The sequence below is a fragment of the Microbacterium sp. bgisy189 genome (assembly GCF_057707225.1).
The window spans coordinates 111,708-169,378 of sequence record NZ_JBYIPT010000003.1 but is presented as its reverse complement, the minus strand read 5'-3'; the positions used below and the strand labels follow the sequence as shown (position 1 = coordinate 169,378).

The following is a 57,671-nucleotide window of genomic DNA, read 5'->3' as shown; positions in this document are numbered from 1 at the left end:
GCGAGATCGAGGTGCAGCCCGTCGGCGCCGAGCTCGTTCGCGATGCCTGCGACCGCGGCATCCCATGTCTGCCCCGTCGCGTGCTCGATGAGCGCACCGATGCCCTCGAACGCGAGCGTCGAATACCTCGACGCGGTGCCGGCGGCGAAGTCGCGCCCGCGGGCGACCAGTTCCTGCGAGAGCGGCACGGTCGGGTCGAGGGGCGGTTCGCTGATGCCGCTCGTGTGGCTCGCGAGATGCCGCAGCCGCACGATGTCGTCGCGCCCTGCCCCGAAGCCCGGCACCGCGTCGGTCAACGGCGTCATCGGGGTGAGCAGGCCGCGCTCGATCGCGCGGGCGGCCGCGAGGCCGACGATCGGCTTCGTGATCGAGAACAGCGGGTACCGGTCGTCGGTGCGCGTCGGCCCGAACGCCTCGAGCAGCGCCGTACCCTCGCTCGTCGCGATGCCGAGCACCGCGTGCGGCAAGCGCCCATCATCGACACGGCGGCGGACCCAACTGACGGCAGCGTCGAAACTCATGCGCCCATCCTTGCGTGCGCTGCCGAGATTGCGCGAACTGAGCCCTTTTGGCGCATTTGGCGACAGTTCGCGCAATCTCGGCAGGCTCGGGTCAGGGCACGCGCAGGGTGCCGTTGCGACGGTGGGGGAGGGATGCCAGGGACTCGTCGCGCAGTGGCGCGGGGAGGAGGTGCGCGGGGGCGTCCTGGAAGGTCACGGGGCGCAGGAACCGGCGGATGGCGGAGGCGCCGACCGACGTGTGCAGCGACGTCGTCGCGGGCCAGGGGCCGCCGTGCTGCTGCGACCAGGTCACCGCGACGCCCGTCGGCCATCCGGCGAACAGCACACGGCCTGCACGCGCCTGCAGCAGTTCGAGCGTCTCGTCGACGGCGTCGCCCTCCTCGGCGTGCAGCGTCGCGGTGAGCGACCCAGGCACGGCAGCCAGTGCAGCGTGCAGGTCGGCGTCGGAGCCGTAGCGCACGAGCAGCGTCACCGGGCCGAACACCTCTTCCAGCAGCACCTCAGGACGGGCGGCAACAGCCTCGGCATCCGTCGTCAGCACGACCGGGCGCGCCCCGTCGTGGGTCTCAGCGCCGTGCGCCGCGACCTGCACCGACGGGTCGCCGAGCAGCGTCTCGATGCCGCCCGGGAACGCGTCGGTGATGCGGTCGGTCAACAGCGGACCGCCGGATGCCGCGGCCACTCGCGTCGCGACGGCATCCTCGAATCCGGCGCCGTCAGGCACGAACACGACACCCGGCTTCGTGCAGAACTGGCCCACGCCGAGGGTGAACGAGCCGACCAGCCCGTCGGCCAGCGCGTCGCCTCGCGCAACGACCGCCGCCGGGGTGATGACCACAGGGTTCACGCTGCCGAGCTCGCCGTAGAACGGGATCGGGTCGGGGCGGCCGCTCGCCAGGTCGAAGAGGGCACGGCCGCCCGAGAGCGACCCGGTGAAGCCCGCTGCCTGCACGACGGGATGCTGCACGAGCGCGTTGCCGGCCTCGCGGCCCTCGACGAGGGCGAGCGATCCGGCAGGCGCCCCAGCATCCGTCAACGCGGCGATCGCGACCTCGGCGGTGCGGCGCGAGAGCTCGGGGTGCCCCGAGTGCGCCTTGACGATCACGGGGTTGCCGGCCGCGAGAGCCGAGGCGGTGTCGCCGCCGCACACCGAGAACGCGAACGGAAAGTTGGATGCCGAGAACACCGCGACCGGGCCGACCCCCACGAGCAGGCGACGCAGCTCGGGGCGCGGCGGCGTGGCGGCCGGGTCGGCGTCATCGACGGTGAGTTCGAGGTACGAGCCCTCTTCGACGACGCTCGCGAACAGGCGCAGCTGCCCCGTCGTGCGGCCGACCTCCCCGGTGAGGCGCGTCGCGCCGAGGCGGGTCTCCCGGTCGGCGATCTCGACGAGTTCGCCGCGGTTCGCATCGAGCGCGTCGGCGATGGCCCGCAGCCACCCCGCACGGGTGGGTGCGTCGCTGGTGCGCCACACGTGCGCCGCGGCGGCGGCATCCGCCACGATGCGGTCGAGCTCAGCGGTCGTCGTGGTCATCTCGGGGTCCTTTCACCGACGCATGGTCGAGTTCGTGGCAGTTGATGTCGCCGCACGGTCCGGCACGCGACAACAAGTGCCACGAACCCGGGGCGGACGAGGGAAGGATGCGAGCATCACGCGAACCTCAGGCCGAGGCCAACGTGCGGGGTCTCGGTCAGGATGCCGTCGGCGATGCGCACCGGGCTCGTATCGCGCAGGGCGCCGAGCGCGCCGAATCCGGCGTCTTCGACGTCTTCGGCGAGCGGTTCGGCGACGTCGCCGGGCAGCACCATCGCGAGTTGCCCCGAGAGCTCGGGCAGCAGGTGCGGATGCAGGGCGGCGCCGTGGGCGACCGCGAGGTCGGCGATCTCGCGCAGCGGGCTGATGCCCCCGACGCGCACGATGTTCGGCTGCACGATCTGCGCCGCGCCCGCCCGCAAGAAGTCGCCGAAGCGGTGCACCGTGTGCACGTTCTCGCCGAGCGCGATCGGCACGCCCGACCCGCTCGCGAGGCGGCGGGCGAGTTCGGTGTGCCCGGCGAGGTCATCGGCGCGCAGCGGCTCTTCGATCCAAGCGAGATCGGATGCCGCGAGCGCCTCGATCGAGGCCGTCGCGCGGTCGAGGCTCCACCGCTGGTTCGCGTCGATCATGAGCGCGCGATCGGGGCCGAGCGTCGCGCGCACCGCCGCCATGCGGTCGACGTCTTCGGTGAGGTCGGGTTTGCCGACCTTGACCTTGACGGCGTCGAAGCCGGCATCCACCCACCGCTGCACCTGCGCGACGAGTTCGTCGATGGAGTAGTGCAGGTTGACGCCGCTGCCGTAGGCGCGCACCGACTCGCGGCGCCTGCCGAGCAGGTCGGAGACGGCCGCCCCGACGGCGCGCGCTTCGGCATCCCACAGGGCGAGGTCGAGCCCCGCGAGCGCGATCGTCGTCACGCCGCCGCCGCCCGCTTCGTGCAGGTGCGCCCACGCGGCCGGCCACAGTGCGGCGGGATCGGCTGCGCGTCCGACCGCGAACGCCGTGATGTCGTTCGCGAGCAGCGCGTGCACCGCCTCAAGCCCGATCTGCGGGGTCCACGAGAACCCCCAGCCCTCGGCTCCGTCGCTGCGCACGACGTGGGTCGCGACGACGCCGATGCTCGTGACGTCGGCCGCCCACGGCCGGGTCAACGGCACCCGCAGTGCGCGGGTGTCGAAGGCGGCGATCGTGGGGGTCGTCACAGCAGGGCGCGTCCAGCGTCGAGGATCGCGGCGAGCCGTTCGGTCTGCTCGGGCGTCGGGTCGACGAGCGGTGCGCGCACAGGGCCGACCGGCAGCCCGCCGAGACGGACGCCCGCCTTCACGAGCGAGACGCCGAAACCGGGGGTCTCGTCGCGCAGGGCCACGAGCGGCGTGTAGAACCGGTCGAGCAGCAGCATGCGGCGTACGTCGTCACCGTCGACGTACGCGCGGTAGAACGCGTTCGCGACCTCGGGCACCATCGCGAAGGCTGCCGACGAATACAGCGGGATGCCGATGCCGCGGTAGGCGCCCTGCGTGAGCTCGGCGGTGAGCAGTCCGTTGAAGAACGCGAAGTCGTCGCGGCCGGTCTCGGCGACGGCCCGCACGATCAGCTGTGCTGTGGCGAGGTCGCCGACACCGTCCTTGACGCCGACGACACGCGGGTTCTCGGCCAGGCGCCGCACCGTCGCGGGCGTGAACTGGGCCGTCGCGCGGTGGTAGACGACGACGGGCAGGTCGGATGCCGCGGCGATCTGCTCGACGTACGCCACCAGTCCGTCCTGCGTGCCGCCGACGAGGTACGGCGGCAGGACGAGGAGCGCGTCGGCCCCGGCATCCGCTGCCGCACGGGCGGCTTCGAGGGCGTGGCCGAGCGGGCCGCCGGTGCCGGCGACGACGGGCACGCGCCCGCCGACGGTCTCGACGGCGGCGCGCACGACGGTCGCGGCCTCGCTCGCCGACAGGGCGTGGAACTCGCCCGTGCCGCACGCGGGGAACACGCCGCCCGGATGGTGCGCGAGGGTGTCGCCGATGTGCGTGCGCAACAGGTCGACGTCGACCCGGCCCTGCGCATCGAAGGGGGTGACGGGGAAGAAGAGGATGCCGTCGAAGTTCATACCGGCGCGTCCGTTCTGTCGGGGGTGGTGGCTGCCGTCGTGGCAGGGTCGATGAGGCTGTCACGCCAGTGGTGCTGCGGCGCCCAGTCGATCATCCGCTTCGCCTTCGCGTTCGAGAACGCGGGCGCGGTGCCGACGAGATCGGCCGCGGCGGCCGCCGTGCCCGGGTGGAAGCGGGGCAGCAGGTCTGCGAGCGGTTCGCGGGCGAGCGCGTCGTCGGCGCCGACGAAGAACGTCTCGCCGTTGGGGATCTCGCCGAGCGCGGCGATGAGCCGGTCGACGAAGCGTGCGACATCGCGAGCGTCGACGTAGTTGAACAGTGCGGGCGCCGACAGCGACGGGTCGTCGAGCCGTTCGTGCACCGTGTGGCCCTGCTGGGTCGGAGCGCCCGCCCACTCCTCGGGGGCGATCACGTAGCAAGGGCGGAACGCCGCGAAGCGGGTGTCGTCGCCGTGCTGGCGGTGCAGCATCCCGATCGTCTGCTCGATGAGCAGTTTCGACAGCGCGTACGCGTTCCAGGGCAGGGCGGGGCTGTCTTCGTCGAGCGGCAGGCGCTCGGGGGTCCACCCGGTCGGGCAGCCGTAGCCGAGCACCGTGGGACTCGATGCGGCGACGATCTTCGGGATGCCGGCGGCGACCGCACCGCCGAGCACACCGACGGCGAGGTTCGCGTTGGTGCGCATGATGACCGGCTCGGGGGCGCTGAAGGGCACCGCGATCGCCGCGAGGTGCACGAGCGCGTCGGCGCGCGAGGCTTCGAGCGCCCGGCGTGCGGCGGTCGCGTCGGTGAGGTCGACGGCGACCTGCTCGATGCCGATCAGCTCGGCGGCATCCGAGACGGCACGGTCGATCGAGACGAGGTCATGGCCGGCCGCGGCGAGCCCCGCGACGAGGCTCCGCCCCAGGCGCCCGGCGCCACCGGTGACGACGATACGGCTCATGCTCGCTCCGCGGCGGGTTCGTTCGCGCCCAGCTGCTGCTCGTCGCCCGGTTCGGCGACACTTCGGCGCGAACGAACCGCGCCGGCGAGCAGACGGATGCCGAGGTCGTCGACGCGCACCGGCAGGCCGGTCTCGAGTGAGCGGTTGCCCGCGATGCCGACGGCGATCGACTGCACACCGTCCGACCAGTCGGCGGGGCGGGCGAGCGGGTCGTCGCCGGGGCCCACGAACACGTCCGACAGCAGCAGTGCGTCGCCGCCGCCGTGACCGCCCGCGAGGTTCTCGATCGGCACCTCGACCGCTTCTTCCCAGTGGCGCTGCACGATGAGCCGCTCGCCCTGGGGGCGCAGGGTGCCGGCAGCTGCGGCATCCGTTGCCGACGGGTCGAGCACAGGGTGCAGGCCTTCGTCGACGAGCACGGCGCCGCGTTCGATCACCTCGAGTTCGGCGCGGCCCTCGGTGCCGTTGACGGCGACGCGGTACCCCTCCCAGGGGGCGTGCGCGTTGAGCGAGTACGACAGCGTCGCGCCCGACGCGTAGTCGACGACGAGTGCGAGGTTGTCTTCGATCGTGATGCCGGGGCCGAACACGTCCTGGTCGCGCACATAGCCGTCGTGCGATTCGGCCGCGAGGTAGAGGGCTTCAAGTCGGGGGTCGTCGCGCAGGTCGAGCTCGAACGGATCGTGCGGCCCGTCGTGCGTGCCGCGCTCGGGGCGCTCGCCGAGGCCGCGGGCGGCGGCGTTCTCGGCGCCGTAGAACCGTAGGCCGCCCGAGGCGTAGACGCGCGTCGGGGTCGATCGCAGCCACCAGTTGACGAGGTCGAAGTGGTGGCTCGACTTGTGCACGAGCAGCCCACCCGAGTTCGCCTTCTCACGGTGCCACCGGCGAAAGTAGTCGGCGCCGTGCTTGGTGTCGAGCATCCACGAGAAGTCGATGCTCGTGACCCGGCCGATGCGGCCGTCCTGGATGATCTGCCGCAGCGCCGAGTTGCGGGGGGAGTAGCGGTAGTTGAACGTCAGCACGACCTTGCGGCCGGTGCGCTCGACGACATCCTCGATCGCGGCGGCGCTCGGCGCGTCGATCGTGAGCGGCTTTTCGACCACGACATCGACGCCGGCTTCGAGCGCGCGGACGATGAGCGGTGCGTGCTGGTCGTCGCGGGCGCAGATGACGACCCGGTCGATGTGCTCGGTGGCGATCATCGCCTCGAGGTCGTCGGGGTGCCAGACGCTGGGCGCTGCGACCCCGGCATCCGTCATGAGCTTCACCGTGCGGTCGGCGCGCACGGGGTTCGGCTCGCAGACCGCGACCAGGCTCGCCCGGTCGGCGTATGTGCCGACGATCGCGTCGACGTACATCTGGGATCGGTGGCCCGCGCCGATCAGTGCGTACCGGGTGGTGTTCATGCGTCCTCGCATCGTGGTTGATCCGTCGCAGCGTGTCACTCGGATCGGTAAACGCTTTCAGGAAACGTTTTCTCAGCGTAACATGCGGCGCGCGTCGCTGCACCTGCGGGTATGGATGTCGAACCTGCGCGTATGGATGTCGCACCTGCGGGCACCGGATTCGGAGAATGGCACCAGATTCGGATGCCAGGGCCAATCGCACCCGAATCTGCGACCAATCTCCGAATCTGCGACGTGCGCGGACCGCGACGACAGCGACCCCGGGCACTACCGGGGCGCGGGCCCCGTGCTGGCACGCACGACGATCTCGGGGGCGAGCTCGACGGCGGGTTCGGCGGTCTCGCCCGCGAGCAGCGCGTGCATCGCCTCCCACGCCTGCACGCCCAGCTCGACGGCGGGCACGGCCGCGGTCGTGAGTGTCGGCTTGGCGTGCCGCGCGAAGGGGATGTCGTCGAGACCCGTCACCGACAGTTCGGCCGGTACCGAGACGCCGCGGTCGGCGATCGCTGACAGCAGGCCGATCGCGACCAGGTCGTTGTAGGCCAGCACCGCAGTCGCACCCGATTCGAGGACGGTGGATGCCGCTTCGCCACCGGCATCCACATCGACGCCGCAGGGCACCACGTCGACGCGCAGCTCTGCGTCGTCGGCGAGCGCCTGCTCGATCGCGGCGAGCCGTGCGGCGTTCGACGAGCTGCCCGGCACGCCCGCGAGGTACGCGAGGTGCCGGTGGCCGAGCCCCCGGAGGTGCTCGATGAGCGCCGCGGTCGCGCCCCGGTAGTCGGCTGCGACGACCGGGACGCCGGTCTGCTGCTCGCGGTTGACGACCACGGTCGGCGAGACGGTGGGCAGGAGTGCAGCGAGGTCATCGCCCGGCATGCGCGGCGCGCACAGGATGACGCCGTCGGTGCGGCGGCGCGTCGTGTCGACGAGCAGGCGCTCCTCGTCGACCTGCTCGGCGGAGTCGGCGATGAGCACGTGATAGCCGTCGATGGCAGCGGCGCGGCTGATGCCGCGAAGGATCGCCTGGAACGTCGGGTTGCCGAGATCGGGCACGACGACCGCGACGGTGTGCGTGCGGCCGAGCACGAGACTGCGGGCGAGGGGGCTGGCCGTGTAACCGAGTTCGGCGGCGCTCGCGCGCACCCGATCGGCGAGGGCTGCGTCGACGGTCGGGTTGTCGTTCATGACGCGCGAGACGGTCGACAGCGACACCGAGGCGTGGCGCGCCACGTCGGTGATCGTCACCCGCGTCTTGCCCATGGCATCCCTTTCCGCCCCCTCATGGTAGATCGCCGCCCCGCCCGCCGCGGCTGTCGAGATTGCGCGAATTGCGCCGAAACGGCGGGAATCGCGACAGTTCGCGCAATCTCGGCGGCTCGGCGGCGATCAGGCGATGAGGCCCGACCCGCGGGCCGGGCGATCGCCGTCGCGGCGTTCGATCGCGCGCAGCGAGCGGGCCACGAACGCGGCGATGCGGCGCGCGCCGACGTCGCGGAAGTGGGTGTCGTCGACCAGGCCATCGGGCCACGCGGCGGTCTCGCCGGGCGCGTAGTGCGACATTAGGGATGCCGATCCCTCGTCGCCGAGGTCTTCGTACAGCCACGTCGTGAAGACGTTGAGATCGATCAGCGGCACGTCGAGTTCGTGTGCGAGGTCGCGGACGGCGTTCGGATAGTCACCGTGTGTCGGTGTGATGCGACCGCCCTTCATCCACCGTCGCTCGCACGACGTGCACAGCACGGCGACGGCGCCCCGGCCGTGCACCTCGTCGACGAACCGGTGGAGGTGCTCGGTGTAGCCGCCGCGCGAGGCGAGATCGGCGTGCTTCTGGTCGTTGTGGCCGAACTGGATGACGACGGTGTCGCCGGGCCCGACCTCGCCGATGAGCTGCTGCCAGGAGCCCGCGGCGACGAACGACGCGGTCGTCGCGCCGCCGAAGGCGAGGTTGCGGGTCGGCACGCCCGAGGCGGCTTCGAGGAAGTGCCCCCACCCCGACATCGGCTCTTCGCCCGGCTTCATCGGGGCGACGGTGGAGTCTCCGGCGAGGTGATAGGTCATAGCATGGAACCATGCCACAGAAAACGCTTACCGGGACGATCCGCGTCGTCGAGGGCCCCCGCCCCGCCCGGTCGGTGATCCGCCTGCTGCTGCGCCGTCCAGGCCGACTCACCGTCGCGATCCTCGCGTTCGCGATGAAGGAGATTCCGCTGTGGTTCCTGCCGGTCGTCACGGCCCAGATCATCGACATCGTCGCGACCGGCGGCGAGGTCTCGACGGTGCTCATCTGGTTCGCCGTCGCGGTCGTGCTGCTGCTGCAGAACTACCCGAACCACATCCTCTACACACGCAACTTCATGACGGTCGTGCGCGACACCGGCGCCGACCTGCGCAACGCCCTCGCCGCCCGCCTGCAGAGCCTCTCGATCGGCTACCACACGCGAGTGAGCTCGTCGATCGTGCAGACCAAGGTCGTGCGCGATGTCGAGAACATCGAGCTCATGCTGCAGCAGGTGACCCACCCCCTGCTGTCGTCGACGATGGTCCTCATCGGTGCGATCAGCATGACCGCCGTCATGGTGCCCGAGTTCCTGCCCGTCTACGCCCTCGCCGTGCCGATCGCGCTCGGCCTGCGCTGGGCGCTCAGCCGTCGGTCGCGGCAACGCAACGAGACGTTCCGCCGCGAGGTCGAAGGCTTCGCTGCGCGCGTCGGCGAGATGGCCTCGCTCATTCCCGTCACCCGGGCGCACGGCCTGGAGCAGACCGCCGTCTCGCGCGTCGCGACCGGCGCCGACGGCGTGCGCCGCGCCGGCCTCAGCCTCGACATGCTCAACGGGCACGTCGCCTCGATCTCGTGGGTCGCGATGCAGATCCTCGGCGTCGGCTGCCTCGTGCTCGCCGCGATCTTCTCGCTCACCGGCATCCTGCCGATCACTCCGGGTGAGGTCGTGCTGCTGTCGACGTACTTCGCGCTGTTGACGTCGGGCCTGACGGCGCTGCTCATGCTGATTCCGGTGGGCGCGCGCGGCCTCGAGTCGATGCGGTCGATCTCGGAGGTGCTGCAAGAGCCGGACCTCGAGCAGAACGAGGGCAAGCGCGAGACGGATGCCGTGGCCGGCACCCTCTCGCTCGAACACGTCTCGCACCGCTACGACGGCGCCGAGACCGATGCCGTCCGCGACATCTCACTCGAAATCGCGCCCGGCGAGACGGTCGCGTTCGTCGGCTCGTCGGGGTCGGGCAAGTCGACCCTGCTCAATCTCGTGCTCGGGTTCGTACGGCCCACCGACGGCCGCATCCTGCTCGATGACGTCGACATGCAGGCCCTCGACCTGCGCACCGTGCGACGGTTCGTGTCGGTCGTGCCGCAGGAGTCGGTGCTGTTCGAGGGCACCATCCGCGAGAACACGGCGTACGGCTTGGATGACGCGACCGACGCGCGCATCGAGCAGGCGCTGCGCGACGCGAATGCGTGGGAGTTCGTGCAGTCGCAGCCCGCCGGGTGGGACACCGTCGTCGGCGAGCGCGGCGCGAGGCTCTCGGGCGGGCAGCGGCAGCGGCTCGCGATCGCCCGCGCGCTCGTGCGCGACCCCCGCATCCTGCTCCTCGACGAAGCCACGAGCGCTCTCGACCCCGAGTCGGAGGAGCTCGTGAAGGATGCCCTCAACCGCCTCATGCAGGGCCGGACGACCCTGGTCGTCGCGCACCGGCTGTCGACCATCCGTCAGGCCGATCGCATCGTCGTGCTCGAGAAGGGTCGCATCGTCGAGATCGGCTCACACGCCGACCTGCTCGCCGCCGGCGGCCGCTACGCCGAGCTGCACCGCACGCAGGCCGGTGCTTGACCTCTCCTTGGGTGCACCCCCCAACTGCTCGCCTGTCACGATCCGGCGTCGAGCGGCCGAGATCGTGACAGGCGAGCAGTCTGCGTGCGCCGTGGACGCGTTGTGCGCACCCGCTCGGCTGTCACGATCACGGGGCGGGACAGCGAGATTGTGACCGGCGAGCGGTGGGCGGTGCGCAGGGGCGCGCGTGTGAACGCGGCGGCTCAGGCGGATGCGGGGCCGGTGGAACCGCGCCAGATGACGCGGTGCAGCGGGGCGTGAAGGAGCCAGACGCGGGATAGCGCTTTCCTGGGTGGGCGCGTAGGCTGGGTGAGACGTTCCATCTCGATGGGGAGAGACATGAGATTCGAAGACGACGGCCACGGCCGGCTGCACCTGCGCGACGGCGACCGTGTGCTCGCCGAGTACGTCTACGCGCCCACCGAGCCGCAGCTCGAATCACCCCGCCCCTACGCGCTGCTCCACACCCGCGGCGGCGCCGAGGTCACCGCCTACCGCCCCGACGACCACGTCTGGCACAAAGGCCTCTCGCTCGCACTGCCCGTCGTCGGCACCCACAACTTTTGGGGCGGGCCGACCTACGTGCACGGTGAGGGATACGTGCAGCAGCCCAACAACGGGGCACAGGTGCACCGCGGATTCGCGGCATCCGACACGCCGATCGGGGATGCCGCGGGCGGCATCGCACGCATCGACGAGGCCCTCGACTGGATCGCCGAAGACGGCGAGCTTGTACTCACCGAACACCGCACGCTGACCGCACGCGAGCTCGACGCCGACACGTGGGCGCTCACCTGGCGCAGCGCCCTGCGCAACGAGACCGACGCAGTGCTCGGCTTCGGCTCGCCCACCTCGAAGGGGCGCGAGAACGCCGGCTACGCGGGCATCTTCTGGCGCGGACCGGTCGCGTTCACCGGCGGCGAGATCCTCGCCGAAGGCGGCGTCGCAGGAGATGCGGCGCGCGGCGAGCCCGGCCCCTGGCTCGCATTCGTCGCCCCCGACCGGTCGGCCGGCGTGCTCGTGCTCGACGCCGGCACCGACCCCAGCCCCTGGTTCGCGCGCAGCGAGGAGTACGCCGGGCTGAACCCCGCACCGTTCTTCTACGACGAGACCCCGCTCGCCCCCGGCGCGACACTCGTGCTCGCGGCGGCGCTCATCGTCGGCACGGCAGAGGTCGCCGCCCTCGCTGCCAGCTCCGGCGCGAACCTGGTCGCAGAGCTCCGCGACCACCCCGAGACCCCCACCACCGAGGACCCCCGATGACCACCACCCTGCGCTGCGCGATCGTCGGAACCGGCGCCGTCGCACACTTCCACGCCCGCGCGGTCGAGGCCCACCCGCACGCCGAACTGGTCGCCGTCACCAACCAGACCCGCAGCAAGGCCGACGACTTCGCGGCGCAGTGGGGCGGCCCGGCCGTCTTCGACACGCTCGACGAACTGCTGGATGCCGAGCACCCCGACGTCGTGCTCATCTGCACCCCGCCCGGGGTTCACCGCGAGCAGACCCTCGCGAGCTTCGCGGCCGGCGCGCACGTCGTCGTCGAAAAGCCCCCGGCACCGTCGCTCGACGAACTCGACGACATGCGCGCCGCCGCCGCTGCCGCCGATCGCGAACTCGCGGTCGTGTTCCAGCAGCGCACCGGCACCGCGGCCGCGCACGCGAAGCAACTCCTGGCGTCGGGCGCGCTCGGGCACCCGCTCATCGCCGTGTGTCAGACACTCTGGTATCGCGACACCGACTACTTCGCGGTGCCGTGGCGCGGCAAGTGGGAGACCGAAGGGGGCGGTACGACGCTCGGCCACGGCATCCACCAGCTCGACCTGCTCGCGTTCCTGCTCGGCGACTGGACCAGCGTGCAGGGGCGCCTGTGGCGCCTGGACCGTGAGACGCAGACCGAAGACGCCTCGACCGCGACGGTGACGTTCGCGGGTGGTGTCGTCGCGCAGGTCGTGACCAGCGCGGTGTCGCCGCGGCAGACCAGCGCCATTCGCATCGACACCCAGAAGGCGACCATCACGGTCGAGCACCTGTACGGGCACGGCCACGAGAACTGGTCGATCACCCCGGCGCCGGGGTTCGAGGACGAGGCCGCCGCGTGGGCGCTGCCCGACGCCGAGGAGCGCAGCGACCACGCGCCGTTGCTGCGCGACGTGTTCGACGCCCTGCTGAGCGGCTCGCCGCTGCCGCCCACCGCCGACGCCCCCGCCCGCTCGTTCGAGATCGTCGCGGCGATCTACGCCTCGGCCGCAGCCGACGGCGCACTGATCACCCCGGCATCCCTCGCCGAGCACCCGACGCACCGCGCCGGCTTCGCGAGCCCCGTGGCCGACCTCCGCGACCGCGACTGACCCCGGCATCCCGTGCGTAACTCCTCAGTTTTGTCGCCCGAGGGCCCGTATCGGCCCGTTTCGGCGCCGTCGGCACCCGTTTTTCAGGAGTTGCGCACGGCACGCGGCACGGGCCGGGTTGCACCACTCCGTGTGCCGAACTCCTCACTTTCTGGCGCACGGGGCCGAATCGGGGCGGAATCAGGCCGACGGAGCACGAAACTCAGGAGTTGCGCACCGGCGGGCGGCGGAAGGCGTACGGCATGCTGACCGAGCTGTACCGCGACCCGGTCTACGACGGGGCGACCGACCCGCTCGTGGTGATCGCGCCCGACGGCTGGTGGATGTTCTACACCCAGCGTCGGGCGACGCACCCCGACCCCGGCCCCGGCGTCGCGTGGGTGCACGGCAGCCGCATCGGCGTCGCGCGCTCGGACGACGGCGTGGCGTGGTCGTACGAGGGCACGCTCGAACCGGATGCCGCGGGTCTGCGGCTCGAGCCGGGTCCACCGCCCGCAGCCACCGATCGCACGCATTGGGCGCCCGAGGTCATCCATGACGGGCACCGCTGGCGCATGTACCTGACCGAGATCGACGGCCTTCCCGACCGTTGGCCCGGCTTCGCGCGCACCATCGTGGAGTACCGCTCCGACGAGCTGCGCGCGTGGACCCGCCGCGGCACCCTGCCGCTCGCGGGCGACCGGGCGATCGACGCCGCCGTCGCCCGCACCCCCGATGGTGCGTGGCGCCTCTGGTACAAGGACGAGGCGGCGGGCAGTTCGACGGCGGTCGCCGTCTCCGACGACCTCGAGACGTGGCGGGCCGGCAGCACCGCGATCGGTGGCCGCGGACACGAGGGTCCCGACGTGTTCGAACTCGGTGGGCGCTGGTGGATGATCGTCGACGAGTGGCGGGGCATGGCCGTGCACACCAGCGACGACGCCGTCACGTGGCGTCGGCAGGGCGACGCGGATGCCGTGATCCTCGGCCCCGGCGATGTGCCCGGCCCGGGGTTCGGGCATCACGGTGCGTCTGTGCGCGAGGGCGACCGACTCTGGTACTACTTCTTCGGACACCCTGCGAAGGCCGCGGTTCCCGATCCCGACCATGAATCGATCGACGATCGGCGCTGCGCCGTCTACCGGGTCGAGCTCGTCGTCGAGGAGGGAATGCTGTGCACGCGCACCGAACCGTGACCCGCACCGCGCTCGAGGTCATGACGGCGATCGAGGTGTCGTCGCGCTCGGGTCGTCGTGAGGCGATCGTCTCGAACCCTGAGCGGCCGACGGCGGTGCCGTTGACGGCGCGCGCCGACTGGACCGGCTCGCGAGGGGAAGCGCCGTGAGCAAGCGCGTCGGCATCCGCGATGTTGCGGAGCGTGCGGGGGTGTCGATCAGCACCGTCTCGAACGCACTGAATCGGCCGCACCTCGTGAGCGTCGACCTGCTCGAGCGGGTGCGCGCGACCGCGGGCGAGCTCGGCTACGTGCCGTTGCAGGCCGCGCGTCAGCTGCGTGCCGGCCGCAGCGGGCTGCTCGGCATGACGGTGATCAACATCGCGAACCCGTTCTTCGGCGAGATGGTGGCCGGTGCCGAAGACGCCGCGTCGTCGTCGGGGCTGCGCGTGCTCGTGGGCAACAGCAGCGACTCGGTCGATCGCGAGCGTGAGCACCTCGAACTCTTCGAGCGGGTGCAGGTCGAGGGGGCGCTCGTGGCCCCGTTCGGCGACGAGACGCCGTGGCTCGATCGGCTGATCGCCCGCCGCATCCCGACCGTGCTGGTCGACCGCGTCGACGAGAGCGGGCGCGTGCCGTACGTCACGTTCGACGATGTCGCGGGCGGGCGGTTGGCGGCCGAGCATCTGCTGTCGACGGGCCGGCGCCGTCTGGCGTTCGTCGGCGCCCGCAACACGGTGCGTCAGGTGCGCGACCGACTGCGCGGTGCGCAGGCGGCGGCGACGGATGCCGGGGTCGGCGCGATCGAGCCCATCTGGACCGAGCGGACCACGTCAGAGGTGGGTGTCGCGCTCGGGCGGTCACTGGCGGCACGACCGCCTCATGAACGGCCCGACGGACTGGTCACCTCGAACGACCACCTCGCGATCGGGGTGCTGCACGGGCTGATCTCGGCGGGGGTGAGCGTACCGGCCGATGTCGCCATCGTCGGGTACGACGACATCGAGTTCGCCGCGATCGCGGCGGTGCCGTTGACCTCGATCCGTCAGCCGTCGCGACAGATGGGGCTGCACGCGGCGAACCTGCTGCTCGAGGCGATCCGCACCGGCGGGGCGGGGGAGCCGAGCGGTCACGTGTACGCACCGGAATTGGTCGTGCGGGGTTCGACGAGCGCAGCATCGGTCGTCGCCGCGGCGGCCCGCTGACGGGGCGGTCGACCGGCGATTCCCCGTCGTCACCAAATCGTTTCAAAAATCGCTTGCGAAACGTTTTAGATGCCGGTAGTTTTATCGGCAAGCGCTTTCCCTGCACAGCGCCGAACCCGCACCACCCGGACACGGACGTCACGAAGCACCAGAACGCCGACGTTCGACAGAGAGGACAAAGATGTTCAGCAAGAAGCGGACTTTCGCCGCAGTCGCACTCGCGACCGGCGCCGCGCTCGCCCTGGCCGGCTGCGCCGGTGACGGCGGCGAGGCAGACCCGACGTTCGACCCTGAAGAAGAGGTCACGCTCGACCTCGCCTTCTGGGGCAACGACGTGCGCGCCGAGCTCTACAACGAGGCGATCGCCGCCTTCAACGAGGAGTACCCCAACATCACGGTCAACGCGACCTTCCTGGGCTTCCCCGAGTTCTGGGAGAAGCGTCAGACCGAGGCCGCCGGCGGCAACCTGCCCGACGTCATGCAGTTCGACTACTCGTACCTGCGTCAGTACTCCGAGAACAACCTCCTGCTCGACCTCGACCCCTACCTGGGCGACATCATCGAGACCGACCCGCTGCCCGAGAACATCCTCAGCATCGGCGTCGTGAACGACACCACCTACGGCATCGCCACCTCCACCAACGCGTGGGGCCTGTTCACCAACACCAAGCTCCTCGCCGACAACGGCCTCGAGGCCTGGGAGGGCGGCTCGTACGAGGACTACACCGCGTGGATGGCCGAGGTCACCGAGGCCGGCGACGGCGAGTTCTGGGGCGGTGCCGACTACACCGGCCGCATCCAGCTGCTCGAGCTGCAGCTGCGCGCCGAGGGCGGCAACCTCTTCAACGAAGACGGCACCCCCGGCTTCGATGAGGCGCGCCTGACCGAGTTCTGGGAGTCGGGTCAGGAGATCCGCGACGGCATCGGCATTCCGCAGCAGACGGTCGAAGAGCTCGCGCCCCTCGGCGGCTTCGACTCGGCCAAGACCGCCAGCGAGATGACCTGGGACAACTTCGGTGCAGGCTATCTCGCCGGTCTCGGCGAGGAGTACACCGAGCTGGGCCTGCAGGCCCCGCCCGTGTTCGAGGAGGGTGCGCAGGACCTGTACCTGAAGCCCTCGATGCTGCACACGATCTCGGCCAACACCGACCACCCCGAGGCTGCCGCCACGCTGGTGAACTTCCTCGTCAACAGCGAGGCATCTGGTGAGATCTTCGGCACCAACCGTGGGCTCCCGGCATCCGAGACGGCTCTCGCGGCCGCCGAGCTCGACCCGCTGAGCCAGCAGGTCAAGGACTACGAGGCATCGATCGCCGACCGCCTCGGTGACGCCCCGCCCGTGCCGATCGTCGGCTATGGCACCCTCGAGGAGAAGTTCCGTGTGCTGGGCACCGAGCTGAACTTCGGCACCAAGACGGTCGACGAGGCCGTGGCCGAGTTCTTCTCCGAGATGGACGTCGTCCTCAACCAGTGACAGGGTCCGGGGTGCGGGTCAGTGATGACCCGTACCCCGGGATCTGCCCTCCGTTCCACCAGTCAGGAGTTCCCGTGAGCACAACCGCCACCCGGGTGATCGTCACCGGAGAGAAGAGCCGGCGACGCGGGCTGCTGCGCCGCCGCCGTCCCGAGCACCTGGATCGTCCGGGTCAGAAGGCGCGGCTGCGTCGTGAGACGCTCACCGGCTACGGGTTCTTGGTGCCGTGGCTGATCGGGTTCTTCGGCCTCACGATTGTGCCGATGGTGTACTCGCTGTACCTGTCGTTCACGTCCTACAACATCTTCAGCCCGCCGAAGTGGATCGGGCTCGACAACTACATCCGGTTGTTCACGAACGACCCGAACTTCATCCAGTCGGCGCAGATCACCCTCGTGTACGTGCTGGTCGGCACCCCGATCACGCTGCTGGCGGCCCTGCTGGTCGCGATGCTGCTGAACTACCGCGACAAGGGTGCCGGGTTCTTCCGCTCCGCGTTCTACGCTCCCTCGCTGATCGGCGGGTCGGTGTCGGTCGCGATCGTCTGGCGCGCCATGTTCTCCAATGACGGCCCCGTCGATTCTTCGCTGAGCTTCTTCGGCATCGACCTGGGCGGCTGGATCGGCAACCCGGCGCTCGTGCTGCCCGCGATGGTCGTCCTCGCGATCTGGCAGTTCGGCGCCACGATGGTCATCTTCCTCGCCGGCCTGAAGCAGATCCCGAAGGAGCTGTACGAGGCGGCCGAGATGGACGGTGCGAATGCGTTCCAGCGGTTCCGCGCCGTGACGATCCCGATGCTGTCGCCGGTCATCTTCTTCAACCTGCTGCTGGGCCTGATCGGCGCGTTCCAGGTGTTCGCGTCGGCCTACATCATCTCCAACGGCTCCGGCGGACCCGCCGGCATGACGAACTTCATCACCCTGTACCTCTACAAGCGAGGCTTCAGCGACGGCCAGATGGGCTACGCCGCTGCGATCGCGTGGGTGCTGCTGGTGGTCGTCGCGATCATCGCCGTCATCCTCTTCCGCACCCAGCGCTCCTGGGTCCACTACTCGGGAGACAACCGATGAGTCTCAACGCCCCCACCTCCGCTTCCGCGACCGAGATCACCTTCGCCGCACAGCAGACCCTCGTGCAGCCCCCGGCCCCGCGCCGCAAGGTCAAGCGCAAGACCTGGCAGACGATCATCTGGCTCGTCGTGCTCATCGCCCTCACCGCAATCGTGCTCTACCCGATGGTGTGGCTGCTGTTCGCGACGTTCAAGCCGAACAGCGAGTTCGGCACGAACCCGGGGCTCATCCCCAACAACCCCACGATCGACAACTACGTCAAGGTCATGGAGGGCATCGCCGGTGTGCCGATGTGGAAGTTCTTCTGGAACTCCCTCGTGCTCGCCGTCGCCGCCGTCGTCGGCACCGTGCTGTCATCGGCCCTGGCCGCGTACGCGTTCGCCCGGGTCCAGTTCAAGGGCCTCGGCATCTTCTTCGCCGCGATGATCGGCACGCTGCTGCTGCCGTTCCACGTCGTGATCATTCCGCAGTACATCATCTTCAACAACCTCGACATGGTCGACACGTTCTGGCCGCTGATCCTGCCGAAGTTCCTCGCCACCGAAGCGTTCTTCGTCTTCCTGCTGGTGCAGTTCATGCGGCAGATGCCGCGCGACATGGACGAGGCCGCGAAGATCGACGGCGCCGGACACGTCCGCATCTTCTGGGCGATCATCCTGCCGCTGATCAAGCCCGCGCTCATCACCTGCGCGATCTTCAGCTTCATCTGGGCGTGGAACGACTTCCTCGGGCCGCTGCTGTACCTCACGAGCCCCGAGAACTACCCGCTGCCGATCGCACTGCGCCTCTACAACGACCAGACGTCGTCGAGCGACTACGGCGCGACCGTCACGGCATCGTTCATCGCGCTGCTGCCCGTGCTGCTGTTCTTCCTCGTGTTCCAGCGCTTCCTCGTCGACGGCGTCGCCACCCAGGGCCTGAAGGGCTGACGTGGCCACCGTGACCTCCGACCACCGCATCCCCACCCTCCGAGAGGAACGCCGAGCGGCACGCGCCGCCCTGCGCGACGACCTGTCGGGTGCCGGCCCCGTGCTCGAAGAGCGCCCGCCGGTGCGGTTTCCGGGGGCCACGGCGAAGTTCCAGCTCTTCGGCGAAGTCATGCTCGTGGGGCTGCTCGTCGCCCTCGTCGCACTGCCGATCGTGACGATCCCCGCGGCCCTCGTCGCCGGCATCCGTCACCTGCGCCGGTTCATCGCGGCCGAGGGGTCATCGATGGCCGACTTCTGGGCCGATGTGCGCGCCGCTCTGTCGGGCGGTCTCGCCGTCGGCGGGGTCTCGCTCGTGATCGCGGCCCTGCTCACCTTCGACATCACCCTCGCCGCGACGGGCATGCTGCCCGGCGGCGCCGCCATCGCCGCCGTCGGGTGGACCGGCCTGGCCGCGCTCGGCGGTGCGCTGCTGCGCGCCGCCGCGTCGTGGACGCCCGAGCGCGGGTGGCGCGGCGCCGTGCGCGATCTTCCCCGAGTGGCCGCAGCCGATCCGGCCGGCGCGATCTACTTCATCGTCGCGGCCGCCTTCGTCGGCGTCGTGACATGGATGCTGGTGCCCCTGCTGGTGCTGGGTCTCGGGTGCGCGGTGTTCGCCGCCGTGGCCGTGCCGCACCGCCGCGGCCGCGCCTGAGCATCCATCGCGATCCACATCCCCACTCGACCCCGAGAAGGAGTTCCGTTGCTGTACGGCGCCGACTACAACCCCGACCAGTGGCCGGAAGAGGTGTGGCCCGAGGACGTGCGTCTCATGCGCGAAGCCGGGGTCACGACGGTGAGCCTCGGCATCTTCGCGTGGTCGCGCATCCAGCCGACCGAAGACTCGTGGGACTTCGCGTGGCTCGACCGGGTGATCGACACGCTGCACGCCGGTGGCATCGGTGTGAACCTCGCCACCGCGACCGCATCGCCGCCGCCGTGGGTGAGCGCCACGTACCCCGACACCTTGCCGGCCGACGAGCACGGTGCGTCGTACTGGCCCGGTAGCAGGCAGCACTTCGCGCCGTCGTCACCCACGTACCGCCGCCTCGCCGGTGAACTGGTGCGTCGCCTCGCCGAGCGCTACGTGTCGCACCCCGGCGTCATCATGTGGCACGTCAACAACGAGTACGGCTGTCACCTGTGGATGGACTACTCCGACAACGCCCGCGACGCCTACCGCCGCTGGCTGCGGGAGCGGTACGAGACGATCGACGCGCTCAACGCCGCGTGGGGCACGAGCTTCTGGTCGCAGCGCTACAGCCGGTTCGACGAGATCTTTCCGCCGCGGCTCGCGCCCTACAGTCACAACCCGTCGTCGATGCTCGACTTCCGCCGGTTCACCTCCGACATGCTGCTCGAGTGCTACCTCATGGAGCGCGAGATCCTGCTCGAGGCCGGTGCGACGCAGCCCATCACGACGAACTTCATGGGGCCGTTCAAGCCCGCCGACTACCGGCGCTGGGCACCGCACATGGACGTCATCGCCGACGACTGCTACCCCGACCCGACGAACCCGAATCGGGTGCGCGATGCCGCCTTCCAGCGCGACCTCGTGCGCTCACTCAAGCCCGAACTGCCCTGGATCCTCATGGAGCAGGCGACGGATGCCGTCAACTGGCGCCCCACGAACCCCGGCAAGGCGCCCGGCGTGCTCGCCGCCGAGACCGCGCAGTCGATCGGTCGCGGCGCCGACGGCATCATGTTCTTCCAGTGGCGCCAGTCGCGCGCCGGCAGCGAGAAGTTCCACTCGGCGATGCTGCCGCACGCCGGCACCGACACCCGCATCTGGCGCGAGGTCACCGACCTCGGCGAGCGGCTCGCAGCCCTCCCCGAACTGCCCGCGCCGGGTCGCGATGCCCGCGTGGCGATCGTGTTCGACTGGGAGAACTGGTGGGCTGTCGAAGAGCGCGACCACCCCGTCGACGTCGAGTATCTGCCGATCGTCGTCGAGTGGTACGGCGCGTTCCACCGCCGCGGCATCGGTGTCGACCTCATCCCCGCCGAACTCGTCGACGCGGGCTACGACCTCGTGGTCGCCCCCGCGCTGTACCTGTTGCGCGACGAGGGCGCCGAGGCACTGAACGCCTTCGTGCGCGGGGGCGGCACACTGCTGGCTGGTCCCTTCACCGATGTCGTCGACGGGCACGACCAGTTCCGTGCGGGCGGGTTCCTGACGCAACTGGGCCCTGCCCTCGGCATCCGCTTCGAAGATTTCGCAGCCCTCGGCCGCTCGTCGGGCGGCGCGATGGGGGTCGGCGCCCTGTCGGTCGCGGTCGCCGGCGGCAAGCAGGAGGACGTGCCGTTCGAGGTCGGCGGCACGACCGCGCACGCGACCCTGTTCGCCGAGGTCGTGCGCCCCGAGGGTGCCGAGGCCGTCGCGACGTTCGGCGCCGGCCGTTCCGTCGGCGCTCCCGCGCTCACCCGCAACGCGCACGGCGAGGGCGAGGCCTGGTACGTCGCGACCATGCCGGATGCCGCGGGCGTCGACGCCATCGCCGGCCTCGTCATCGAGGCGGCCGGTGTCGAGCCGATCATCGCCGAGGTCCCGGCGGGGGTCGAAGTCGCCAGGCGCGGCGGCCTCGTCACCGTCATCAACCACGGCGACGAGCCGGCCGCGGTGACCTTGACCGCCACCGATATCGAGACCGACGAACGTCACGACACGTGGCAGCTCGCACCCCAGCAGGTGCGGTTCCTGCGCACCGACTGAACACCACCGACATCCGCCCTGATCACTGGAAGCGCAGCATGAACGACGCCACCGCCCGCCTCGACCCGCACAACACGATCGCCGACATCGACCGCAGGATCTTCGGCGGGTTCGTCGAGCACCTCGGCCGTCACATCTACGACGGCATCTTCGAGCCCGGACACCCCGCCGCAGACGCCGACGGATTCCGCACCGACGTCATCGATCTCGTCAAGCAGCTCGGCGTCTCGACGATCCGCTACCCGGGTGGCAACTTCGTCTCGGGGTACCGGTGGGAGGACGGCGTCGGCCCGATCGAGCAGCGTCCGCGCCGCCTCGACCTGGCCTGGCACTCGACCGAGACGAACGAGGTCGGGCTGCACGAGTTCCAGGACTGGCTCGACCGTGTCGGCTCCGACCTGATGCTCGCGGTCAACCTCGGCACCCGCGGCACGCAGGAGGCGCTCGACCTGCTCGAGTACGCGAACGCGTCGGCCGAGACGGCGTGGACCGCCCAGCGCGCCGAGAACGGACGCACCGAGCCGTTCGGTGTGCGCATGTGGTGCCTCGGCAACGAGATGGACGGGCCGTGGCAGGTGGGGCACCGAAACGCCGACGACTACGGCAAGCTCGCCTCGCGCACCGCGAAGGCGATGCGCATGCTCGACCCCGGTCTCGAACTGGTCGTGTGCGGATCGTCGGGCAGCGGCATGCCCACGTTCGGGTCGTGGGAGCGGCAGGTGCTCGAGCACACGTTCGACGACGTCGACTTCATCTCGTGCCACTCCTACTACCAGGAGCGGAACGGCGATGCGCAGGAGTTCTTGGCATCCGGTGTCGACATGGCGCGCTTCATCGAGTCGGTCGTCGCGATCGCCGACGCCGTCGCCGCGACGAAGAAGAGCGACAAGCGCATCATGATCTCCTTCGACGAGTGGAACGTCTGGTATCTGCACAACGACGAGGGCGGGCAGAACGACAAGCCCGAAGAGCAGGGCTGGCCCGTCGCTCCGCGACTGCTCGAAGACCAGTACCACGTGCTCGACGCCGTCGTCTTCGGCGACCTGCTCATCACGCTGCTGCAGCACGCCGACCGCGTGCGCTCGGCATCGCTCGCGCAGCTCGTCAACGTCATCGCCCCGATCATGACCGAGCCGGGGGGACCGGCCTGGAAGCAGACCACGTTCTTTCCGTTCTCGATCACCTCGCGCCTCGGTCACGGCAGGTCCGTACGCGTGCCCGTGGATGCCGGCACCTTCACGAGCGAGCGCTTCGGCGAGGTCGCAACCGTCAACGCCGTCGCCACCGTCGACGACGAAGGCGTGTCGCTGTTCGTCGTCAACCGCTCGACGACGGACACCGCCGACCTGCGCGTCGACCTCGCACCGCTCGTGCGCGAACTCGGCCGCGACGTGTCGATCGCCGAGACCCACCTGCTGCACGACGCCGACCGGTACGCCGCCAACACGCTCACCGACCGCGATCGCGTCGGCGTGCGTCCCCTCGACGGTGCGGTGCTGACCGACGACGCGCTGAGCCTGACGCTGCCGGCCGTGTCGTGGGCTGCCGTCCGACTGGTGTGACATGGTGCTGCACCGACCGGCGACGCCGCCGATGGGCTGGAACAGTTGGGACAGCTACGGCACGACGGTGACCGAGGCTGAAGTGCTCGCGAACGCGCGCTTCATGGCCGAACACCTGTTGTCGCACGGCTGGGACACCGTCGTCGTCGACATCGATTGGGCCGACCCGAACGCCCGCGCACACGGGTACAACGACGACGCGACCCTCACGATCGACGCGCACGGCCGGCTGCAACCCGACCCGGTGCGGTTCCCCTCGTCCGCGGGCGGGGCGGGGTTCGGTCCGCTCGCAGCGCAGATCCACGCGATGGGGCTGCGCTTCGGCATCCACATCATGCGGGGCATCCCCAGGGTGGCCGCCGCGGCCGACCTGCCGGTCGAGGGTGCCGACGTCACGGCCGGGCAGGTGGCCGACGCCAGCAACCGGTGCGAATGGAACCCGCACTACGAGGGGCTCACAGCCGCCGGCGCCGCCGCCTACTACCGGTCGATCGTGCGCCTGTACGCCGCGTGGGGCGTCGACTTCATCAAGGCCGATGACCTGCTGTGGCCCTACCAGGCCGCCGACATCGAAGCCCTGTCGGCCGCGATCGACGGCGTCGACCGCGACATCACCCTGTCGCTGTCGCCCGGGCGTCACCTCTCGCTCGCCCATGCCGAGCACCTGCGCGCGCACGCGTCGATGTGGCGCGTGTGCGACGACCTGTGGGACCGGTGGGACGACGTCGCCGACAACTTCGCCCGCCTGGCACGGTGGGCCCCGCACGCCGGAGACGGCGCCTGGCCCGACGGCGACATGCTGCCGCTGGGTCGCATCGGCCTGCGCGCCGAACGCGGCGAGCCGCGCGACGACCAGCTCACGCCCGACGAGCGCCGCACCCTGCTGACGCTGTGGGCCATGGCGCGCTCCCCGCTCATGGTCGGCGGCGACCTGCCCACCTCCGACCCCGCCACGATCGACCTGCTGCAGCGCGACGGGCTGCTCGAGATCGCCCGGTCGGCGACGGCCAGTCGCGAGCTGCTGCGCGAACGCGACCTCGTCGTGTGGAGTGCGGATGACGCCGCCGGTACCCGCTGGGCCGCTGTGTTCAACCTCTCGGACGAGCCGCGCACCGAACCCTTCGACACCCGATCGCTCGGGCTCGGCGCCGCCCCGACGGACATCGTCGAGGTGTGGAGTGCCGCGCCCGTCGCCGTCGAGGCGGTGCACGAGCAGTCCCATGCGGCGCGCTCGGTCGCACCCGGGTCATCTGTCGTGCGGGTGACGCTCGCACCGCACGGCTGCGTGCTGCTGCGCGCGGAGGGGGCATCGTGACCGCGGCGACGCGACGATTCCTGCCGCTCAGCTCGGTGCGGCTGCTCGACGGGCCGGATGCCGCAGCCCAACGCACCGTGCGCGACACACTGCTGCGGCTCGACGTCGACCGGCTGCTCGCGCCGTTCCGCCGTGAGGCGGGGCTGCCGGCATCCGCACCCGGGTACCCGGGGTGGGAGGCGGAAGGGCTCGACGGCCACACGGCAGGGCACGTGCTGTCGGCGCTGAGCGCGCTGGCCGCGCAGGGCGATGATGACGCCCGCGAGGCGGCGACCGCGCTCGTCGACGGCATGCGCGCGTGCCAGCTCGCGATCGGCACCGGGTACCTCGGGGGCGTCCCCGACGGCGTCGCGCTCTGGGACGAGCTCGCGGCCGGCCGCATCGACGCCGGCGCCTTCCACCTCAACGGCCGGTGGGTGCCGCTGTACAACCTGCACAAGACGCTCGCGGGGCTGCTCGATGCGGCGCTGGTCGCACTGCCGCAGGCCGACGTCGCCGTGGAAGCCTTCGGCCAATGGTGGCTGCAGACGCTCGCGGGCATCGACGACGATGCGCTCGCCGGCATCCTGCGAACCGAGTTCGGCGGCGTGCCAGACGCGCTCGCCCGCCTCGCGGTGCACCTGGGCGATCGGCGACTGCTCGAACTCGCCCGGCGCTTCGTGCCCGAGGTGCTCGTCGCACCGCTCGCGGCCGGGCGCGACGAACTCGACGGGCTGCACGCGAACACGCAGATTCCCGTCGTCGTCGGGTTCGCCGCGATCGAACGTGCCGCCGCCGTCGTCGCGCCCGACCTCCTGCCCGACATCTCCGCACGCGAGGGCGCCGCGGCCCGCACCTTCTTCGACGCCGTCGCCTACGCCCGCAGCTCGCCGCTCGGCGGCGACAGCGTGCGCGAGCACTTTCCGGCGCGCGACGACTTCCTCGCGATGTTCACCGCACGTGAAGGGCCAGAGAGCTGCAACACCTTCAACATGGTCAAGCTCGCCGGCGACCTGCACCTGCTCGCGGGTGACGACGCGTACCTGCAGTGGGCTGAGCACGCCCGTGCCAACCACCTGCGCTCGACGCAGCATCCGGATCACGGCGGACTCGTCTACTTCACGAGTCACCGGCCCGGCCACTACCGGGTGTACGCACCCGAGGCCGAGGGCTTCTGGTGCTGCATGGGCTCGGGCTTCGAGGCGCAGGCGAGCCACGCGGCGCACGTCTTCGCCGACGGCGGCGACCGCCTCGAGGTGAACGCGTTCGTGGCCGCAGAGGCGACGTGGGGCGGCGCGACCGTCTCGGTGCGGCCTGCCGCGATCGGGGCCGCTGCCGGGGTCGATGAATGGACGATCGACGCCGATGCCGACGTGCGACTCTCGGTGCTCGTGCCCGACTGGGTCGAGGGTGTCGCGACCGTCACCGCCGCGACGGTGCACGAGGGTGCGCCGGGAACGCGGGTGGCGTTCGAGCTCGCCGCGGGGGAGCGGGCGACGATCTCATTGCCCCGCGCGCTCCGCCTCGTGCCGACCGCCGACGGCAGCGCCTGGGGAAGCGTCGTCGACGGCCCCGATGTGCTCGCGCTCCGCGAACCCGATGATGCGGTCGCCTACCGGGGCGGCGCCGCCCGCATGGGGCACATTGCCGTCGGACCGCTCCGGCCGCTCGCCGCCACACCGATCCTCGCCCCCGACGCCGTGGCGCGCGCCGAGCGCCTCGGCCGCGGTCAGGTGCGGATCGCGACCGATCACGGCGTGATCGCGCTCGAACCGTTCGCCGGCATCCACGACGCGCGCTACACGCTCGTGTGGCCGACCACGGGCGGCGACGTGGAACAGCGCAGGGCTGAGCTGGCTGCGGTGGATGCCGCCTCGCTCGCGCTCGATGCCCGTACGCGCGATGTGGTGCGCTTCGGTGAGCAGCAGCCCGAGAGCGACCACCGCCTGACCGCCACCGACGAGCAGATCGGGGTGGAGGGGCCGGCGCGCTGGCGTCGCACGACCGGCGCGATCGCGCTGACGGTCACCGATTGGAGCGGTTCGGCCGACCGGCTGCTGCTGCGGGCGATCGAGGGTGACGACGAGGCCGTGCGCGTGCGCGTCCGGGATCGCGTCGTACACGAGGCGCCGATCGACCCCGGCGGATCGACGATCGCGATCGGCCCGGCCGACGGCACGGTCGAGTTCGGTGTCGTGCTCGAGGCGGTCAGGGAGCGCACACCGCGACTGGTCGAACTGCGACTGCTCGCGGCCGATTCGGACCGCTGACCGTGCGTGTCGGTCGGTGTGTTTCCCGCCGGTCCTCGGAAAGCGCTTGCAGGTCGCGCGGTCCTGTGGCACACTGATGACATGCGGGAAAGCGTTTACCCGCATCCATTCATCGGGTCGGCCGGCGACGGTGACGTCGCGGCCGCACCCTCAGACGAGAGCAGGATCCCGTGACCGACACGACCCTCGCCCCGGCCGCCGCCGAGGCCGCCCCCGCCGTCCGCGAGATCGGCATCATCATGAACGGCGTCTCCGGACGCATGGGCTACCGCCAGCACCTCGTGCGCTCGATCCTCGCGATCCGCGACCAGGGCGGCATCGAGCTGGCCGACGGCACCAAGGTGACCGTCAAGCCGCTGCTCGTCGGCCGCACCGAGGCAAAGCTCGCCGAGCTGGCCGCCAAGCACGGCATCGAGGACTACACCACCGACCTCGACGCGGCCCTCGCCGACCCCCGCTGGGAGATCTACGCCGACTTCCTCGTCACGAAGGCCCGTGCCACCGCGCTTCGCAAGGCGATCGCCGCCGGCAAGACCATCTACACCGAGAAGCCCACCGCCGAGTCGGTCGAAGAGGCCCTCGAACTCGCGAGTCTCGCCAAGGCCGCCGGCGTCAAGACCGGTGTCGTCCACGACAAGCTGTACCTGCCGGGCCTGCAGAAGCTCAAGCGCCTCATCGACTCGGGCTTCTTCGGCCGCATCCTCTCCGTGCGCGGCGAGTTCGGCTACTGGGTCTTCGAGGGCGACTGGCAGCCCGCCCAGCGCCCCAGCTGGAACTACCGCACCGAAGACGGCGGCGGCATCATCGTCGACATGTTCCCGCACTGGAACTACATCCTCGAGAACCTGTTCGGCGGCGTGAAGTCGGTCTACGCCCAGGCCTCGGTGCACATCGCCGACCGCTGGGACGAGAACGGCGAGCATTACAACGCCACCGCCGAGGATGCCGCGTACGGCACCTTCGAGCTCGAGGGCGACGTCATCGCGCAGATCAACTCCTCGTGGACTGTCCGCGTCAACCGCGACGAGCTCGTCGAGTTCCACGTCGACGGCACGCACGGCTCGGCCGTCGTGGGCCTGTTCGGTGCGAAGATCCAGCACCGCAACGCCACCCCGAAGCCGGTCTGGAACCCCGACCTGGCCGACGACCACGACTACGACGCCGACTGGGCCGAGGTGCCCACCAACGAGGTCTTCATCAACGGCTTCCGTCAGCAGTGGGAAGAGTTCCTCGAGTCGTACGTCACCGGCACCGAATACGAGTACGACCTGCTCGCCGGCGCCCGCGGTGTGCTGCTGGCAGAGGCCGGCCTGCAGTCGGCGCGCGAAGGCCGCAAGGTCGAGCTGCCGTCGCTGAACCTCGACTGATCGGACCAGGCGAATGACCGAGCTCACCCTCCTCGGCGCCGATGGCGCCGTCACCCGCACGCCCCTGGTCGAGACCTCCGGCTACACCAAGCCGGCCGGCCCGCTGCGCAGCCGCGTCGCGTACGCCGCCGCGCACGTCGTGCCCGTCACCTGGGGTGACAACACCCCCGGGCAGCCCGCCCAGGTCGACTGGGACGCCACCCTCGATTTCCGCCGCTCGGTGTACTCGTGGGGACTCGGCGTCGCCGACGCCATGGACACCGCGCAGCGAAACATGGGGCTGGATGCCGCGGCCACGCGCGAGCTGATCGCGCGCAGCGCCGAGGTGGCGCGTGAGGAGGGTGGCTCGGTCGTCGTCGGCGTCAACACCGACCACGTCGACGCCGAGCACATCTCGCTCGACGAGGTCATCGCCGCCTACACCGAGCAGCTGCACTTCACCGAGGAGCAGGGCGCGGGGCCGGTCCTCATGGCATCCCGGCACCTCGCCCGGGTCGCCGAATCGGCCGAGGACTACCGCCGCGTCTACCGTGCGGTGCTGCAGCAGGCCACCACCCCCGTGGTGCTGCACTGGCTCGGCACGGCGTTCGACCCGCAGCTGGCCGGCTACTTCACTTCGACCGGGCTCAGTACAAGCGGCGCAGACGACTGGCCTGCGGCATCCGAGGTGCTGCTGCAGATCATCGAAGAGAACGTCGACAAGATCGCGGGCGTCAAGATGAGCCTGCTGAACGCCGAGTCGGAGGTCGCCGTCCGTGAGCGCCTGCCGGAGCCCGTGCGCATGTTCACCGGCGACGACTTCAACTACGTCGGTCTCATCGGCGGCGCCGATGTGCCGGACGCGCCGCAGCCCGCCCGCGACCCGCAGTCGCCGCGCCAGCACTCCGACGCGCTGCTCGGCGCGTTCGCGGCGCTGACCCCCGTCGCCTCCGCCGCGATCCAGGCATTGGATGCCGGGGATGCCGCGCGCTACCTCGAGATCCTCGCGCCGACCGAGGCCCTCAGCCGTCAGATCTTCGCCGCGCCGACGTTCTACTACAAGACCGGCGTCGCGTTCTTGGCGTGGCTGAACGGCCACCAGATCGCCTTCCAGATGGTCGGCGGCCTGCACTCGGCCCGCAGCCTGCCGCACCTTTCGCGCATCGTCGAACTCGCCAATGCCGCCAAGGCGTTCGAGCAGCCGGAGCTCGCCGCCGAACGCTGGCACGGCATGCTCGCCCTGAACGGAGTCACCGCATGAGCACCGTCGACCCGCGCCTGTCCATCAACCAGGCCACCATCAAGTACGCCGACCTGGCGACCGCGCTTCGGGTGACCGCCGACGCCGGCGTGCAGGCGATCGGCCTGTGGCGCGAGCCCGTGCAGGAGGTCGGCCTCGAGGTCGCGGCGCAGATGTTGAACGACTCCGGACTGCGGTTCACGACGCACTGCCGCTCCGGCTTCTTCACGATGCCCGAGGGGGCGGAGCGCCGCGCGTCGATCGCCGACAACCTCGTCGCGATCGAAGAGGCCGCGGTCCTTGCCGCCGCGGGCGCCGAAGGATCGACCGCGATCCTTGTGCTCGTCGCCGGCGGACTGCCGGCGGGCTCGCGCGACGTGATCGGTGCGCGGGAGCTCGTGAGGGATGCCATCGGCGAACTCGCCCCGCACGCCAAGGCCGCCGGGGTGACCCTCGCGATCGAGCCGCTGCATCCGATGTACGCCTCCGACCGGTGCGTCGTCTCGACGCTCGGCCAGGCCCTCGACATCGCCGCCGACTTCGAGCCCGAGGTCGTCGGCGCGACGGTCGACACGTTCCACATCTGGTGGGACCCTGACGTGCTCGCCTCGATCGAACGCGCCGGGCGCGAGGGACGCATCGCCACGTACCAGGTGTGCGACTGGAAGACCCCGCTGCCCGCCGACGTGCTGCTCAGCCGCCACTACCCGGGCGACGGCATCATCGACTTCGCGTCGCTGACCGCAGCCGTCGAGGCCACCGGCTACGACCGCGACATCGAGGTCGAGATCTTCAACGAGCAGATCTGGGCCACCGACCACCTCGAGGTCGTCCGGCGCACCGCCGCGGGATTCGCGGCATCCGTCTCTCCGCACCTGCGGGTGACCGCGAGCGCGTGAGCATGCGCGCGCTGTCGGGAAACGCTTGCCGGGTCCCGGGGTGATGCCCTGATGGGACATAGAATCGGCTCCGTGACCGACACCGCATCCCGCCCGCGCGGCGGATCCGCCACGCTGCACGACGTCGCGCGCGAAGCCGGTGTCTCACTCGCGACCGCCTCCCGCGTGCTCAACGGCTCGGCCCGCAAGGTCGCCGAGTCGTACCGCGAGCGAGTCGAAGCTGCCGCAGCCACCCTCGGCTACTCGGCGAACCTCTCGGCGCAGGCGACGGCCCGCGGCACCTCGGCGATCATCGCGCTGCTGGTCGCCGACATCGCCGACCCGTTCTTCGGTGAGATCGCGTCGGGTGTCGCGCGCGGCGCCGACGAGGCGAACCTCGTCGTCAACATCGCCATCACCGAGCGCGACGCAGAGCGCGAAGTCACGCTCGTCCGCGCGCTTCGCGGCCAGCGCCCGCGCGGTGTCATCCTCGCCGCGTCGCGCACCTCGACAGTCATGGACGACGCGCTGCGCAAAGAGCTCGACCTGATCGAGCAGTCCGGTGGCCGGGTCGTCGCGCTCGGCTCGGGCGCAGACGGCTTCCGCGAGATCTCGGTCGACAACCACGGCGGCGCGCGTGCGCTCGGCGCGGCGCTCGCCGAGCACGGTTACCGCTCGGCGGTCGCACTCGTCGCGGGCGAGGGTGTCGTCACGAGTGACAACCGTCTCGCAGGTTTCACGGAGGGCTTCACGGATGCCGGTGGTCAGGCGCCCCGCGTCTACCGCGGTGCGTTCACCCGCGACTCGGGCGAAGCGCTCATGAACCAGGCGCTGGCAGACGGCGTCGAGCCCGGCACGGTCGTGTGGGGACTGAGCGACGTCGTCGCGATCGGCGCGATGGCCGCGATCCGTGCCGCCGGACGCGAGCCGGGTGCCGACATCGCGGTCGCGGGCTTCGACGACATCCCCACGGGGCGCGACGTGACGCCCGCGCTCACGACGGTGCGGGTGCCGCTGCGCGACCTCGGCTACCAGGCGCTGCACGCCACGGTCGATGCCGCGTGGGATGCCGACGCGGCGCCGCTGCCGCTCGAGGTGCTGCTGCGCGACAGCACGCCGCCGCGCGGCTGACGCACCCCGTCGCTCATACTCCGGCAGCACCGGCGGCATCCGCGCCGCGTCGGCGCCGGGATCGTTGCATGGTTTGTGTGGGAAAGCGTTTACCCGTACAATGATTGCGACGACCACTCGGGTCGGAACGGGGGTTCGCGCATGCGGGTGGTCATTGCGCTCGACAGCTTCAAAGGATCGATCTCGGCGGCCGGTGCGGCCGAGGCGCTCGCGGCGGGATGGGATGCCGGTGACGAGGTCGTGCTGCGCCCCATGGCCGACGGTGGCGAGGGCACGCTCGACGCGTTCGCCGTCGCCGTGCCCGGCGCGACCCGCATGCCCGTGACGGTGACGGGCCCGCACGGCCGCGCCGTCGAGGCGTCGTGGCTGCTGCTGCCACCGACCGCCGAGGCGCCGCAGGGCACCGGTGTCGTGGAATTGGCATCCACGAGCGGCATCGAGCTGCTCGCCGGCGACCTGCGTCCGTGGGATGCCGACACCACCGGCTTCGGGCAGGCCATCGCCGCAGCGCTCGACCACGGGGTCTCCAAGCTCGTGCTCGGCATCGGATCGAGCGCATCGACCGACGGCGGCATCGGCATGCTGCGCGCGCTCGGTGCCCGCGTCACCCGCTCCGACGGCAGTCCTGTGGCCGCCGGCGCGCGTGGTCTCGTCGACGTCGCCCATGTCGACCTGTCGGGCCTTCGACCGCTGCCGGCCGGCGGCGTCGTCGTGCTCGCCGACGTCACGAACCCCCTCGTCGGGCCGCGCGGCGCTGCCGCCGTCTTCGGTCCGCAGAAGGGGCTCGCGCCGCACAGCATCCACCGCGTCGACCGTGCCCTGGCCGCCTACGCCGCAGCGGTGGGAGCCGCCGCCGACGTGCCCGGCACGGGAGCCGCGGGCGGCACCGGCTTCGCACTGACCCTGTGGGGCGCGCGACTGCTGCCGGGTGCGCCCGAGGTCGCCGCGCTCGTGGGGCTGTCGAGTGCCGTCGCGGGCGCCGACCTCGTCGTCACGGGAGAGGGCTCGTTCGACGGGCAGTCGGCAGCCGGCAAGGTGCCGGCCTTCGTCGGCGCGCTCGCGGCAGACCTCGGCGTGCCGGTCGCGCTCGTCGCCGGACGCATCGCGCCCGACGCCGACGTCTCGGCCTTCGCCGCGACCGCTTCGCTCACCAACCTCGCCGGCACCGCCGAGGCGTCGCAGGCCGAGCCTGCCCGCTGGCTGCGGGATGCCGCAGCATCCCTCGCACCGCGCTGACCGTCGCGCCGCGTGCTGGTGCCGCCGTCTCCGCGTTCAATATTCAGGCTGCGCGGGTCATCGCCACGCTGTGAACCCCGGATTTCCGCGGACGCGGTGCTCGGGTCGAACCCGCGAAGCCTGAATATTGCGCACGCGGCGGGTCGACCCGCGCGCGACGCTGGGCGCTCAGGCCTCGCCGAGGGCGGCGGCCACGACGGCGCGGGCTTCTGCCTGCACCTGCGCGAGGTGCTCCGAGCCCTTGAGCGACTCGGCGTACAGCTTGTAGACGTCTTCGGTGCCGGAGGGGCGCGCGGCGAACCAGGCGTGCTCGGTCTGCACCTTCAGGCCACCGATCGCCGCACCGTTTCCGGGCGCGTGCGAGAGCTTCGCGGTGATCGGCTCTCCCGCGATCTCGGTCGCCGACACCGACTCAGGTGCGAGCTTCGACAGTGCCGACTTCTGGGCGGGGGATGCCGGGGCGTCCACTCGCTGGTAGGCCGACGCGCCGAATTCGGCTTCGAGTTCCGCGTACCGCTGCGACGGGGTCTTGCCCGTCACCGCGAGAATCTCGGCGGCCAGCAGGCACAGCAGAATGCCGTCCTTGTCGGTGGTCCACACGGTGCCGTCGGTGCGCAGGAACGACGCACCGGCCGACTCCTCGCCGCCGAACGCTACCGAGCCGTCGAGCAGGCCCGGCACGAACCACTTGAAGCCGACCGGCACTTCGAGCAGGTCGCGGCCGAGCGACTCGGCGACGCGGTCGATGATCATCGACGACACGAGCGTCTTGCCGATCGCGGCGCTCGCGGGCCAGCCGGGGCGGTTCGCGTAGAGGTAGTCGATCGCGACCGCGAGGTAGTGGTTCGGGTTCATCAGCCCGGCGTCGGGGGTGACGATGCCGTGGCGATCGGCGTCCGCATCGTTGCCGGTGAGGATGTCGTACTCGTCGCGGCGTGCGACCAGCGACGCCATCGCCGACGGCGACGACGGATCCATGCGGATCTTCTCGTCCCAGTCGAGCGTCATGAACTTCCACGTCGGGTCGACGTCTGGGTTCACGACGGTCAGGTCGAGGCCGTGCACCTCGGCGATGAGCGCCCAGTAGTCCACCGAGGCGCCACCGAGCGGGTCGGCGCCGATGCGCACACCCGCCGTGCGGATCGCGTCGACGTCGATGATGTTCGCAAGGTCGCGCACGTACGCATTACGGAAGTCGTACTGCCCCAGCGCATCGATGTCGATGTCGGCGTGACGCGTGCGCTTCACGCCCTCAAGGCCCGCCGCGATGAGCTCGTTGGCCCGGTTCGCGATCCAACCGGTCGCGTCGGTGTCGGCGGGGCCGCCGTGCGGCGGGTTGTACTTGAAGCCGCCGTCGCGGGGCGGGTTGTGCGAGGGGGTGACGACGATGCCGTCGGCCCGACTGGGGTCGTCGGCCGCCAGCGCGCGGTTGTGGGCGAGGATCGCGTGGCTGAGGGCCGGCGTCGGCACCCACGAGTCGCGCGAGTCGACCCGCACGTCGACGCCGTTGGCGACCAGCACCTCGATCGCGGTGCGCTCGGCCGGCAGTGACAGGCCGTGGGTGTCGCGACCGAGGAACAGCGGACCGGTGATGCCCTGCGCCGCGCGGTAGTCGACGATCGCCTGCGTTGTGGCGAGGATGTGGTCTTCGTTGAAGCTCGTCGACAGCGACGAGCCGCGGTGGCCGCTCGTGCCGAACGCGACCCGCTGCTCGGGCACCGCGGCATCCGGTTTGCGGTCGTAGTAGGCGGCGATCAGCTCATCGATGTCGATGAGGTCGGATGCTTCGGCTGGCTGTCCTGCGCGGCTCATGGTTCCAGTGTGCCTCTTCTTCGGGGGTGTTGACGAGTGATGACACAGTCCGAGTCGGTACTGGCATCCGCACTAGGCTGGGGCGGGTGAGCATCGACGCGTCCGTCCGCCGCACCTACAGCTATCTCGGCCCCGCCGGCACGTTCACCGAGGCCGCGCTCAGCCAGGTGCCCGAGGCGCGCGACCAGATCTGGCGCCCCGTGCGAAACGTGGGCGAAGCGCTGTCGGACGTGGTCGAGGGGCGGTCGGATGCCGCCATGATCGCGATCGAGAACTCGGTCGACGGCGGGGTTTCGACGGCGCAGGACGCGTTGGCGACCATGCCGGGCCTGCGCATCGTCGGCGAGTACCTCGTGCCGGTCAACTTCGTGCTCGTCGGTCGCCCCGGTATGCGACTCGAAGACGTGTCGCTGGTCGCGGCGCATCCCGTCGCGTACGGGCAGTGTCTGCGCTGGCTGACCGCCGCGCTCCCTGAGCACGCGCACCTGCCCGCGGCGAGCAACGTCGCCTCCGCGGTCGGCATCGTCGACGGCGTGAGCGATGCGGATGCCGCTGTGGCGCCTCCCGGCATCCTCGAGCACTACGACCTCGAACTGCTCGCCGAGAACATCGGCGACAACCCCAACGCGGTGACGCGGTTCGTGCTCGTCAGCCGCACCGTCGCGCCGCCCGCACCGACCGGGGCCGACAAGACCTCGCTCATCGTCGAGCTGCCCGAGGAGTACCCCGGCGCGCTGCTCGAACTGCTGGAGCAGTTCGCGACGCGCGGCATCAACCTGTCGCTGCTGGCATCGCGCCCGATCGGCGACGAGCTGGGCCGGTACCGGTTCGTGATCGACGCCGACGGGCACGTCGAGGACGAGCGAATGGCCGACGCGCTGCTCGGTCTTCGCCGGTTCAGCCCAAAGGTCATCTACCTCGGGTCGTACCCTCGCGCCGACCGTCAGGTCATCCGCTACCCCGACCGGTACTCCGACGACGTGTTCGTCGAGGCCCGCGACTGGCTGCGGGGCCTCATCTCGGGCGAGCCCGACGCCTGATCTGCGCCCGCGCCGGCTGGCGCCTTGTGGCTCGCCTGCGGTTTCGCCCGCTGCTCGCCTGTGGCTTCGCCCGCTGCTCGCCTGTCACGATCGAGGGTCGACGGGCCGCTTTTGTGACAGGCGAGCGTGGCGCCGGCTGTTCGCCTGTCACGTTCGGTGCACGACGAGTTGTGATTGCGACGGGCGAGCAATGCCGGACGGGGTGGAGCGGCGCGTCAGCCGGCGAGCAGCTCGAGGGTGCGGATGCGGCCGACCGGTGCGTCGAGGGGTTCGGCGTCGTAGGAAGCGGCGACCGGAGCGATCATGACCTCGTCGACGCCGTGCTCGGTCGCGAATGCCGCGAGACGTGCGCGCACGTCGTGGCCCGTGCCGACGAACCAGCGTCGGTGAAGCGCGTCGAGCAGGGGAGCGGCGAGTTGATCGGTCGCCTCGGCGGCCGCGGCCTGCTCGACCGTCTCGAGCGCCGTGAGCGGCCGGTTGCCGCGGAGTCTCGCCATCATGCGGGCCTGCGGCAGCATGCGCTCGACGGCCTCGGCTTCGGTGTCGGCGACGACGGCGTTCGCGGTGAGGAAGGTGCGCGGTGCGTCGAGCGTCGCCGACGGCTGGAACTGGTCGCGATACAACCCGAGCGCCCGATCGAGGCCTTCGCCGCTGAAGTGGTTCGCGAACACGTAGGGCAGGCCGAGCGAGGCGGCGAGCTGGGCCGAGTAGTCGCTCGATCCGAGCAGCCACACCTCGGGCACGCCGGATGCCGCGGGCGTCGCGTGCACGTCGTACGTGCCGCCCGAGGTGAATCGCACGGTGGCGCCCTCGGCCGAGACGAGCGAGGCGATGTCGCGGACGTGGTCGGGGAACCGTTCGACGTCGCTCGTCGTGCCCGACTGGCGCAGCAGTTGCGTGATGACGGGGTCGCTGCCGGGGGCGCGGCCGAGCCCCAAATCGATGCGGCCGGGAGCGATCGCCTCGAGCGCCGCGAACTGCTCGGCGACGACGAGCGGCGAGTGGTTCGGCAGCATGACGCCGCCCGAACCGAGCCGGATGCTGCGGGTGCGGCCGGCCGCGGCGGCCACGAGTACCGGCGGCGTCGTGGAGGCGACGGCGGGCATGTTGTGGTGCTCGGCGAACCAGTAGCGCCGATAGCCGAGCGCGTCGGCACGTTCGGCGAGGGAGAGGGATGCGGTGATCGCCTGCGCGCTGGTCTGTCCGCTGCGGACGGGTACCAGATCGAGGACGGAAAGGGCGGGAGTCACGCTGATCCCAACCCGTGCCCCGGCCGCGGCATTCCTCGCGCCGCGTGCGGTCAGCCCCGCCGCATCGCTTCGTAGGCGGCGAGGGCGGCCTGCCGGGATTCGCGCAGGTCGACGATCGGTTCGGTCTCGAGCCCGTCGGGCGCCCAGCGGGCGATGTAGCGGCCCTGCGGGTCGAACTTCTTCGCCTGCAGCTCGGGGTTGAACACCCTGAAGTATGGCGCGGCGTCGGCGCCGGAGCCCGCGACCCACTGCCAGTTGAACGGGTTGTTGGCGGCATCCGCGTCGACGAGCGTGTCCCAGAACCACTCCTCGCCGTGGTGCCAGTGCACGAGCAGGTTCTTCACGAGGAAGGATGCCGTGACCATCCGCACCCGGTTGTGCATGAAGCCGGTGCGCCACAGCTCCCGCATCCCCGCATCGACGAGTGGGATGCCGGTGCGCCCGCGCTGCCACGCTTCGAGCAGCGTGGGTCGCAGCCGCGGCCAGGGGAACGCGTCGAACTGCGGCCGCAGGTTCTTCGTCGCGAGATCGGGTGCGTGGAACAGGGTGTGCCATGCGAATTCGCGCCACCCGAGTTCGGAGAGGAACCCGTGCAGTGGCGCGCCGGATTCGACGGCGGCGTGCCACACCTGGTGCGGGCTCAGCTCGCCCCAGCGCAGGCGGGGTGACAGGAGCGAGGTGGCCCCGGCATCCGGTTCGTCGCGGGCACGGTCGTAGTGTGCGGCGTCGTCGGCGATGAACTCGCGCAGGCGGTGGCGGGCCGCGGTCTCGCCGGGCGTCCAGGCTTCGCGCAGGCCGCCTGCCCAGTCGGGGTGTCGGGGGAGCAGGCCCCAGTCGTCGAGCGCGTCCGAGTCGACGCGGCGCCTGGGGACGGCGAGTTCGCGGGGTTCGGCGACGGGACCGCGGGGCGCGGCCAGCGCGAGGCAAGCCTTCCAGAACGGCGTGAAGACGGCGTACGGCGTTCCCGCGCCGGTGCGGACGGTCCACGGCTCGAAGAGCAGTGATGCGCTGAACGAGCTCGCTTCGCGGCGATCCTCTCGCAGGGCGGCTTTGATGCCGGTGTCGACGGTCCGCTCGGGTCCGCCGTAGCGGCGGTTCCAGAACACGGCCGATGCGTCGACGTCGGCGGCCACCGACGGCACGACGTCGGCCGCCCGTCCGCGGCGCAGCACGAGCGTCGATCCGCGCTCGGCGATGCGCTCGCCGAGGCGTTCGAGACTGCCGTGCAGCCACCACTTCGCGGCGCCGCCGAGGGGACGGATGCCGGTGGATTCCTCGTCGAGCACGTACAGCACGACGACGGGTTCGTCGCGGTCGGCGGCCGCCCGCAGTGCGGGGTTGTCGGCGAGCCGCAGGTCGTCGCGCAGCCAGACGAGGGTGGTCATGCACCTATCTTGCCGCGCCCCGGGAATCGGGTTCGGGGGATTGCCTCGGCGTCGCGCGTCGGCTATGCGCTCTTGTCGTGCCCCTTCGGCAGCGTCACGATCAGGGCGCCCGCCTCGACGTGCACCCGCATCTGCGTGGCTTCGCCGAACTCGTCGCCGTCGAGCTGCACCGGGTGCAGGCCTTGGGCTGCGACGTCGATGCCATCGCCGCGCGAGTAGCGCACCGAGTTGTCTTTCGTGCGCAGCTTGAGGATTTCGCGGCCCGCACGGAACTTGCGCAACACGCTGTTGTCCCACGCGACGCGCCGCCACACGAGCAGCCATCCGAGTGCGCTCTTGGGCTGGAACAGGGCGATGTCGAGTTGACCGTCAGAGACGGATGCCTCGGGGATGAGTTCGAGCCCCGCCGGCAACGACCCGCAATTGGCGAACAGCACGCTGTGCACGGTGGCGCGGTGCATCTTGTGTCCCGCGAGCTGGTACATGATCTCGAACGGCTTCGCGCCGATGAGCGACTTCGCGGCGCCGTCGACGTACGCGACCCATCCCACGCGCTTCTTGAGGTCGCCGCTCGTGTTGGCGATCATCGCGGCATCGAGGCCCATGCCGCCCATCACGACGAACGCGCGTTCTTCGGTCTCACCGCTCTCGCGCGTCATCCGTGCGATGCCGACGTCGATCTGCTGCGTCGTGCCGTCGAAGGTGGCGCGCACCATCGGCTCGGGCTTTTCGAGCGGTAGGCGCAGGTTGCGTGCGAGCAGGTTGCCGGTGCCGCTGGGGACGATCGTCAGCGGCACGCCGCTGCCGGTCATCGCCTCGCTGACGGCTCGCACGGTGCCGTCGCCACCGGCGACGAGTACGGCAGACGGCTGCTGTTCGAGCGCTTCGCGGGTGACGCCGTCGCCGAGGTCTTCGACCGTCGTCTCGTAGAAGAGGGGTTCGTCCCAGCCGTGCTCGCTCGACAGGTTCGAGACGAGCGCCTTCAGCGAGGGGCCGTCGGCCTTGACCGGATTGAAGACGAGCGCGGCCCGCTGCCGGCTGGGGGAGTCGTCGCTCATGCGTTCACGATAGCCCGCACGCAGCCGAGTCGCGGCCCTGTGGGAGACTTGTCCGGTGATCGACCTGGCACTTCTTCGTGACGACCCTGACCTCGTGAAGCGCTCGCAGGAGGCGCGCGGGTCGTCGCCCGAGACGGTGGATGCCGCGCTCGCCGCCGACCGTGACCGCCGCGCTGCGATCACGACGTTCGAAGAGCTGCGTGCGGCGCAGAACGCGCACGGCAAGAAGGTCGCCGCTGCACCCAAGGACGAGAAGGCTGCGCTGGTCGCCGAGGCGAAGCAGCTCAGCGCCGACGTCAAGGCGGCCCAGCAGGCCGTCACGGTCGCCGAGGAGGCAGCCGATGCCGCTCTCGCGCTGATCGAGAACATCGTCGTCGACGGGGTTCCCGCCGGGGGTGAGGAGAACTTTGTCACCCTGCGCACGCACGGTGAGACGGCGTCGTTCGACTTCGAGCCGCTCGATCACCTCGCGCTCGGCGAGAAGCTGGGCGCCATCGACATGGAGCGAGGCACGAAGGTGTCGGGCAGCCGCTTCTACTTCCTCAAGGGCATCGGCGCGCGCCTCGAGTACGCGCTCATGTCGCTCGCGTTGCAGCGGGCGGTGGATGCCGGGTTCATCCCGATGATCCCGCCGACCCTGGTGCGCCCAGAGGTCATGCGCGGCACGGGATTCCTCGGCCAGCACGCAGATGAGGTCTACCGCCTCGAGGCCGACGACCTGTACCTCGTCGGCACGAGCGAGGTGCCGCTGGCCGGCTACCACATGGACGAGATCCTCGACCTGACCGCGGGCGCCAAGCGCTACGCGGGATGGTCGACGTGCTACCGCCGTGAGGCGGGTTCGTACGGCAAGGACACCCGCGGCATCATCCGCGTGCACCAGTTCAACAAGCTCGAGATGTTCGTCTACACGACTCCCGAGGATGCCGAGGCCGAGCACCTGCGTCTCGTCGAGATGCAGGAGCGCATGCTGCAGGACCTGGGGCTCAGCTACCGCGTCATCGACGTTGCGGCCGGTGACCTCGGATCGTCGGCGGCCCGCAAGTACGACATCGAGGCGTGGGTGCCGACGCAGGGCGCGTACCGGGAGCTCACGAGCACCTCGAACTGCACGACCTATCAGGCGCGTCGCCTCGACATCCGTCACCGTCCTGACGGCGGCAAGACGACGCCGGTCGCGACGCTCAACGGCACGCTCGCCACCACGCGGTGGATCGTCGCGCTGCTCGAGACGCACCAGCGCGCCGACGGTTCGGTCGTCATTCCCGAGGTGCTGCGCCCGTACCTGGGCGGGATCGAGGTCGCGGAGCCCATCGCGTGACGCGTGATCGGCTGCTGATCGCGCTCGACGTCGACGGCACCGTCCTGCTCGAGGACGAATCGCTCAGTCCGGGCGTCGTCGACGCGGTTGCGACCGCGCGTGAAGCGGGCCACGAGGTCCTGCTCGCGACCGGCAGGTCGTGGGAGGGCACGCACGGCGTCCTGCGTCTGCTGCAGGTGTGGCCCGAGTATGCGGTGTGCTCGAACGGCGCGGTCATCATGAAGCGGGTCGAAGGTGAGGGGCCGGCCGCCTACGTGCGCCACTACGTCGAGACGTTCGATCCGACCCAGGTGCTCGAACTGCTGCGCACGCACCTGCCCGACGCGCACTATCTCGTCGAGCTGGCTGACGGTCGGCGTCTCTACACGGAGCACATGGACGACTGGAACCTCAGCGCCGCAATGCAGGTCAGCTTCGAAGAGCTTTCGGCGCAGCCGGTGTGCCGCGTCGTCGTCGTCTCACCAGACGGTACGAGCGACGAGTTTCTCGAACTGGTCTCGCGCGTGGGGCTCAACGAGGTGTCGTACGCGGTCGGATGGTCGGCATGGCTCGACATCGCCCCGCACGGCGTCGACAAGTCGACGGCGCTCGAACGCGTGCGCGGCTGGCTCGATGTCCCGCCCGCGCACGTCATCGTGATGGGCGACGGGCGCAACGACGTCGGCATGTTCCGCTGGGCACGGACGAACGGTGGTCGCGCGATCGCGATGGCGCAAGGCCCCGACGAGGTGCTGGCCGAGGCATCCGAACACACGACGACCGTCTACGACGGCGGCGTGGCCGAAGTGCTGATGCGGCTGTAAATCTGCGGAAGGTGGTTCTGCGGAGGGTGTGGGATTCGAACCCACGGGACATTGCTGCCCACCGGTTTTCAAGACCGGATCCTTCGGCCGCTCGGACAACCCTCCCGACCGGCGAACCGGTCGCGGTCGAGTCTATCCGAGCGCGCGCAGGTGAATTGGATGGCGCGGCCGGCGCGACACCTCCTACGGCCGGGGATGCGGTGCGGGCCCTCACAACCGGTTTTCAGTGACCGATCCCTAAAATGGTGCAGATTGCGGCACAGTTCTGCGAGCCCCCGATCGCAGACGAATCCCTCGCCGCAGCCGGCCGTGCCGGTCACGAAAGGATGCCCAGTGAGCGACACCCCCGAATCGGCGACCCGGTCGCCGCGTCGTGAGCCGGTGGCGCGCCACGGCATCCACCCGAAGCCCAACCCGTTCACGCAGCTGCTCACGGTGCTCGGCGCCGTGCTGGCCGTCGTCGTGCTGAGCGTCACCGCCGTCGGCGGTTTCTACGTCTGGAACGCGGCGCGAACGCTGGACGACAACGGCGTGGCGATCGGCGACGAAGCGTCGCTGCCCCCGTCGATTGGTGAGATCGAGGGCGGGGTGAACATGCTCATCGTCGGCACCGACTCGTGTGAGGGGCAGGATCTCGAGCTCTTTCCCCGGTGTGCGCACGATGACGGCGGTGAGCGCAACGACGTCACGATGCTCGTGCACATCAGTGACGAGCCGCGACGCGTGACCGTCGTCTCGTTCCCCCGCGACATGATCGTGGCGATCCCCGAGTGCACGGGGGAGGACGGCACCACCTACGGTGCGATGAACGCGCAGATGATCAACACGTCGTACATGTACGGCGGGCTGGCGTGCTCGGTCGCGACCGTCGAAGAGCTCACGGGCGTCGACATCCAGTTCGCGGCCGCCATGCGGTGGACCGGCGTCATCAACATGTCGGATGCCATCGGCGGTGTCGACGTGTGCGTCTCGGGTGACATCAAAGACAGTCACACCGGCCTCGACCTCGAGGCGGGTGAGCACACGCTCGTCGGTGCCGAGGCGCTGCAGTTCCTTCGCATCCGGCACGGCATCGGCGACGGCTCGGACCTCGGCCGCATCTCGAACCAGCAGCAGTTCATGAGTTCGATGGTGCGCAAGCTGCAGTCGGGTGGCGTGCTCGCCGACCCGGCGACGCTGCTGCACTTCGCCAACACGGCGATCAACCAGGTCTCGACGCAGCAGATCGTGCTGTCGAATTCGCTCGCCAACCCGACCCGCATGGTGCAGATCGCGATGGCTGTGAAGGACGTCGAGTACAAGGACATCGTCTTCGTGCAGTACCCGACTGAGTACGCTCCGGGCGGCGCGCGTGTGCTGCCCATCACCTATGCGGCCGACGCCCTGTTCGAGGCGCTCGAGCAGAACGTGCCCCTCAACCTCACGGGTGACGTCAGTAGCGGCTACGGTGTCGAGATCGTCGGTGAGGCCGATGGGGCGGGCGGCGACTCCACCGCAACGCCCACGCCGGATGCCACGGGCACCCCGTCGCCCGATGCCACCGCCGACGCGGACGACGAGTCCGTCGACCTGCCGAGCGAGATCAGCGGCCAGACCGCCGCCGACGTCACCTGCACCGTCGCCGGCTGAGCCCCCGTGGTTGCGTGCCGCCACGCAGTGGCTGTGCCTCCGGTGGTTGAGTGCCGCCACGCAGCGGCTGGGCCCCGGCGGTTGAGTGCCGCCACGTAGTGGCGGTGTATCGAAACCACACCAAACCCGGTTCGGATCCACCCGCGGGAACCGTTATGATTGCCGGGTGTGTTCGCCCGTCTCGACGGTCGGATGCCTGGAGACGTCGCATAGTCAGGCCTAGTGCACCACCCTGCTAAGGTGGAGTCCTCGCAAGGGGACCGAGGGTTCAAATCCCTCCGTCTCCGCCACAGAATCCCTGGTCAAGAGCCATTCTTGCGAGATGCTCGGGTGACGCATCGGTCACTATCGGGTTGCTCCACTCGGTTCTACCGAGCCTCCGGATGTCGGAGGCTGATGCCAAGCTTCGTGTCATCACGACTCCGACGCCACCTCCACGGTGACCATGAACTCGCAGCTCGACGCGTCGAGCACCTCGTCGGTGTACGCGGCGCGCACCACCCCGTCGTCGTGCTCGTCGGATCCGCACAGGGCGCGACCGCTCGGGATGCGATCGATGCCGGTGCGTGACCCGTCTGCGAGCACCAGTTCCAGGTCGACGATCGTTCCGTGCACGGGTGTCACGGCGATGTTCTCAAGGTCGTGGTGCGTCTCCGAGAGTCGGCCGTCGGGTTCGGTGACGCACGTCCACTCCACCCGCTGATAGCGCTCGATCTCGGGGCCGCAGCACTCGTGCTCCCACCCACCGACGATGATCTCGAGACGCATGGGTTCAACCTACGGTGCCTGCGGCCGTCATGGATCTCCTCGCCAGCGCCTGACAGGATTCGACTATGACCCGCGCCCACATCTACAGCGCCGTGCGCACACCGTTCGGTCGTGCCGGCGGCGCTCTCGCCGGCACCCGCCCCGACGACTTGGCCGCACTTGTCATGCGCGCCGTCGTTGAGCCTGCCGAGGCGGATGCGACACGGATCGACGACGTCATCTTCGGTGACGCGAACCAGGCGGGCGAAGACAACCGCAATGTCGCGCGGCTCGGTGCCCTGCTCGCGGGATTTCCGACCTCGGTCACCGGCGTGACCGTCAACCGGTTGTGCGCATCGAGCGTCGAAGCCGTGATCCAGGGCTCACGGGCGATCGAATCCGGCGATGCGTCACTCGTGCTCACGGGTGGTGTCGAGTCAATGAGTCGTGCGCCGTTCGTCGTCGAGAAGTCGTCGAAGCCGTTTGCCGCCGTCGGCAATCAGACCATGTGGAACACCGCGATCGGTTGGCGCATGACCAACCGTGCGCTGCCGACGCACTGGACGATCTCCAACGGTGCCGCCGCCGAACAGACGGCCCGCACCTGGGGGATCAGCCGCGAGGAGCAGGACACGTTCGCTGTGCGCTCGCACCGACTCGCAGCAGCCGCATGGGATGCCGGGATCTACGACGTCGAGACCGTCGCGGTGCCCGGGGTGGAGCTCGCGCGCGACGAGGGCATCCGTGACGACACCAGTGCCGAGAAGCTCGCGGGGCTGAAGCCGCTGTTCGCCACCGACGGCACGGGAACCGTGACCGCCGGCAACTCCTCGCCCATCAACGACGGCGCCTCCGCCGTGCTGCTCGGCGCGGAAGGGGCACTCGCTTGTGACCCGCTCGCCGTGATCACCGGCCGCGGTGCACACGGTGTCGACCCGGATGCGTTTCCGACCGCGCCGATCGAGGCAGCCAACAAGGCGCTTGCGCGGGCCGGGCGCACGTGGGCCGACGTCGACGTCGTCGAACTCAACGAGGCCTTCGCCTCACAGTCCCTCGCGTGCATCGCAGGCTGGCCCGATCTCGACCCCGAGAAGGTCAACATCCACGGCGGCGCGCTCGCGATCGGCCACCCGCTCGGCGCGTCCGGCGGTCGCATCGTCGGGCACGCCGCGCACGAGCTCGCCCGCCGCGGCGGCGGGGTCGCGGTGGCCGCGATCTGCATCGGCGTCGGGCAGGGCCTCGCGGTCGTGCTCGAACGCTGAGCGCATTGACACCCGTCGGGGTTGCGCTCTATGGTGATGCCAGAACGTTTTGCCAATACGTTTTGGCAGTGATCGAACCAACATCGAACACCCACCAGAGAACGCCCTGCAGAAACGGGAGAAGAAGTAATGGAGCTTCGCAAGAATCACACGGCGCGAGGTCGCGCGGCCAGACTCGCCGGCGCCATCGCTGTCGTCGGCGCCGCCTCGCTCGCACTCAGTGCGTGCGGCGCGGGGGCGAGCACGCCCACGCAGTCCGGTAGCGACGAGCTGACCGTCGTCGTCGAAGGCGGCGGCCTGGCCGAGCTGCAGCCGATCGCCGACCTGTACAAGGAGGAGACGGGCACCACCGTCACCCTCGTCGAATTGCCGTACGCGGGCCTCTACGACCGTATCTCGGCCGAGCTGCAAGCCGGAACGCCGTCGTTCGACGTCGCAGCGCTCGACGCGATCTGGCTGCCGGCGTTCGCGCCCGGTCTCGCGCCGCTCGACGACCTCTACACGGATGATGTCGAGAGCGACCTGTTCGGTGGGCTGCTGGCCGAGGCGCAGGTCGACGACGCCTACGTGGGCGTGCCGGTCTGGACCAACTCCGAGATCCTCTTCTACCGCACCGACCTGTTCGAAGACGCACAGAACAAGACCGACTTCGAGGCCGAGTACGGGTACGAACTCCTGCCCCCGGCCACGTGGGAGCAGTACCGCGACGCGGCAGAGTTCTTCACCCGCGACACCGACGGCGACGGCGAGGTCGACCTGTACGGCACCGACGTGAAGGGCGCCGTCGAGACCGAGTGGCTCGCGACGGTGTCGCAGGCCGGTGCCGCGAACATGGTGCTGGACGCAGCGTCGGGCGAGGTGACGATCGACGATGCCGAGCATCAGGCTGCGCTCGACTACTACATCAGCCTGCTGCCGTATGCCCCCACCGGCGCCGCGCAGCTCGACTGGGCCGGCGCGCAGAACCTCTTCTACCAGGGCAACCTCGCCATGATGCGGTTCTGGGGCCACGCGTACCGGCAGACGCCCGACGACTCGCCGGTCAGGGACAGCATCGGGGTCGCACCGATGATCGGCGGTCCGGGCGGCGTTGCCGGTGTGCCGGGCGCCTGGTACCTGTCGGTGCCGGCCAGCGGTGCGAATCAGGATGCCGCGAAGGACTTCATCGCCTTCGCCTTTGAGCACAACGAAATGTCGGCTGACACCTCGCTCGGCCTCGTGGCCCGCACGAGCGCGTTCGAGAGCAAGGCGGCGGTCGAGGGGTTCGAGCACTACCCCGCGCTGATGCAGACGCTCGAAGCGTCGCAGAGCCTTCCGCGCCCGGCATCCGAGCACTGGCAGGAGATCGTCGACTCGGTGCTCGTGCCGCTGCTGCAACAGGCCGTCGAGCCGGATGCCGATACGGCGGCACTGCTCAGCGACGCCAAGACCCAGATCGAATCGATCATCCAGTAGTCGCCGTCCACCGGCGCGGAGGAACTCCCGTGACAACCACCCATCCCCCCGTCCGCGGTGGGGCGACCTCGGTCGCCCCACCGGCGGGCACCGGCGGCACGATCCCGCCGAGCCGGCGCAGACCGACGCGACGGCTGAGCGACCGGGGCTTCGCCGCGCTGCTCATGCTGCCGGCGGCGCTGTTCCTGGCGGTGTTCGTCCTGTGGCCGCTCGTGCGCTTCGTCGGTGACAGCTTCTTCGAGATCTCGCCGTTCGCCGGGGCGCCGCGCGAGTTCGTCGGCTTCGACAACTACGTCGCCGCGTTCGCGTCCGAGGCGTTCCAGAACGCATCCGTCCGCACCGTCGTCTACACCGTCATCGTCGTCGCCGCAGAGTTCGCGCTCGGCCTCGCCGTCGCGCTGCTGTTCAGCGCGCTCGGCAAGCGATCGACGATCTTCCGCACGCTGTTCATGTACCCGCTCATGATCGCGCCCGTGGTCGCCGGACTGCTCTGGCGCTTCCTCCTCATCGACAACTTCGGCATCGTCAACGAACTGCTCTTCGACGCGGGCCTCATCGCGAGCCGCGACCAGATCGCGTGGCTCAGCAACCCCGACATCGCACTGTTCTCGGTCGCGATCCCCGACATCTGGCTGACGACGTCGTTCATCACGCTCGTCCTGTTCGCAGGGCTGCAGAACATCCCCGGCGAGGTCATCGAAGCCGCCCGCATCGACGGTGCACGCTACCCGCGGCTCCTCGTGTCGGTCATCATCCCGCTGCTGCGCCCCGTCATCGCGGTCGCGCTCATCGTCCGCGGCATCGACGCGGCGCGCGCGTTCGACATCATCCTCATCCAGACCGACGGCGGCCCACAGGGGAGCACCACCACCCTGAGCCTCCTCATCTACCGGACCATGACCCGCTTCGGCGACCCGGGCCTCGCCAGCGCCCGGCGGCAACCCCGAGAACTCCTACCGCAACGGTCGGACCGGCATCCATGTCGCGAGCGCCAACGATTCGTTCCGCGTGACCGAGATGGGGTTCGTCTACCTCGAGCATGCGGTGGTCATCCACAATGCCGATGCCCTCTCGATCCACGACAACTTCATCGCCGAATGCGGCAACTGCATCGAGCTGCGCGGGTGGGGGCAGGCATCCAAGATCACCGACAACCTGATCGGCGCGGGCTTTCGCGGCGACTCGATCTACGCCGAGCATCACGGCGGACTGCTCATCACCGCCAACAACGTGTTTCCGCGTGGCGCGAGCAGTGTGCGGCTGCGCGGCGTGACCCGGTCGAGCGTCACCGGCAACCGGCTCCACTCGTTCTACCCCGGCATGGTGGTCCTCGAGCACAGCTCGGAGAACCTCATCGCGTCGAACCACTTCCTCCGCGACGAAGAACCGTGGACGCCCTTCCTCGGCGTCGACAACGGACACGACGACGAATACGGTCTGCTCCGCATCGACGGCAGCGGCAACACCGTCGTCGGCAACCACTTCTCCGAACTCGTCGACGCGAGCAGTGTCCGCCCCGCCGGAGCGACGCCGGTGATCATGCGTCTGGTCGCGGGGCGAGGCAACGCCGTCACGACCAACCATGTGGTGGCGATGGACGTCGCGTCGGCCGCGAGCGATTCGTGCTTCGAAGCGCAGGTCGACGCGTTGCTCTCCGATGCTCCCGCGCCCGACCTGCGCGTCACGACGGTGCGCGTCGACGCTGCGTCCAGTGGCAACACGATTCTCGATTCCGGTCGCGAACGCGACGTCGAACTGGATGCCGCGGCCAACGCGTTCCGGCCGACCCCCGACGTGCCCGGGGCGTGAATCGCGGCGAACGGCCCGCGGATGGTACGAAAGAGAGGCAGTGCGATGGTGAGGGAGCAGCGCGTGATACGCAGGCAGGTCGGCATCCGCGACGTCGCAGCGGCCGCCGGTGTCTCGGTCACGACCGTTTCGCACGTCCTCAACGAGACGCCGCACACCCGCACGAGCGACGACACGAAAGAACGCGTCAAGCAGGCCGCCGAGCAGCTCGGCTACAAGGCGAACCGGCTCGCACGCGGGCTGCGCATCAACGCGTCAGGCATGGTCGGCCTGATCACCGAAGAGATCGCGATCACCCCGTACGCGGGTCGGATCATCCAGGGTGCACAGGAAGAGGCGGCCAAGCGCGGGTTCACGCTCGCGATCCTCAACTCCGAGCTCAACCCGGATCCTGAGATCGACCCGAAGCTGTCGCAGGCGCTCGTCGATCGCCAGACAGATGGACTGATCTACGCGACCGTCTACCACGACGAGGTCGTCGTGCCCGCGCAGATGCACGCCGCCCCGGCGGTGCTCATCGGGGCGAGAGACCGCGACGGAGATGTGCCCTCGGTCATGCCCGACGAGCGTGCCGGTGCGGCTGCGGTCATCGACATGCTCGTCGAAGCCGGGCACACACGGATCGCGTTCGCCGCCAGCAGCATCGACGTGCCGGCGACCCGCGGCCGGCTCGTCGGCGTTCGTGAAGCACTCGCGGATGCCGGGCTGCTCGATGAGGCGCTCATCGTCGAACGAGAGGCCGAGGCGGCCGGGGGATACGCAGCCGCGCGGGCGCTGCTCGATCGGCCCGCCGAGGATCGTTCGACAGCCCTCTTCTGCTACAACGACCGCATGGCGATGGGCGTGTACCGGGCCGCAGCCGAGCTCGGGCTGTCGATTCCCGGCGACCTGTCGGTCGTCGGGTTCGACGACCAGGCGCCGATCCCGCACAGCCTGTACCCCGAGCTGACGACCGTCGCGCTGCCGCACTACGAGATGGGCGCGTGGGCCGTCAACACGCTGTCTGCGCTCATCGACGGCAAGGACGAGTACCGGCTGCTCGGCGCCCACGCGACGCTGCTGCCCTGCCCGATCGTCGAGCGCGGCTCGGTCGCGCGCCTGGGGGTCTGAGCGTTCCAGGCGCCTGAGCGCGCCGCGATGCGCCCTCTAATCGTGCAGCAACCGCAGTGCCCGCACGGCCTGATCGTGCCAGCGGCGGGCGGCGTCGAGCACGCCCGTGAAGTACCAGGCGTCGTGGGTGACGCCGCGGTACTCGACGACCGTGGCATCCACTCCGGCTCGGCGCAGTGCCGCGCCGTAGGCGGCGCCGTTGCGTCGCAGCGGGTCGTACTCGGCGGTGAGGATGACCGCCGGCGGCAGGTCTGCGTGCGAGGCGGCGCGCAGCGGTGACGCGAACGGCTGGGTGGGGGACTGGTCGCCGAGGTAGGTGCGGCGCACCGAGCGCAGCTCTCGTAGCGCGATGATCGCGGGGATGCCCATGGCCCACGTGGGGCGCAGGTCGACATGCCAGGGTGTGAGGTCGACGACGGGCACCTCGAGCAGCTGCAGGCGGAGTGGGTGCCCGGTGCGGTCGCGGTTCATGAGGGTGACGGCGGCGGCGATCGCACCGCCAGCCGACGTGCCCTGCACGCCGATGCGGCTCGCGTCGACGCCGAGGGATGCGGCATTCGCGACGAGCCACTCCAGGGCCGCATGCCCCTGTTCGACCTGCGTCGGGTAGCGGTGCTCGGGGGCGAGCGCGTAGCGGACGGCGACGACGATGACCCCGGCATCCACCGCGCGGCGTCGGTATGCGGCATCGGTCGTCGGATAGTCGACGCCGCCGATGCGGAACGCGCCGCCGAAGAACGCGAGCACCGCCGGGGCGGGGCCCTCTTCGACGGGATGCGGCCGGTAGATGCGCACGCCGACGTCGGGGAACCCGTCGACCGCGACGGTGTGCTCTTCGGTGGTCACCTCGGGGCCGGGCGTCCCGACCGTCGCGAGCTCGGTGCGATCCCACGCGAGCGCCGCGCGGCGGTGGCGTTCGCGGGGTGTGAGCGGCTTGCGGGTCTTCGCCGTCGGCTTGACCCCGGTACTGGCGACGGGTGGCGGCGGTGCGCTGCCCGTCCAACGGCGCAGCGGCAGCAGCATCCGCTGCCACGCCTGCCCGATGAGGTAATGCCGGTGCACGCGCAAGCGCTCGGCGAAGTACGGGTCGAGGGGCATGGCGGCTGGCTCCTTGCAGGGTCGATTCAGGCTACCCGCCGTCTCTCCGATGGCGTCTTGTATCGATCTGCGACACCTGCGCGTCATCGCCGACCGGGTCGACCTGTACCGTCCGGTGCAGGACTCAGGCGGGTAGGAAGTTCTCGCGCGCGAGCGGCGCGACCTCGAGCGTCTCGGCGTCTGCGCGGGTGACCCACCGCAACTCCTCGATCTCGGCCTGCGCGACGGGCACCTGTGAACCGATCTCGACCGCGAACACGTCGGCCACGACAAGGTGGCCGGGCTCGTTCGCGGCGGCGTTCGTGAACGAGCCGAGCGGGCGCAACTGCGCCGGATCGACGTGCAGGCCGAGCTCCTCCGCGAGCTCCCGGATGAGCGTCTCACCCGGCGACTCGCCGGGCTCGGGCTTGCCGCCCGGCTGCATGAACGCCGTCGTGCCGCCCTTGCGCACGAGCAGCAGGCGCCCGGCCGCATCGACGATGACAGCGGCCGAGACGTGGATGCGGCGCTGCCCATCGCCCTGAGAGGAGGTCACCCCGGCACGCTAACAGGCATCGCTCACCACCGCCGACGTAGAATCGCGTGTGCCCCCCGAGACCTCCGTTCCCTCCGACCTGCCCGCAAGCGGCATCGATCCCGCGGATCTGGAGACCACCCTGCGGGTGCTGGCGACGCTCCACGACGTCGATCAGACCCACCCCGACTTCGTCAGCGTGCGCCGCGCGACGGCCGCGATGTTCAAGGCGACCAAGCGTGTGCGCCGCCGCGAGATCCGCGAGGCGATCGCCGCAGCCGACCGTGCCGTCGTCGCCGCGACCGCCACCGGCGCCCCCGACCGCATCGACGACGAGACCCGCGGCATCCCCATCAGCACCTCGACGACGACGCCGACGGCGGGCACGCTCATCAAGGCCCGCCCCTGCTACATCTGCAAGCAGCCGTACACGCTCGTCGACGCGTTCTACCACCAGCTGTGCCCCGAGTGCGCCGCGATGAGCCACGCCAAGCGCGACGCCCGCACCGACCTCACCGGCAAACGGGCGCTGCTGACCGGTGGTCGCGCGAAGATCGGTATGTACATCGCGCTGCGGCTGCTGCGCGACGGTGCGCACACGACGATCACGACGCGCTTCCCGCGCGACGCCGTGCGCCGATTCTCGAGCCTGCCCGACTCGGCCGACTGGATCGACCGGCTCAAGATCGTCGGCATCGACCTGCGCGACCCGGCGCAGGTGATCGGACTGGCCGACGAGGTCGCCGCCGCCGGCCCCCTCGACATCCTCATCAACAACGCGACGCAGACCGTGCGGCGCTCGCCGGGGGCGTACCAGCCGCTCGTGGATGCCGAACTCGCCCCGCTCCCGCAGGGGGCCGTGCCCGAGCTGGTCACGTTCGGGCACACCAACGACCAGCATCCGCAGGCCCTCGAGCGGTCGGTGACCGCGCACCCGATTCTCGCCGCTGCCGCCTCGCGCGCGGACGAGCTCACCGAGCAGGCGATGGCCGCAGGGTCCAGTTCGCTCGAACGCCTGCACGCCGGCACCGCGATCGACGCGGGCGGGCTCATCCCCGACCTCGACCACACGAACTCGTGGGTGCAGCGCGTCGACGAGGTCGACCCGCTCGAGATGCTCGAAGTGCAGCTCGCGAACACGACCGCACCGTTCCTGCTCATCTCGCGCCTGCGCGCCTCGATGGCAGCGAGCCCCGCCCGACGCACCTACATCGTCAACGTCAGCGCGATGGAGGGCGTCTTCAACCGCGGCTACAAGGGCCCCGGACACCCGCACACGAACATGGCCAAAGCCGCCGTCAACATGCTCACCCGCACGAGCGCGCGCGAGATGTTCGAGACCGACGGCATTCTCATGACGAGCGTCGACACCGGCTGGATCACCGACGAGCGCCCGCACCCCACGAAGGTGCGCCTCGCCGAAGAGGGCTTCCACGCACCGCTCGACCTCGTCGACGGTGCCGCCCGCGTCTACGACCCGATCGTGCGCGGCGAAGCGGGGGAGGACCTGTTCGGCGTCTTCCTCAAGGACTACGCACCCGGAAAGTGGTGACCTCGTGGTGAGGCTGCCCGCTCCCGGTCGCCGGGTCGTCGTGCGCTACCTGCTGCCGACCGGGCAGGCGACCGATGCCCTCGGCGAACTGCTCAGCGCTGATGCCGAAACGGTTGTCGTCGACGGCAAGCGCGGCGTCGAGCGCATCGCCGTGGCCGACATCATCGCGGCGAAAGCAGTGCCGCCGCCGCCGGCACCCCGGCAGCGTCGCGCGGACTGACCCGCGCGGAGGCCGTTGCGTCGGAGTGGGCGACGGCTATGGGCGCCCGGCATCCACCGCCGCGACGGCGTCTCGGACGGCTCGATCCGCCGTTGACGAGCAGCCCGTGCGCGCCGCGAGGCCCGCCACACGCACCGCCGATCCGTGCCGCCGCGGTTGCAGCCTCGCACCGTGCGGGTCGGGTGTCAGCCAGCCACTGCGGCCGGCTGTCAGCGCCGTCGGCAGCGACCCCAGAAAGCCGCGTCCTGCGGCGAGGAAGCGGCAGCGAAGGTCCGCTCCGTCATGCCGGAAGCCTACGTGATCGATCTGTTTACCCCGGGGGAAGCACGACCGTCCACGAAATCGCCTTGCTCGAAGCGATGCCGGCGTTCGCAGTGGCCGTCCCCGACGGCCCCGCCGAGGCGGCCACGCTGTCCGCGAGCGCGCTGGTGATCATGCCGCTCCCAGACCCGTTGCTGCTCGTGCGGAGCGCGACGCCACCGCTCACTGTCCAGGAGTGGGCGGCGTTGACCTTGTCGCTCCATTGCCGCACCACGATCGAACCCGGTGTCGCGACGGTCACGGTCGGGGCAGTGTGTGTCGAGGTGCTGGTGGACTCGGCCGTCGATGCATAGGCCGACGGGGCCCCCGTATCCGAATATGCGCCCAGCGACAGCGCTACCTTCGCCTGTCCACCCAACGTGACCCTGATCGTGCTGCCCGCCGTCGCCGCGTCAGCGACCCTCGTGAACAGCGTGCTCCGCAGGTCGGATCCATCCAGCACCGTGCTCACCTGCTCCCACCCCGCCGGGGTCGTCGCGGAGGTTGCGCTGTTCGTCGACACGAACAGGAGCAGCCTGTCGCCGGCCTCCACGGCGCCCGGCGCAACGACCCCGGGCGCCGAAGAGTTGGCGTACGAGGATGCTGCCGCGCGGAACGCGGCCTCGGTCGCGGGCGCCGGCGCGACCGTGACCGAGCGCGTGTCGGTGTCAGTGCGCCCGTCATCGTCGGTCACCGTCAGGGTCACGTCATACGACCCCTCGGCCGCATATGTGTGTCCGGGCGCGACGCCGGTCTCGGTCGTGCCGTCACCGAAGTCCCACGCGAACTCGACGATGCTGCCGTCGGCATCACTCGAAGCGGCCCCGCTGAGCGGACACGAAAGGAACGTGCACGTCCCGGTGATCCGGGCCACCGGATCCACCTCGGTGGGCGGTGTGCCCTCGCGCTGCAGGATCACGGAATACTCCGCGCCGCCGCCGCCCGCTTTGATCGCATCCTCGACACCCGACACCGCGACCGCGCTCGTTCGGCGTGTCGTCGTACCGTCGCCGAGCTGTCCGTTGGCGTTGTCGCCCCACGACCGTGCGCCGCCGTCCGCCAGCGTGACCACACCGGAGTCGCGGGACGACCCCAAGGACACTGCGCCCGCGACATTGAGGACCTGCACCGGACGGGTGCGCTGCGTCGTGGTGCCGTCGCCGAGATTGCCCCGGTAGTTGCGACCCCATGAGGCCACGGTGCCGGACGTGCGCAACGCGAAGCTGTGATGGGCGCCCGCCGCGACGTCGACGACACCCGAGTCGATCACGCGGACCGGCGTCGTGCGATCCGTCGTGCTGCCGTTGCCGATCTGGCCGTAATCGTTCGACCCCCACGCCCACACAGACCCGTCGGAGCGAACAGCGAGCCCGTGATCGCGGCCACCCGCGATCCGCACGACATCCGTGAGCGCTGACACCTGCACCGGCGTGAGGCGTCGAGTCGTCGTTCCGTCGCCGAGTTGGCCCTCGTCATTGCGCCCCCACGCCATGACCTCGCCGTTGTCGCGAATCGCGTACGACATGTTGCGACCGCCCGCGATGGCCACCGCATCCGTCATACCGACGACCTGCACCGGCGAGCGGCGCATCGTGGTGGTCCCGTCGCCGAGTTGGCCGTCCGCGTTCAGGCCCCACTGCCATACGGTTCCGTCGGATCGGAGCGCCATCGAGAAGTTGTGCCCGGTTTCGACCGCGATGACGTCGCTCAGCCCCGGTACCTGCACCGGGAGGGAGCGGTTTCCGGTGGTGCCGATGCCGAGCTGCCCCTGGACATTGCTTCCCCACGTCCACACGGTGCCGTCGGCTCGGAGCACGATGACGTGCTCGCGTCCGCCGTGCACGTCGACCACATCGGTCAGCTCGACGACGGCTGCCGGCGTCGGACGGGCATCCGTCGTGCCATCTCCCAACTCGCCGAACGAGTTGTTGCCGAACGTGTACGGCGTACTCGGCGGCTCGAGCGCCGCGGCCGGCGGCGTCGTCGCGAGCAGCCCCGCAACGACCAGAACTGCGCCGATCAAACCTGCCGACGCGCGCGTATACACGGAACGACCCATGTCGAACTCCCCAGATCCAGACCATCCCCACCTGGAAGGTACCGCGAAGCACACGCCGGGGGAAGGGGCGCACCGCCCCAACCACGAGTGTCCAAGACCCGCGGATCCGGGGAGTGGCGGAACCGCGTGTCTTGGACACTCGAGATGGTGGGCCGTCAGAGGGTGGCGGCGAAGGGGTCGAAGTCGTCGGGCAGCAGGGGGATGGGCGCGACGGTGCTTTCGACGGTGACGGTCGTGCCGGTCGCGGCGGACCGTTCGGCAGACAGCAGCGTGTCGAGCACGTGGTAGCCGAGTTCGCCGGATGCCACGTGCGGACGCCCCGCGGCGAGCGCACGCACCATGTCGAGTGCACCCATGCCGCGGCCGACGGTGAGGTCGGCGTGCGGAATCTCTACCCACTCCTGTTCGGTCTTCATGCCGTCGCGCAGCACACCGAGCGGGGCGACGACCGCGATGCGGCCGGCGAACTGGTTCGGGTCGGGAATGACGATCGTGCCCTCGGTGCCGTGGATCTCGACGACGCCGTGACGCTCGAGCGCAGAGTCGAAGCTCAGCAGGCTCTGCGACTGCCCGCCGCCCTCGAACGCGGCGATCACCTGCATCGTCGACGGCACCTCGACGGGGAAGGTCGCCCCCGCGTTCGGACCGGTGTGGATGACGCGCTCCTCGCGCGCCTTGGAACCCACCGCGGCGACGGTCGCGACCGGACCGAACACACTGACCAGCGCCGAGAAGTAGTACGGACCCATGTCGAGCAGCGGGCCCGCACCCTTCGCGAACAAGAAGCCGGGGTTCGGATGCCACAGATCCGGCCCCTGCGTCTGGAACGCCGTCTGGGCGAACAGCGGCCGGCCGATCCGACCCGACTCGATCACCCGGCGCGCTGCCTGGAAGCCCGGGCCGAGCAGCGTGTCAGGGGCAGACCCGACCCGAAGGCCCGCGGCATCCGCCTCGCGCAGCAGTTCGGCGGCGCCCTCGAGGTCGAGGCCGAGCGGCTTCTCGGTCCACACGTGCTTGCCCGCGGCGATCGCGGCGCGCGAGACCTCGACGTGCACTGCCGGGATCGTGAGGTTGATGACGAGGTCGACGCCCGGGTGCGCGAGCACGTCGTCACCGGTGCCGGATGCCGGCACGCAGTGCTTGGCGGCCTGTGCGGCGGCGCGCTCGGTGTCGATGTCGCCGACGATCAGCACCTCGGTGTCGGGGAACGCGCCCAGGTTCTCGAGGTACGTGTCGCTGATGACGCCTGCGCCGATGAGGCCGATGCCGACCGCGCTCATCGGACGAACCCACCGTCACGCAGAAACGCGAGGCTCGCGGCGATGTCGTCGAAGACGTCACCGGGCGCGTTGTCGTACTCGATGACCGCGTACTGCACGGCGCTCGCCGCCTGCAGCGCAGCAGCCAGCGGCACGTCGCCACCGCCGGGTCGCCGCTGGTCGAGGCTCGCCGACCCGAACTCGCCGGCATCCGGGCCGAACGGGTTCACGGCGGGGGCGATGCCGTCCTTGACGTGCACCGCGACGAGGCGGTCACCGAGCGCGGCGGTGAGGGCCGCGGCATCCTGCCCGCCGACGAGCGCCCAGTACAGGTCGAGCTCGATCTGCACGCGCGGGTCGGTGAGCGAGACGAACCGCTCGAACGCGGTCTGTCCGTCGAAGCTCTTCACGAACTCCTGCGCGTGGTTGTGGTAGCCCACGGCGAGCCCGAACCCTGCTGCCGTCTCGACGAGGGCGTTGAGGCGCTCGGCGATGTCGGCGACGCCGTCGGCGGTGAACCAGCGCTCGGGCGCGACGAACGGGTCGATGACGGTCGTGAGGCCGACCTTCGCGGCGGCCTCGAAAACGACCTCGGGTGCCGGGGTCGGGATGGAGCCGTCGGGCGTCCACAGCTCGTCCGACAGCAGCGGTGCGTGCCCGGTGGGGGAGGCGAGTCCGGCGCCGTCGAGCGCCGTGCGGATCTCGCCGGGGCGGCGCACGAAATCGAAAGCCTCGACGTTGCGCAGACCCATCGCGGCGAGCTTGTCGAGCGACCCGCTCATGTCGGCCGAGAACTCCTCGGCCAGGGTGTACAGCTGAACTGATGCTTCGGGCAGGGCCACGTCGCCGTTCCTTCCATGCGTCCTTGCGGTGAAAACCTCCAAGTGGAGGTATTTGCTGAAGTCACTGTAGCAAGCGGATGCCGCCGCTGTCACGCACGGTGTTCCCGTCGATCCCACGCCGTGAGTTCCCGATTCCGTCGCGGAAAGCGGCGGGGAAGGTCAGCGGGCGGGGCGAAGGATGTGGGCAAGCACGCCGAGCGAGGCCTCAAGGTCGACCGCATCGTCGAGCAGCCACTGCGTCTGCAGGCCGTCGGATGCCGCGATCACGAGCGCCGCGACCTGCTCGGCATCGACGTCGTCACGGATGAGCCCCGCGCGCTGGTTGTCGCGCACCTGCTCGGCGATCGAACTGCGCAGGCGGTCGAAGCGCGCCGTGATGAACTCGGTCGCCGCGGGACGGTCGTTCTCGAGCGCCCCGGCGACGAGTGACGTGTACAGCTGCACCATGCCGGGGATCTCGCGGTTCTGCTGCGCCGACACCCGCATCCCCTCGATGGGCGTCTCGATCGGCTCCGCAGCCTCGACCTCGTCGAACTGTCGCTCCGATTCGCGATAGACCGCCACGAGCAGCTCTTCGAGTGACCCGAAGTAATGCGTGAGCGCGGCGTGGGTCACGCCGACCTCGCGTGCGATCGCCCGCAGGCTCGTGCGCTCCGAGCCGCGACGGGCGAACACCTCGATCGCGCGGTCGAGGATCTCTTGCCGTCGCGCGATGCCCTTCGCGTACGAACCGCGTGCGGTGGGGGAGTCGGTCGGCATAGGCGCAGTATAGGCAGGCGGTCGTTCGGGAGCGCTCCGCGAAATCGGAGAAACATTTGACAGCGGCCACTCCCCGCCGAGGCGGTGCTGCGCGTAGAGGGGTGAGCTGGGGCGCGGTGGCGCCGCGGCCTGTGCCTCCAGTGCCGTGTCG

The 57,671-nt window shown here is 70.4% G+C and carries 47 protein-coding genes, 2 tRNA genes and 2 pseudogenes (1 of these 51 only partly in view); 31 read left to right on the top strand and 20 right to left on the bottom strand.

Annotation, left to right across the window (positions count from 1 at the left end; translation table 11 throughout):
* From AC3ENX_RS06115 to AC3ENX_RS06080, 8 genes are all read right to left on the bottom strand, one after another.
* Positions 1 to 521, bottom strand: partial view of a serine hydrolase domain-containing protein gene (locus tag AC3ENX_RS06115; RefSeq protein ID WP_434810968.1) — the 5' portion only. It extends 448 nt beyond the left edge of the window; 521 of the gene's 969 nt are visible here — the first part of the coding sequence; the start codon lies at positions 519 to 521; its stop codon lies off the left edge, out of view.
* A 91-nt stretch (positions 522 to 612) separates the two neighbouring features.
* Complete coding sequence (locus AC3ENX_RS06110) at positions 613 to 2,055, bottom strand: aldehyde dehydrogenase (NADP(+)) (protein ID WP_434810967.1); 1,443 nt, start codon at positions 2,053 to 2,055, stop codon at positions 613 to 615.
* Between the two features lie 116 nt (positions 2,056 to 2,171).
* Positions 2,172 to 3,260 (bottom strand): mandelate racemase/muconate lactonizing enzyme family protein, encoded by a 1,089-nt coding sequence (locus AC3ENX_RS06105; protein WP_434810966.1) that lies wholly within the window; start codon positions 3,258 to 3,260, stop codon positions 2,172 to 2,174.
* Positions 3,257 to 4,156 carry a 5-dehydro-4-deoxyglucarate dehydratase gene (locus tag AC3ENX_RS06100; RefSeq protein ID WP_434810965.1) on the bottom strand — a complete coding sequence of 300 codons (900 nt, stop codon included), beginning with the start codon at positions 4,154 to 4,156 and terminating at the stop codon, positions 3,257 to 3,259. The genes AC3ENX_RS06105 and AC3ENX_RS06100 overlap by 4 nt, the downstream gene beginning before the upstream one ends.
* Entirely contained in the window at positions 4,153 to 5,097 is a 945-nt protein-coding gene (locus AC3ENX_RS06095; RefSeq protein WP_434810964.1) for an NAD-dependent epimerase/dehydratase family protein, read from the bottom strand. Before AC3ENX_RS06095 ends, AC3ENX_RS06100 begins: the two co-directional genes overlap by 4 nt.
* Positions 5,094 to 6,503, bottom strand: coding sequence for a Gfo/Idh/MocA family protein (locus AC3ENX_RS06090; RefSeq protein WP_434810963.1), 1,410 nt, complete (start codon positions 6,501 to 6,503; stop codon positions 5,094 to 5,096). The genes AC3ENX_RS06095 and AC3ENX_RS06090 overlap by 4 nt, the downstream gene beginning before the upstream one ends.
* Before the next feature lie 267 nt (positions 6,504 to 6,770).
* Positions 6,771 to 7,766: a LacI family DNA-binding transcriptional regulator gene (locus tag AC3ENX_RS06085; protein WP_434810962.1), complete on the bottom strand. Its 996-nt coding sequence runs from the start codon at positions 7,764 to 7,766 to the stop codon at positions 6,771 to 6,773.
* A gap of 126 nt (positions 7,767 to 7,892) precedes the next feature.
* Positions 7,893 to 8,564, bottom strand: coding sequence for a rhamnogalacturonan acetylesterase (locus AC3ENX_RS06080; protein ID WP_434810961.1), 672 nt, complete (start codon positions 8,562 to 8,564; stop codon positions 7,893 to 7,895).
* 11 nt (positions 8,565 to 8,575) lie between these two features.
* Here AC3ENX_RS06080 and AC3ENX_RS06075 point away from each other — a divergent pair, with 11 nt between their 5' ends.
* The 19 genes from AC3ENX_RS06075 to AC3ENX_RS05985 all read left to right on the top strand — a co-directional run bounded on the left by AC3ENX_RS06075 (position 8,576) and on the right by AC3ENX_RS05985 (position 32,236).
* Positions 8,576 to 10,348 (top strand): ABC transporter ATP-binding protein, encoded by a 1,773-nt coding sequence (locus AC3ENX_RS06075; protein WP_434810960.1) that lies wholly within the window; start codon positions 8,576 to 8,578, stop codon positions 10,346 to 10,348.
* A gap of 339 nt (positions 10,349 to 10,687) precedes the next feature.
* A complete protein-coding gene (locus AC3ENX_RS06070) occupies positions 10,688 to 11,611 on the top strand; it encodes a DUF6807 domain-containing protein (protein ID WP_434810959.1) in 924 nt (307 codons plus the stop codon).
* Positions 11,608 to 12,699: a Gfo/Idh/MocA family protein gene (locus AC3ENX_RS06065; RefSeq protein WP_434810958.1), complete on the top strand. Its 1,092-nt coding sequence runs from the start codon at positions 11,608 to 11,610 to the stop codon at positions 12,697 to 12,699. Before AC3ENX_RS06070 ends, AC3ENX_RS06065 begins: the two co-directional genes overlap by 4 nt.
* Positions 12,700 to 12,941: 242 nt before the next feature.
* Positions 12,942 to 13,874 (top strand): glycoside hydrolase family protein, encoded by a 933-nt coding sequence (locus AC3ENX_RS06060; RefSeq protein ID WP_434810957.1) that lies wholly within the window; start codon positions 12,942 to 12,944, stop codon positions 13,872 to 13,874.
* Entirely contained in the window at positions 13,853 to 14,023 is a 171-nt protein-coding gene (locus AC3ENX_RS06055) for a hypothetical protein (protein ID WP_488184906.1), read from the top strand. The genes AC3ENX_RS06060 and AC3ENX_RS06055 overlap by 22 nt, the downstream gene beginning before the upstream one ends.
* The gene (locus AC3ENX_RS06050; RefSeq protein WP_434810955.1) at positions 14,020 to 15,057 is read left to right on the top strand and encodes a LacI family DNA-binding transcriptional regulator; all 1,038 of its coding nucleotides are present in this window, start codon (positions 14,020 to 14,022) and stop codon (positions 15,055 to 15,057) included. Before AC3ENX_RS06055 ends, AC3ENX_RS06050 begins: the two co-directional genes overlap by 4 nt.
* A 181-nt stretch (positions 15,058 to 15,238) precedes the next feature.
* On the top strand, positions 15,239 to 16,531 hold the full coding sequence (locus tag AC3ENX_RS06045; protein ID WP_434810954.1) for an ABC transporter substrate-binding protein: 1,293 nt from the start codon (positions 15,239 to 15,241) through the stop codon (positions 16,529 to 16,531).
* Positions 16,532 to 16,605: 74 nt separating this feature from the next.
* Positions 16,606 to 17,601 carry a carbohydrate ABC transporter permease gene (locus AC3ENX_RS06040; RefSeq protein ID WP_434810953.1) on the top strand — a complete coding sequence of 332 codons (996 nt, stop codon included), beginning with the start codon at positions 16,606 to 16,608 and terminating at the stop codon, positions 17,599 to 17,601.
* On the top strand, positions 17,598 to 18,530 hold the full coding sequence (locus tag AC3ENX_RS06035; protein ID WP_434810952.1) for a carbohydrate ABC transporter permease: 933 nt from the start codon (positions 17,598 to 17,600) through the stop codon (positions 18,528 to 18,530). The genes AC3ENX_RS06040 and AC3ENX_RS06035 overlap by 4 nt, the downstream gene beginning before the upstream one ends.
* A gap of 1 nt (position 18,531) precedes the next feature.
* Positions 18,532 to 19,221: a hypothetical protein gene (locus tag AC3ENX_RS06030; protein ID WP_434810951.1), complete on the top strand. Its 690-nt coding sequence runs from the start codon at positions 18,532 to 18,534 to the stop codon at positions 19,219 to 19,221.
* Between the two features lie 48 nt (positions 19,222 to 19,269).
* Entirely contained in the window at positions 19,270 to 21,279 is a 2,010-nt protein-coding gene (locus AC3ENX_RS06025; protein WP_434810950.1) for a beta-galactosidase, read from the top strand.
* Between the two features lie 38 nt (positions 21,280 to 21,317).
* Positions 21,318 to 22,841 carry an arabinosylfuranosidase ArfA gene (gene arfA, locus AC3ENX_RS06020; RefSeq protein WP_434810949.1) on the top strand — a complete coding sequence of 508 codons (1,524 nt, stop codon included), beginning with the start codon at positions 21,318 to 21,320 and terminating at the stop codon, positions 22,839 to 22,841.
* Between the two features lies 1 nt (position 22,842).
* Complete coding sequence (locus AC3ENX_RS06015; RefSeq protein WP_434810948.1) at positions 22,843 to 24,156, top strand: alpha-galactosidase; 1,314 nt, start codon at positions 22,843 to 22,845, stop codon at positions 24,154 to 24,156.
* Positions 24,153 to 26,405 carry a beta-L-arabinofuranosidase domain-containing protein gene (locus AC3ENX_RS06010; protein ID WP_434810947.1) on the top strand — a complete coding sequence of 751 codons (2,253 nt, stop codon included), beginning with the start codon at positions 24,153 to 24,155 and terminating at the stop codon, positions 26,403 to 26,405. Before AC3ENX_RS06015 ends, AC3ENX_RS06010 begins: the two co-directional genes overlap by 4 nt.
* A gap of 170 nt (positions 26,406 to 26,575) precedes the next feature.
* Positions 26,576 to 27,772, top strand: a complete 1,197-nt coding sequence (locus tag AC3ENX_RS06005; protein WP_434810946.1) for a Gfo/Idh/MocA family protein — start codon at positions 26,576 to 26,578, stop codon at positions 27,770 to 27,772.
* A gap of 13 nt (positions 27,773 to 27,785) precedes the next feature.
* Positions 27,786 to 29,012: a dihydrodipicolinate synthase family protein gene (locus AC3ENX_RS06000; RefSeq protein ID WP_434810945.1), complete on the top strand. Its 1,227-nt coding sequence runs from the start codon at positions 27,786 to 27,788 to the stop codon at positions 29,010 to 29,012.
* Positions 29,009 to 29,890 (top strand): sugar phosphate isomerase/epimerase family protein, encoded by an 882-nt coding sequence (locus tag AC3ENX_RS05995; RefSeq protein WP_434810944.1) that lies wholly within the window; start codon positions 29,009 to 29,011, stop codon positions 29,888 to 29,890. The genes AC3ENX_RS06000 and AC3ENX_RS05995 overlap by 4 nt, the downstream gene beginning before the upstream one ends.
* A gap of 72 nt (positions 29,891 to 29,962) precedes the next feature.
* Entirely contained in the window at positions 29,963 to 31,000 is a 1,038-nt protein-coding gene (locus tag AC3ENX_RS05990) for a LacI family DNA-binding transcriptional regulator (RefSeq protein ID WP_434810943.1), read from the top strand.
* A gap of 141 nt (positions 31,001 to 31,141) precedes the next feature.
* Complete coding sequence (locus tag AC3ENX_RS05985; protein WP_434810942.1) at positions 31,142 to 32,236, top strand: glycerate kinase; 1,095 nt, start codon at positions 31,142 to 31,144, stop codon at positions 32,234 to 32,236.
* A gap of 168 nt (positions 32,237 to 32,404) precedes the next feature.
* Here the strand turns inward: AC3ENX_RS05985 and pgm are convergent, their stop codons facing one another.
* On the bottom strand, positions 32,405 to 34,048 hold the full coding sequence (gene pgm, locus AC3ENX_RS05980) for a phosphoglucomutase (alpha-D-glucose-1,6-bisphosphate-dependent) (RefSeq protein WP_434810941.1): 1,644 nt from the start codon (positions 34,046 to 34,048) through the stop codon (positions 32,405 to 32,407).
* Between the two features lie 86 nt (positions 34,049 to 34,134).
* Between pgm and pheA the strand changes: the two genes are divergently transcribed.
* The gene (gene pheA, locus AC3ENX_RS05975; protein WP_434810940.1) at positions 34,135 to 35,088 is read left to right on the top strand and encodes a prephenate dehydratase; all 954 of its coding nucleotides are present in this window, start codon (positions 34,135 to 34,137) and stop codon (positions 35,086 to 35,088) included.
* Between the two features lie 215 nt (positions 35,089 to 35,303).
* Here the strand turns inward: pheA and AC3ENX_RS05970 are convergent, their stop codons facing one another.
* From AC3ENX_RS05970 to AC3ENX_RS05960, 3 genes are all read right to left on the bottom strand, one after another.
* Positions 35,304 to 36,344, bottom strand: a complete 1,041-nt coding sequence (locus AC3ENX_RS05970) for an LLM class flavin-dependent oxidoreductase (protein ID WP_434811141.1) — start codon at positions 36,342 to 36,344, stop codon at positions 35,304 to 35,306.
* 44 nt (positions 36,345 to 36,388) lie between these two features.
* The gene (locus AC3ENX_RS05965) at positions 36,389 to 37,723 is read right to left on the bottom strand and encodes a cryptochrome/photolyase family protein (protein ID WP_434810939.1); all 1,335 of its coding nucleotides are present in this window, start codon (positions 37,721 to 37,723) and stop codon (positions 36,389 to 36,391) included.
* Between the two features lie 62 nt (positions 37,724 to 37,785).
* Positions 37,786 to 38,781, bottom strand: a complete 996-nt coding sequence (locus tag AC3ENX_RS05960) for a diacylglycerol/lipid kinase family protein (RefSeq protein WP_434810938.1) — start codon at positions 38,779 to 38,781, stop codon at positions 37,786 to 37,788.
* Between the two features lie 55 nt (positions 38,782 to 38,836).
* On the opposite strand from AC3ENX_RS05960, the gene serS reads away from it, so the two are divergent.
* On the top strand, positions 38,837 to 40,102 hold the full coding sequence (gene serS, locus AC3ENX_RS05955) for a serine--tRNA ligase (protein ID WP_434810937.1): 1,266 nt from the start codon (positions 38,837 to 38,839) through the stop codon (positions 40,100 to 40,102).
* The gene (locus AC3ENX_RS05950) at positions 40,099 to 40,905 is read left to right on the top strand and encodes an HAD family hydrolase (RefSeq protein WP_434810936.1); all 807 of its coding nucleotides are present in this window, start codon (positions 40,099 to 40,101) and stop codon (positions 40,903 to 40,905) included. The genes serS and AC3ENX_RS05950 overlap by 4 nt, the downstream gene beginning before the upstream one ends.
* A gap of 20 nt (positions 40,906 to 40,925) precedes the next feature.
* Here AC3ENX_RS05950 and AC3ENX_RS05945 read toward each other — a convergent pair.
* A tRNA-Ser gene (locus AC3ENX_RS05945) sits at positions 40,926 to 41,010 on the bottom strand.
* 228 nt (positions 41,011 to 41,238) lie between these two features.
* Here AC3ENX_RS05945 and AC3ENX_RS05940 point away from each other — a divergent pair.
* On the top strand, positions 41,239 to 42,534 hold the full coding sequence (locus AC3ENX_RS05940; protein WP_434810935.1) for an LCP family protein: 1,296 nt from the start codon (positions 41,239 to 41,241) through the stop codon (positions 42,532 to 42,534).
* Between the two features lie 198 nt (positions 42,535 to 42,732).
* Positions 42,733 to 42,824, top strand: a tRNA-Ser gene (locus AC3ENX_RS05935).
* Between the two features lie 124 nt (positions 42,825 to 42,948).
* Here the strand turns inward: AC3ENX_RS05935 and AC3ENX_RS05930 are convergent.
* Positions 42,949 to 43,302 (bottom strand): hypothetical protein, encoded by a 354-nt coding sequence (locus tag AC3ENX_RS05930; protein ID WP_434810934.1) that lies wholly within the window; start codon positions 43,300 to 43,302, stop codon positions 42,949 to 42,951.
* A 65-nt stretch (positions 43,303 to 43,367) separates the two neighbouring features.
* On the opposite strand from AC3ENX_RS05930, the gene AC3ENX_RS05925 reads away from it, so the two are divergent.
* The 5 genes and pseudogenes from AC3ENX_RS05925 to AC3ENX_RS05905 all read left to right on the top strand — a co-directional run bounded on the left by AC3ENX_RS05925 (position 43,368) and on the right by AC3ENX_RS05905 (position 48,917).
* Complete coding sequence (locus AC3ENX_RS05925) at positions 43,368 to 44,543, top strand: thiolase family protein (protein WP_434810933.1); 1,176 nt, start codon at positions 43,368 to 43,370, stop codon at positions 44,541 to 44,543.
* A 129-nt stretch (positions 44,544 to 44,672) separates the two neighbouring features.
* Complete coding sequence (locus AC3ENX_RS05920) at positions 44,673 to 45,998, top strand: ABC transporter substrate-binding protein (protein ID WP_434810932.1); 1,326 nt, start codon at positions 44,673 to 44,675, stop codon at positions 45,996 to 45,998.
* Between the two features lie 164 nt (positions 45,999 to 46,162).
* Positions 46,163 to 46,930: pseudogene (locus tag AC3ENX_RS05915) on the top strand (carbohydrate ABC transporter permease); the annotation flags it as partial.
* Between the two features lie 4 nt (positions 46,931 to 46,934).
* Positions 46,935 to 47,807 (top strand): annotated as a pseudogene (locus AC3ENX_RS05910) (NosD domain-containing protein); the annotation flags it as partial.
* Positions 47,808 to 47,870: 63 nt separating this feature from the next.
* Positions 47,871 to 48,917: a LacI family DNA-binding transcriptional regulator gene (locus AC3ENX_RS05905; RefSeq protein WP_434810931.1), complete on the top strand. Its 1,047-nt coding sequence runs from the start codon at positions 47,871 to 47,873 to the stop codon at positions 48,915 to 48,917.
* A gap of 36 nt (positions 48,918 to 48,953) precedes the next feature.
* Here the strand turns inward: AC3ENX_RS05905 and AC3ENX_RS05900 are convergent, their stop codons facing one another.
* Entirely contained in the window at positions 48,954 to 50,015 is a 1,062-nt protein-coding gene (locus AC3ENX_RS05900; protein WP_434810930.1) for an alpha/beta hydrolase, read from the bottom strand.
* A gap of 124 nt (positions 50,016 to 50,139) precedes the next feature.
* Positions 50,140 to 50,550 carry an NUDIX hydrolase gene (locus tag AC3ENX_RS05895; protein ID WP_434810929.1) on the bottom strand — a complete coding sequence of 137 codons (411 nt, stop codon included), beginning with the start codon at positions 50,548 to 50,550 and terminating at the stop codon, positions 50,140 to 50,142.
* A gap of 49 nt (positions 50,551 to 50,599) precedes the next feature.
* Here AC3ENX_RS05895 and AC3ENX_RS05890 point away from each other — a divergent pair, with 49 nt between their 5' ends.
* Together AC3ENX_RS05890 and AC3ENX_RS05885 are read left to right on the top strand one after the other, a co-directional pair.
* On the top strand, positions 50,600 to 52,081 hold the full coding sequence (locus AC3ENX_RS05890; protein ID WP_434810928.1) for an SDR family NAD(P)-dependent oxidoreductase: 1,482 nt from the start codon (positions 50,600 to 50,602) through the stop codon (positions 52,079 to 52,081).
* Positions 52,082 to 52,085: 4 nt separating this feature from the next.
* The gene (locus AC3ENX_RS05885; protein ID WP_434810927.1) at positions 52,086 to 52,301 is read left to right on the top strand and encodes a putative acetyltransferase; all 216 of its coding nucleotides are present in this window, start codon (positions 52,086 to 52,088) and stop codon (positions 52,299 to 52,301) included.
* A 310-nt stretch (positions 52,302 to 52,611) separates the two neighbouring features.
* Here the strand turns inward: AC3ENX_RS05885 and AC3ENX_RS05880 are convergent, their stop codons facing one another.
* The 4 genes from AC3ENX_RS05880 to AC3ENX_RS05865 all read right to left on the bottom strand — a co-directional run bounded on the left by AC3ENX_RS05880 (position 52,612) and on the right by AC3ENX_RS05865 (position 57,520).
* Positions 52,612 to 54,660, bottom strand: coding sequence for an RCC1 domain-containing protein (locus AC3ENX_RS05880; RefSeq protein WP_434810926.1), 2,049 nt, complete (start codon positions 54,658 to 54,660; stop codon positions 52,612 to 52,614).
* A 155-nt stretch (positions 54,661 to 54,815) separates the two neighbouring features.
* Positions 54,816 to 55,940 carry a Gfo/Idh/MocA family protein gene (locus tag AC3ENX_RS05875; protein WP_434810925.1) on the bottom strand — a complete coding sequence of 375 codons (1,125 nt, stop codon included), beginning with the start codon at positions 55,938 to 55,940 and terminating at the stop codon, positions 54,816 to 54,818.
* Positions 55,937 to 56,761: a sugar phosphate isomerase/epimerase family protein gene (locus AC3ENX_RS05870; protein ID WP_434810924.1), complete on the bottom strand. Its 825-nt coding sequence runs from the start codon at positions 56,759 to 56,761 to the stop codon at positions 55,937 to 55,939. Before AC3ENX_RS05870 ends, AC3ENX_RS05875 begins: the two co-directional genes overlap by 4 nt.
* Positions 56,762 to 56,920: 159 nt before the next feature.
* Complete coding sequence (locus tag AC3ENX_RS05865) at positions 56,921 to 57,520, bottom strand: TetR/AcrR family transcriptional regulator (protein ID WP_434810923.1); 600 nt, start codon at positions 57,518 to 57,520, stop codon at positions 56,921 to 56,923.
* Positions 57,521 to 57,671: the final 151 nt, after the last annotated feature.

Coding starts and splice junctions, on each gene's coding strand:
- AC3ENX_RS06000 (WP_434810945.1), top strand. CDS start 27,786: ATGACCGAGCTCACCCTCCTCGGCGCCGATGGCGCCGTCACCCGCACG.
- AC3ENX_RS05875 (WP_434810925.1), bottom strand. CDS start 55,940: ATGAGCGCGGTCGGCATCGGCCTCATCGGCGCAGGCGTCATCAGCGAC.
- AC3ENX_RS06095 (WP_434810964.1), bottom strand. CDS start 5,097: ATGAGCCGTATCGTCGTCACCGGTGGCGCCGGGCGCCTGGGGCGGAGC.
- AC3ENX_RS05995 (WP_434810944.1), top strand. CDS start 29,009: ATGAGCACCGTCGACCCGCGCCTGTCCATCAACCAGGCCACCATCAAG.
- AC3ENX_RS06035 (WP_434810952.1), top strand. CDS start 17,598: ATGAGTCTCAACGCCCCCACCTCCGCTTCCGCGACCGAGATCACCTTC.
- AC3ENX_RS06110 (WP_434810967.1), bottom strand. CDS start 2,055: ATGACCACGACGACCGCTGAGCTCGACCGCATCGTGGCGGATGCCGCC.
- AC3ENX_RS06045 (WP_434810954.1), top strand. CDS start 15,239: ATGTTCAGCAAGAAGCGGACTTTCGCCGCAGTCGCACTCGCGACCGGC.
- AC3ENX_RS06085 (WP_434810962.1), bottom strand. CDS start 7,766: ATGGGCAAGACGCGGGTGACGATCACCGACGTGGCGCGCCACGCCTCG.
- arfA (WP_434810949.1), top strand. CDS start 21,318: ATGAACGACGCCACCGCCCGCCTCGACCCGCACAACACGATCGCCGAC.
- AC3ENX_RS05925 (WP_434810933.1), top strand. CDS start 43,368: ATGACCCGCGCCCACATCTACAGCGCCGTGCGCACACCGTTCGGTCGT.
- AC3ENX_RS05865 (WP_434810923.1), bottom strand. CDS start 57,520: ATGCCGACCGACTCCCCCACCGCACGCGGTTCGTACGCGAAGGGCATC.
- AC3ENX_RS06075 (WP_434810960.1), top strand. CDS start 8,576: ATGCCACAGAAAACGCTTACCGGGACGATCCGCGTCGTCGAGGGCCCC.
- AC3ENX_RS05930 (WP_434810934.1), bottom strand. CDS start 43,302: ATGCGTCTCGAGATCATCGTCGGTGGGTGGGAGCACGAGTGCTGCGGC.
- pgm (WP_434810941.1), bottom strand. CDS start 34,048: ATGAGCCGCGCAGGACAGCCAGCCGAAGCATCCGACCTCATCGACATC.
- AC3ENX_RS06065 (WP_434810958.1), top strand. CDS start 11,608: ATGACCACCACCCTGCGCTGCGCGATCGTCGGAACCGGCGCCGTCGCA.
- AC3ENX_RS05920 (WP_434810932.1), top strand. CDS start 44,673: ATGGAGCTTCGCAAGAATCACACGGCGCGAGGTCGCGCGGCCAGACTC.
- AC3ENX_RS05880 (WP_434810926.1), bottom strand. CDS start 54,660: ATGGGTCGTTCCGTGTATACGCGCGCGTCGGCAGGTTTGATCGGCGCA.
- AC3ENX_RS06015 (WP_434810948.1), top strand. CDS start 22,843: ATGGTGCTGCACCGACCGGCGACGCCGCCGATGGGCTGGAACAGTTGG.
- AC3ENX_RS05985 (WP_434810942.1), top strand. CDS start 31,142: ATGCGGGTGGTCATTGCGCTCGACAGCTTCAAAGGATCGATCTCGGCG.
- AC3ENX_RS05960 (WP_434810938.1), bottom strand. CDS start 38,781: ATGAGCGACGACTCCCCCAGCCGGCAGCGGGCCGCGCTCGTCTTCAAT.
- AC3ENX_RS05900 (WP_434810930.1), bottom strand. CDS start 50,015: ATGCCCCTCGACCCGTACTTCGCCGAGCGCTTGCGCGTGCACCGGCAT.
- AC3ENX_RS06100 (WP_434810965.1), bottom strand. CDS start 4,156: ATGAACTTCGACGGCATCCTCTTCTTCCCCGTCACCCCCTTCGATGCG.
- AC3ENX_RS06080 (WP_434810961.1), bottom strand. CDS start 8,564: ATGACCTATCACCTCGCCGGAGACTCCACCGTCGCCCCGATGAAGCCG.
- AC3ENX_RS05965 (WP_434810939.1), bottom strand. CDS start 37,723: ATGACCACCCTCGTCTGGCTGCGCGACGACCTGCGGCTCGCCGACAAC.
- AC3ENX_RS06060 (WP_434810957.1), top strand. CDS start 12,942: ATGCTGACCGAGCTGTACCGCGACCCGGTCTACGACGGGGCGACCGAC.
- AC3ENX_RS06090 (WP_434810963.1), bottom strand. CDS start 6,503: ATGAACACCACCCGGTACGCACTGATCGGCGCGGGCCACCGATCCCAG.
- AC3ENX_RS06070 (WP_434810959.1), top strand. CDS start 10,688: ATGAGATTCGAAGACGACGGCCACGGCCGGCTGCACCTGCGCGACGGC.